The sequence below is a fragment of the Geobacter sp. AOG1 genome (assembly GCF_019972315.1).
Classification (GTDB): domain Bacteria; phylum Desulfobacterota; class Desulfuromonadia; order Geobacterales; family Geobacteraceae; genus Geomobilimonas.
The window spans coordinates 345,122-402,792 of sequence record NZ_BLIZ01000001.1 but is presented as its reverse complement, the minus strand read 5'-3'; the positions used below and the strand labels follow the sequence as shown (position 1 = coordinate 402,792).

Here is a 57,671-nt window from a genome sequence, read left to right as displayed (position 1 = left end):
AGGAGTAGCCGAGGACTTTCACCACGGTGAAGGCGATGAAGGCATTTTCGCTCATGTAGGGGGCGATGGCGAAGGGGCGCTTGGCGTAGACCCCCATGACCAGGGTGCCGAAGGCGGCGGAGATGATGGTGGCGGTCATGGACGGCCCCTTGGGGATGCCGGCCGCCTCCAGGATCGCCGGATTGACGATGATGATGTAGGCCATGGTGAGGAAGGTGGTTATCCCCGCGATGGTCTCCTGGCGGTAGGTTGTTTCGTGGCGGGCGAAGTCGAAATAGCGGTGCATGGATTCTCCGTTGCGGTCAGGTGTCGTGCTCTATCCGTTGTAGGGGAAAATGGGTCGGCAGTCAAGATGGAAGGGGCGCGGATGTATTTCGTTTAGTGGTATACTTTTTCTAGGAAACTGCTGCCATTCCCTTTGTCATGGTGTGACCACTCATGACGTCAGAGGGGGTGGGGGCTCTCCCTCCGAAAAGAGTCAAGCGTCACCTGCCTACTTTCTGACAGACGGACTGCTGTTTCTGGCGTTTTCGCTTCGAATTCCGTGTGGCGTTTTCTGCGGGACTCTTTTCTCCACGAGAGCCCCCGCCCCCTCTGAAGGTGGCGCGTATCGGAATATGGGAAAGGAGAAGCACCATGGTACGATTCTATGATCCCAAGGATGAGGCGGAACAGGTCCGGGTGGAGAGGGTGCTGCGGAAGGGGGGAGTCGAGTACTTCCTGCGCCGGAGCGGGGAGCCGGGGATCGGCCCCCTGGAGATAATGGTTGCCGAGGAGGACATCCCCACTGCCGAAGAGTTGCTGAAGCAAGGATAGGCGGTCAGGCGGAAACCAGCAGCTTCGGCACCGGGTATTTCCGGGCAAGGACCTTGTCGTGGCGTGCGCGGAGCGTATCCATGTTGCCGTCGAGGAAACCGATCAGGGCATTCACCCCCGGAAGTTCCAGGTAGGTATCGACCAGTTCGGCCATCCGGGCGTTGTACGCCTTGGTGGAATGGCCGTGGGCGTAGTTGCGGCCGGGGAAGCGGCGGAGGTCGCCGTTGCATTCGGGTGCGATGTGGTAGAGTTCGTGGAAGACGGTGATGAGCTTCTCCCGCAAGGGGAGATCGAGGAAGCGGGGGACGAGGAAGTAGATGAGGTAGAGCATCTCCCGCCCCTGGAAGGTGACGGGCGGCATGGTGCAGGTGAAGGTGCGTCGCCGCCGCCGGATGGTCCGGCTGGTGGCCCCCCCGGCGAAGCGGAGAGGGTGGATTTTGGCGTAGGTGCCGTGCACTCCCCCTCCGCGGGTGCCGGTGACACAGAGGAGCAACCGCTGGGGGTCGATGTGCCCCAGTTCCGGGACTCGACCGACGATGTCCGCCACAAGGTGCTCCAGTTCGGCCGTCAGGTTGAGTACGCTCATTTCCCCGTCGGTTGCAGTTTATGGCAGAAGAGGCAGCGCATGGGGCCATCCTTCGGCTTCACCGGGTGCTTTTCCGGAAACGGTATCCCCCCTGGCTCGAAGTGGCAGGCGGGGCACCCCTTGTCTGCCTCCATCTTGCTGCCGGTCTTGGCGACGATGTCGTAGAAAGGCTTGTGCTTGTCGTCCAGGGGGACCTTCTTGGTCTTTTCCTTCCCCGAGATGGCGATGAAGATCACGAGTACGACGCAGATGATGGCGATGAAGATCCAGTCTTTTTTGCCGATGGCCATGTAAGTTCTCCCGTTGCAACGTCACATTTGAGCGCTCACTTCGTTGGCTCGTCTTCGGCCTCCTCAACGTACTATCAGTACGCTTCCGGGGCCTCATCCTCGCCGCCTGGTGATCATCTCAAATCTGGCGGTGCGTTATGATTTCATGTAGAAGACGGTAATCAGTAATGTTCACTCCAGCGCTGCGCAGCCGATGGCGCCGTTGTGCTGGGGATGGGTCGGGACGACGACCTCCCGGCCGGTCTCCTGTGCCAGGAGCTTCATCAGTGCACCGTTCAGGGCTACCCCGCCGGTGAGCACGATGGTCGCCGACGGGAACCTGTGCAAGAGCGGCAGTACCCGGCGCACGAGGGTCATGTTCACGCCGGCGCAGAGTCGGGGAATGGTGTGTCCCCGCAGGATCTGGCCGATCAGTTCCGACTCGCCGAAAATGCCGCAGGTGGCGTCGAGTTTTACCGGCTCCTCCCAGTGGGAGGAAAGCTCTTCCAGGCTCACCTCCAGCACTGCGGCCATGTTTTCCAGATACCTGCCGCTGGAGGCGGCGCACTTGTCGTTCATGACAAAGTCGGTAAGCCGTCCCCCCTGCACCTGGGCCACCTTGGTGTCCTGCCCCCCCATATCGAGCATGGTGAAGTCGCGTCGGCCGGTCTGCAAGACGGCGCCGGCCACGTGGGCGCGGATCTCGGAAATGACCTTCGCGCCCTTGAGCCCCAGGGAATTACGACCGTAGCCGGTGACCTGGATGGCGGCCGCTTTCAGTTCTTCCGCGGCGAACAGGCCGGTTCCGGCCAGATCGAGGGTCAACTCCTCCCCTACGAGTCGGCCGAATCGCTTGTAGAAGGTGATGGTGTCGTAATCCGCCAGACGGATTACCCGGTCTCCTGCCAACACCGCAAACTTCGCCTTCCGGCTTCCCAGATCTATCCCGATCTTCATTGACGTCCCATCTCTCCCGGATTCCGAGTCCCGGATCCCGAGTCCCGCATCCCGAGTCCCACCCCTCTATCTTCCAGCATTTCCAGAAACCCCTCGATGCGGATCCTGGTTCGGGCATCGAGGGGGGACGGCTTGTCCCCCTCCAGGGTGAGCACCGGCACCGTCAGCTTTTTCCGGATGATCATGTCCTCAATCTGGCGGAAGCAGAAGGACTGGACATAGTGGACCACCGCATCGACCCGGCGCCGCTCCACCTCCAGGAGGATGTCAGCCAGCCGGTGGAAGATGTCATAGGGATAGGTGTAGGCCCGGTACTGTTCAACCAGATCGGTGATCCCGTAGGGCATGGCAAACTGGCGCTGAGTTTCGTTGAAGACCACTCGGGCGCCATGGCTTTCCAGAAACGGGTAGATGTCGTCGAAGATGGGGGGGACCCCGATGTAGGCGAGACGCAGGCGCTCCTTTCGCGGTTCGCGGGAGGCCGCAGTGAGCAGGAATTCATCCACCTCCGTTTCGAATGTGTCAGGATCGCCGTTCATGTCCGAGGTGCAGACCTGGAAATAGTGGTTCTCTCCGCCGGTGACCCGGTCTTCCTCCCAGGTGAGGCGGTCGATCTCCCGGACCTTGTGCCGGATCCGGTCCAGCCTCTCCTTGGCAGCGACGACGGCCGGCCACTCCACCCCGAAATGCCCCATGAGCTTTTCGATCTCGTGCCGGAGCGTTGTCCCGTCGCGGTCATGGGGGTAGGCGAAGGGGACGGCGTCAACTCCCTCCAGGGAGAGCACCTCCATGAGCGCCTTGGTGTAGCTGCAGTCTCCTTCGGTAACCGCCACCATTTCCCGGATACCGCTCTCCACCACCGCCCCGTAGATCCCCTTGATCCAGCCGCAGACGTTGCGCGGGAAGCCGGCGAGTTCCGCCTCTTCCATCATCCGGTGGCTCCGGTCGCTGGTGATGAAGATATTGTTCAGATCGACCGGGGTACGGTGGGCGGCAACGAGGATTTCCAGCGGGATGGTGGTGGTGAAGCCTGTTCGATTCAAGGACTCATTCCGATTTGATGAAGAGAAAATAGATGAGTGTCGCCCCGATGGCAAGCGCTCCGAAGGCGAAGGGGAGGGTGGACTGGACGGTCAGTTCGTTCCCCGCTTCCCCCATGAGGGTGTAGCGGATGAGGAACATGATGGAGATGAAGGCGAAGAGGGAGACAAGGACCGCTTTGGAGCGCTTGATTACCGCGAAGAAGAAGATGATTATCAGAAACCCGAGAAGCCAGGGGTTCTCCATGACCGATTTCATGGTCATGTTCTTGAGGAAGTTGACGATGTGCTCGGTTTCAAAGGGGGACAGGGTCTCCCGGGTCTTGTCGAGCATCTCCTGTTTGTCCATATCCCCTCCGTACAGATATCCGGCAGGTTTATATCAACTTCGCATAGTTCAATACCAGATTTTCCGGAAAATTCAAAGCAGGATTAACGGCTTTCTTGCCATGTGCAAATGCCTTGACAACTCCCCGGCCGGCAAACTACTATATATTGCTTGTGCGCAGGGTGTAAAAACCTGCGGAATTATGACAGCTTGGAGCGAGTTTTGACCTGGAAAGCGATCGGCATATTCGATTCCGGGGTCGGTGGCCTGACGGTGTTGAAGGAGATAATCAGGGCGCTTCCCCAAGAAGATACCATATATCTTGGCGATACGGCAAGGGTTCCCTACGGTACCAAGTCCCCCGAGACGGTCACCCGCTATGCGCGGCAGATCACGGCGTTTCTCGTCCAACGGGATATCAAGCTGCTGGTGGTGGCGTGCAATACGGCATCGGCCGTCTCCCTCGACGCGCTCAAGGAGAGCTTCGACCTCCCCATCGTCGGCGTCATCGAGCCGGGAGCGCGTCGGGCGGCAGCGGTGACCCGATCCGGCAAGGTCGGGGTCATCGGTACCTCCGGGACCATCAAGAGCAGTGCCTATTCCAAAGCGATCAAGCGGATCAACCCGGAGATCCAGGTGGTTACCCGTGCCTGTCCCCTGTTCGTCCCCCTGGCGGAGGAGGGATGGGTGGACAACGAGGTCGCCCGGCTGACGGCGCACGCCTACCTCCAGGGGCTTCGCGAGGAAGGGGTCGATACCCTGGTGCTCGGCTGCACCCATTACCCCCTGCTCAAGGGAATAATTGCCGATGTCATGGGTGATGACGTGAATCTGGTTGATTCGGCAGAGGAAACTGCCCATACCGTGGCCGAGATACTGGGCCAGCAGGATATGCTCCGTCCCGCAGCGGAACGGGGGAACCACCACTACTTCGTAACCGATGTCCCCGCCGGCTTCATCAGGGTCGGCAACCGTTTCCTCGGCGGTAAGCTGGGGGACGTCTACCAGGTCAATCTGGATGAGGAAGATGTGGGGGAGGTTGACGGTGAAACGCCCTAGACACCCCCGGCGGGGGAAGACCATTCTTGTCTTTGCATTCGTTATCTCGGCTGCGGTGTTCGGTGCGCTCATGCTGCAGAGGTACGAACAGCGACGGAACCCACCCCCGGTTCCTCCCCATGCCCAGGAAAGCGGGACGGTTCTCGTGACCCTGTTCTTCGCAGCAGCCGACGGGGCAGGTCTCGTACGCGAGGGGCGTGAAGTGGATACCTGCGGTGAGCCTACGGAATGTATCGGGGATCTCATCGCGGAACTGGCCAGTGGCCCCCTCGGTGACCTGTCTCCGACCATCCCCCCGGCCACCTCGGTGCGAGGGGTCGAGGTGGCCGGCGACCTTGCGGTGGTCGACCTGGGACGGGAGTTTGTCGACGGTCTGCCGGCCGGAAGTTCTGCGGAGATGACGGCCGTCTATTCCATCAGTGATACCATTGCGGTCAACTTCCCCCAGATACACCGGGTCGGCTTCCGTGTGGACGGAGAGCCGGTCAGTACCTTTGGGCATCTGGACCTGAGCCGGCCACTGGCACCCGACTTCTCCCTGGAACAGAAGTCCGCCGTTTCCCCTCCGGCCAGATGATCTTACGGCCGATGTTATCTTCTTCCCTTCCATAAACTTTACGGTAAAGGATATCTCTCCATGAAGCAGCCTTTTCTGCAGGCCATACGCGAGCGAGTACTGGTGCTGGACGGTGCCATGGGAACCATGCTTCAGGAGCGGGGGCTCAAGCCGGGTCAGTCGCCGGAGGAACTCAATCTCACCATGCCCGACGTAGTGGCATCGGTCCACCGGGAGTACCTGGCAGCGGGCGCCGATATCCTCGTTACCAACACCTTCGGCGGGAGTCGGGAGAAGCTCGCCCACTATGGGCTGCAGGACCGAGTCGGGGAGGTCAACGCCCGTGCGGTGGAGATCGCCCGGCAGGTGGCGGGGGACCATGCTTATGTCGCGGCATCCATTGGGCCGACCGGCCGGTTCGTCGAACCGGTGGGGGATCTTTCCTTCGACGCCATGGCGGATCTGTTCCGTGAACAGGCTGCGGCGCTCATCGAGGCCGGCGCCGATCTCATCACCCTGGAGACATTCCTCGACATCAAGGAAGCCCGTGCGGCGGTGATCGCCATCCGGGAAATCTCTTCCACCATTCCTGTTATCGCCATGCTCACCTTCGACGACAAGGGGCGGAGCGTGCTCGGCACCCCTCCCGAGGCGGCGGCCATAACCCTGGAAGCGGTCGGTGCGGACATCGTCGGTTCCAACTGCGGTCTTGGAGTGGACGGCATTTACGACATTCTTTCCGCCATGAGCCGCGTCACCCGTCTTCCCCTCATTTCCCAGGCCAACGCCGGCCTGCCGGTGCTCAGGGATGGCAAGACGGTATTCCCCGGTACCCCCGACGAGATGATTGCCTATCATGACCGGATGCTGGCGCTGGGGGTGCGGATCATCGGCGGCTGCTGCGGCACCACCCCTGCCCATATCCAGGCCATCAAGGAGGCCCTGGCGGGTAAGGACCAGGAGGCATCTCCTGCAGGTCCCCCCGTCGGAATGACCTTCCTCTCCAGCCGGAGCGGTTTCGTTGCCATCGGTGGGGACAATCCGGTGACTATCATCGGCGAACGTATCAACCCCACCGGGAAGAAGGGGTTTGCCGCCGAACTGCGGGAAGGAAAAGTGGCCTACATCCGTCGTGAGGCGATGGAGCAGGTGACGGCGGGGGCGCACCTGCTGGACGTGAACGTCGGCACCCCTGGCATCGACGAGCCGGCGGCCATGGAACGAGCTGTATTCTGCGTCACCGGAGCCGTATCGGTCCCGCTGGTGCTCGACTCATCAAGCCCGGAGGCCCTGGAGCGGGGGCTCAAAGCGGCGGACGGCAAGGTGCTGGTGAACTCGGTCAACGGTGAGGCGAAAAGTCTGATGCGGGTCCTCCCCCTCGTCAAAAAATACGGCGCTGCGGTAATCGGCCTGACCCTGGACGAGACGGGGATTCCCGAGACAGCCGACGCCCGCTGCCGGGTGGCCGAAAAGATCGTGGCCGCCGCCGGGGAACTCGGCATATCCCGGGACAATATTGTCATGGACTGCCTGACCCTCACGGTGAGCGCAGAGCAGAAACGGGCCATGGAGACACTGGCAGCGATCAGGCTGGTGAAGGAACGCCTGGGGATAAACACGGTTCTCGGGGTGAGCAACATCTCCTTCGGGCTCCCCTGCCGTCCGGTCATCTCCTCTTCCTTTTTCGCCATGGCCATGGCGGCGGGCCTCGACGCGGCGATCGTCAATCCCAAGGAGCAGGCGATGCTCGACGCCTGGCGCTCCACCATGGTGCTCCTCAACCGGGACCCCAACGCAGCCGCCTACATCGATGCCTACAAGGGGGCGGTGGCGGCCGCCGCTGACCTGCCGGTTGCCGATGCACCCCGAGACATTCGTTCCCTCATCTCCCGGGCCGTCATCGATGGCGAGCGGGAAACCATCATCGGCCTCGTGGAGCGGGCATTCGCGGAAGGGTTGACCCCCCTGCAGATCAGCAACGAGGCTCTCCTCCCCGGTCTTGAAGAGGTGGGGAGGCGTTTTGAGAAGAACATCTTCTTTCTTCCCCAGGTGATGCTGGCGGCCGAAACCATGCAGACTGCCTTCGGCCGACTGAAGCAGGAGATGAAGGGAGAGGCGTTCGCAAGTCTCGGGAAGATATTGATGGCCACGGTGGAGGGTGACATCCACGACATCGGCAAGAACATCGTCTGTACTCTCCTGGAGAACCACGGTTTCGAGGTGGTCGATCTCGGGAAGAATGTGCCGGCGGAGCGGATCATCGCTGCGGCGCGGGAGCAGGGGGTCGATGCGGTGGGCCTGTCGGCACTCATGACCACCACCATGGCAGAGATGGAAAACGTCATTGTCCGTCTGAAGGATGCGGGAATCAGGACCTTCACCATGGTGGGGGGGGCGGTGGTCACCCAGGATTACGCCGACCAGATCGGTGCCGACCTGTACGCCAGGGACGCCATGGAGGCGGTGGCACGGATCAGGCAGCTTCTCGGCAAGTGAAACGAAGCCACTGTCCCCACATGTGTGCGGAGGGTAGTCTGTTTCACCCGCTCACGGATTCAGGCAAGGGAAGAATAATCTCCGAGATACCTGAAATCTTTCACCCTTGCCTTCGTCCGAACCTGGATTTTTACTTGTTGCAACTATTTGATTTATGTGGTAGTTTGCATTAAATTACGCCATTTGACGGACAGGAAGCGGCCATGGTAGTGGGATTCAATCACAACGTGATGTACAAGGGGGACGTCTTCCACATCCAGACCGAGGACAGCGGCGTCAACAACCCCCACATCATCACCCTCCTCTACCGGGGAGGGACCATAATCTCCTCGAAAAAAACCAGTTATGCCGATATCCTCAAGGTCAACAACCTGGACCAGGTCGTCGAAGAGCTGATGAAAGAGCAGCACAAGGATATGCTGCGCCGCCTCAAGGCGGGAGAATTCGACGACCGCGCCTTTGGCGGGGTATCGGCAACCCCTCCGCCGGCAGCTCCCACACCCCGGCCAGCACCCTCCGCGGCAAAACCGGCAGCACCCCAATCCGCACAGTCCCCTGCCCCTGCACCAAAACCGGCGGCGCCCCAATCTCCCCCTTCCGCCTCTTCTCAGAAAGCCGCACCCGAGGCACCACGCCCCAAGCAGAGCCTTGATGAAATCATTCTCGACTACCTGGTTGCCGGCGACGACAAGTAGGTACCCATAATCCTGCTGCTGGAAAGGACACATACTGGTGAACGAACTGGTTACCCATCTGGAAGAAAAGGCCCGGCAACTCCGCGTTGCCATCGTCAAGACCCTCCATGCGTCGCAATCGGGACATACTGGCGGCTCCCTGTCGGCAATCGACATGGTCACCGCCCTCTATTTCCATAAAATGCGCCACAATCCGACGGACCCGGCCTGGGAAGGGCGTGACCGGTTTGTGCTGTGCAAGGGGCATGCGGCTCCGGCCCAGTATGTGGCCCTTGCGGAGGCGGGATATTTCCCCAGGGAAGACCTGATGATGCTGCGCCGCCTCGGCAGCCATCTGCAGGGGCATCCCGACAGCAAGGGGACTCCCGGTGTCGAAGTCTGTACCGGTTCCCTCGGCCAGGGGCTTTCCATGGCGGTCGGTATGGCTCTGGGGCTCCGGCTCGACCAGCGTGATAACCGGGTCTATGCCCTGCTTGGCGACGGCGAGCTGCAGGAAGGGCAGGTCTGGGAAGCGGCCATGGCAGCTGCTCACTACAAAGTGGACAACCTCTGCGCGATGGTGGACGCCAATGGCCTGCAGATCGACGGTGAAGTTACGAAAGTGATGAATGTGAACCCGATCGCCGACAAGTTCCGCGCCTTCGGCTGGCAGACCCTGGAGATCGACGGCCACGACATGGCGGCCATCCTTGCCGCACTCGACCAGGCGGAAACCCTCAAGGGAGGGCCAACGGTCATCGTGGCCCGTACCGTCAAGGGGAAAGGGGTTTCCTTCTTCGAGAACAAGGCCGCCTACCACGGCGTGACTCCCAGCGACGAGGAGCTGCCCCGGGCGCTGGAGTGCCTGGGGTGTTTCGAGGAGTAGAATTGAATAAAATACGTCCTATGGGACCTATTCGACCAATATGACCTATTTTGAAAGGAATTTGACATATGAGTTCAATGATCGCAACCCGTGATGCATACGGCGAGACCCTGGCGGAACTGGGGGGGGAAGACCCCCGCATCGTGGTGCTGGATGCCGACCTATCAGGCTCCACCAAGACCGGGGTGTTTGCAAAAAAATTTCCCGAACGGTTTTTCAACATGGGGATCGCCGAGGCCAACATGGTCGGCACGGCCGCCGGACTGGCGGCCGTCGGCAAGGTTCCCTTCGTCTCCACCTTTGCTATCTTCGCGGTGGGCCGGGCCTGGGAACAGGTACGTCAGTCGGTCGCCTATCCGAAAGCCAATGTAAAGATCGTTGCGACCCACGGTGGCGTCACTGTCGGCGAGGACGGTGGCTCCCACCAGTCGGTGGAGGACGTGGCGATCATGCGGGCGGTTCCCAACATGACCGTCATCGTGCCGGCTGACGGCGTGGAGACCAAGGCTGCCATTCGCGCCGTAGCCGCCTACAAGGGGCCGGTCTACGTCCGCCTCGGACGGAACAAGGTGCCGACCATATTTCCGGCAGATTACCGCTTTGAAATCGGTAAGGGGACCGAACTGGTGGCCGGTACCGACCTGACCTTCGTAACAACCGGGCTGATGACCGCCCAGGCGGTTGCCGCGGCTGAGCAGCTGAAGAAGGAGGGGGTCAGCGCCCGGGTCGTGCATATCGGCACCGTCAAGCCGCTGGACCAGGAGATCATCGTCAAGGCCGCCCGGGAAACGGGTGCCATCGTGACGGCTGAGGAACACTCCATTGTCGGCGGGTTGGGGAGCGCCGTGGCGGAAGTGCTGGCGGAGCAGTGCCCGGTGCCGCTCAAGCGGGTAGGGGTCAACGACCGGTTCGGGACCTCCGGCAAGGCGGAAGAGCTGCTGAAGTACTTCGGCCTTACCGCGGAGAATCTGGTAGAGACGGGTCGGGAGTTGCTGGCGAGGAAATAGCATGGGAACCAGTCCTGTCGGATCGAACCGGGGCTTCACCTATATAGTGGTGCTGATGATGGTGCTGATCATCGGCATCATGCTCGGGGCCGCGGGACAGGTCTGGACGACAGTCATGAAGCGTGAGCGGGAGGCAGAGCTCCTGTTTCGCGGCGGCCAGATCCGGGATGCCATTGAACGCTGGAAAAAACCCCGGCCCGGTCAGCCACCGCCCCGTCCCATCACCGATCTGAAGGATTTGCTGCTGGACCCCAATTCCCTGCAGAAAATCAGATACCTGCGCCGCCTCTATCAGGACCCTATTACCGGCAAGGATTGGGTGATTGTCAAGGACCCGGCAACGGGGATCATCGGCGTGGCAAGTTCCAGCGAAGAAACTCCCCTTAAGCAGGGGGGGTTCTCCGAACCCTTCAAGGATTTCGAAGGGAAGACCAAGTACAGCGACTGGCAGTTCGTCTACCGCCAGACGGTTCCGGGGACAAGACCGGGGACGATACCAGGGACGATACCAGGGACGATACCGGGGCAACAACAGACTCATTAAGCGGTTGACGTCCTGCCGGAGATGGACAATTCAGCGGAGGCAGGTTGGTCTTCAAAAGCCTGACAACCAGGGTCATCATCCTTACCATAAGCCTTCTGGCCTTCGGTATCAGCGTCTATACCTATCTTAACCTCAAGCGGGAACAAACCCAGCTCATCAATGCCGCGCGCGAAAGCACCGAACTTCTCCTCAACACTATTGAGCGAAGCATCTACAGCTCCATGCGGATCGGTAATACGGAGGATACGCGGGCCATTCTGGAAATGGTCGGGCAGAACACAAAGCTTGCCGGGGTGCGGATATTTCACCCCCACGGAACGATACTCAAATCCTCCATTCCCGGGGAGGTGGGGGGGTTGCTCAACCCTTCTGATTATCAACTGTTTCTGCAGGGGAAAAAGGAGGGGGTATTTGCGCAAGACGGGCTGGGGGAAGTGCTCGTTATGCAGAAGCCGATTTATAACGACGAGCCGTGCCACGTCTGCCACGGCGGTAAAAGCCGGATAATCGGTATTCTGGACGTCAATTATTCGCTTCAGGAGACGAGGAGGCGGATGTGGGAGGCGACCAGGCTGTTCATCCTCTCCACGGTGGCGATCGTCTGCTTTCTTGCGATCACCATCTCGCTGGTAATGTTCAAGTTCGTCAAGAAACCGCTCACCCACCTCACGGAAAAGATGGCCCTGGTGGAGCAGGGGGACCTGTCGGTCAGGATGCAGCCGTTCGGGAAGGACGAAGTGGGGCGGCTCATGTCAAGTTTCGACTCCATGGTGGAGCGGCTGGACAATGCAAAACGCGAGCTCGAACAGCTGCATTTTCAGCAGATGGAACGGGCTGACCGGCTGGCATCGGTAGGGGAGATGGCCGCCGGCATAGCCCACGAAATCAAAAATCCACTGACCGGCATTGCTGCGGCCATTACCATTATAAAGGACGACTTCACTCCCGCGGACCCACGGACGGAAATCGTCAACGAAGTGCTGGAGCAGGTGAAGCGTCTCGACAAGACGGTCAACGATCTGCTCTTCTTTGGCAAACCGACGCCGCCGGAACCGACCTATGCCGACCTGAATGCCCTGCTGAAGAAGACGCTCATGTTTGCCTCCCAGCATCGGGGCGTGAAGAGTATCGAGAAGAGGTTGGAACTGCAGGAAAACCTGCCGCCGGTGTATGTGGACGGCAAGCAGATTCAGCAGGTGCTGCTGAATCTGATCCTCAACGCCGTCCAGGCCATGCCTGCCGGCGGCCTGCTGACCATAACGAGTCAACTGGTCGAACAGGCAGGCAAGCAGTGGGTTCGCGTCAGTATTGCCGATACCGGCCAGGGGATCCCCCCCCTGATTCTGGGGAAGATTTTTACGCCATTCTTTACAACCAAGGCCCAGGGGACCGGGCTTGGCCTGGCCATCTGCCACAAGCTTGTCACGCAGCATCAGGGAACCATTGCCGTTACCAGCGAAGACGGGCGAGGAACCGTATTCACCGTTTCCCTCCCCGCCGATCAGCTTCCCTGCGGCCCTGACAATGATCAACCGACTAACCCCATTCCGATAGAAAAGGAGCACCCGTGAAAAAAACGAAAATCCTGGTCGTTGACGACGAGCATCTGATCCGCTGGTCGCTCGAACAAAACCTGAAGAAACAGGGGTACGAGGTGACATCCGCGGGTAACGGGGAAGATGCCCTGAGAATGGTGCGTGAGGACCAGCCCGATCTGGTGCTGCTCGATATCCAGTTGCCGGGGATCAATGGGCTGGAGGTTCTGGAGCGGATCAAGGAAATCGATGAGGAAATCATCGTCATCATGGTCACTGCCCACGGGGGGCTGGAAACTGCGGTCAATGCCATGCGACTCGGCGCCTATGACTACATAAACAAGCCGTTCAACCTGGACGAGATGGCGATTGTCATCAAAAAAGCGCTGGAGACGTCAGACCTGCGCCGCGAGGTCGCCCGGCTGCGTAGCGAACAGAAGAAGATCGGTCCTCCCCAGATAATCGGAAACAGCAAGCATATGAAAAATGTCCTGGAGATGATGGACAAGGTGGCCAAGAGCGATGCAACGACCGTCCTGATCCAGGGAGAATCGGGGACGGGCAAGGAGCTGGTCGCCAAGTGGATACACTATGAGTCGAGCCGTGCGGAGAAGCCTTTTGTCGCCATCAACTGCGCCGCTGTCCCCGCCACCTTGCTGGAGAGCGAACTGTTCGGTCACGAAAAAGGAGCCTTTACCGACGCCAAGGCGACCAAGAAAGGACTCTTCGAGCTGGCCGACGGTGGCACCGTGTTTCTCGACGAAATCGGCGACATGGAGATGGGGATGCAGGCGAAACTCCTCCGCTTCCTGGAAGACAGGACCTTCCGCCGGATCGGCGGTTCCAAGGTGATGAGCGTCGATGTCCGGATCGTCTCTGCCACCAACAAGGACCTCCTCAAGGCAATCGACGACAAATCATTCCGTAACGACCTCTATTACCGGCTCCAGGTAATCCCCATTTACCTCCCCCCCTTGCGGGAGCGGAAGGATGACATTCTTCTCCTCGCCAAATATTTCATCGAGCACTACTGCAAGGAATTCAACAAGCATGTCAGGGGCATATCCAATATGGCGGAGAAGCTCCTGGTGGAATACCACTGGCCCGGAAATATCCGCGAGCTGAAGAACGTCATCGAGCGTGCGCTGATTCTGGGGAGTGAGGAAACGCTGCTGCTGGAACATCTTCCCCTGGAGATCGTGGCCCGTGCTTCCTCCACCGTGGCCCCTGTGGCCACCTTCAAGCTCCCCCCCGAAGGTGTTGACATCGAAGAGGTCGAGAAGGAACTGATCCGCCAGGCACTGGAAATATCCGACTGGAACCAGTCCAAGGCGGCAAAAAAGCTGAGCCTTGGCATTGACGCCTTTCGGTATCGGATGAAAAAATTTGGATATCTCAAGTAACGGCGAGTAATGTGGTCGGCAGCGATGTATATCTCCAGGAGATGAAGACGCCGCCAGGCAAGCGCTATGTCACTTCTTTGAAATTAAAAGGCATTGTTGTTGCATATTGACCTACTGTTGATTTGGACGGGGCTCGGAAAAATTTTCGTAAACCCGCCGATACGACGCCAGTTTGAGGAAGCATGTCACGATGCTACGCTGGTCAGGACGCACCCGTTGGTGGCTATTTCGCCTAATGCATGTGTTATTTCACGTTGGATGATCTGAGGGATTGCTGTTGCTGATCCTCTTATCTTAGCCCGAATCGGCGGCAGTTGCCGTTTTTCTGTGGCGAAGCTGTAGACAGCATGAAACGAGGTATGGATTACATGAACAAATTAGTCGTGATGATGGCAGTAGTTGGCGTATCGCTTGTGATGGCTTCGACCGTCCTGGCCGGTGCGGGCAAGGTCGCCTATACGGTGCACAATATGTCCAGTACCAACCCCGGTGGGCTTAACCGTTTCATAGCGAGCAATAATGAAGACCAGATATGCATTTTCTGTCATACCCCCCATAATGCCAGGCCATCGGTTCCCCTCTGGAACAAGGTCATGCCGGGCCAAGCGTTCAATATGTACACAACAGCCAGTCTCTCTCCCGCCGCCAGGGCGGTTACCGCACCGGGCCCCGAATCGCTCCTCTGTCTGAGCTGTCACGACGGGCGAACGGCCATTAACGTCCTTCATAATGCAAGAAGCACCGCTACCACAGCCACGGGGAGCAAGGGAATCGAGTACGTTGTCGATATAGGAGGGTCCTTCAGCGACGCGACGACACCGGCCAACACCGCAGAGGGATTGCCGGCAGGCGTTGGCCTGTCTATCGGCATGTTTGGTTTCGGTGGTACCTATGGCGCCAATCTGGGTAAGATTGGCGGACCGGACACGACGGATATGAATCAGCTCACCTATGGCGGCAATCTGATGGATGATCACCCTATTTCGTTTTCCTATGACGCAGCCCAGGGAAACAAGCCTACCAAGCTCAACAGCCGAGCAGTAGTTAGTTCCAATAGCAGTTATGCGATTCGTTTCTTCGGGCCCACCAATCGTCTCGAGTGTTCCAGTTGTCATGATCCCCACGTTCCTTATGGCATGGACCGTATGGGGACCACCGGAGTGGGTGACGTAAAGCTCAGGCCGTTCCTCGTTATGGACAACACCGGTAGTGCTCTCTGCTTTGCCTGTCACAACAAGTAGGTCGATACCTATTGACTGGAGAATAATTGCAGGGATCGTCTGGGCGCTGTTGCTAAGTGTCTTCGCGATCCCCTTTTTTTGTAACGGTATTTCACGTAGTTATGAATATTTCTAGGCAATTTATCGTGTGTGGCAACGTCGAGGGGCTCTAACGAATTGCTGTGTAATCACGAAGGGTTGTGGTATTCGCCAGGGTTGCTGGGGTGATGCCCTGCCAAGGCATTAATTTTGCACTTTAATGTTACCAGAAATACATGTCTATCTATCGGCATATCATTAACCGTCTGTTTTTATTAGTATCCGGAGGCATTCACATGCTAACCAGATTGCACACCACACTCGTCATCATGCTGACCGTTCTGGTCATATCGCTGACAAGCGTAACATTTGCCGCAACGGTGCCCGTGGTGACCGTGCTGAGCCCCGTCACCAAAAACGTCAGCTCGCCACTCAGGGTTGTTCTGGACGCGCAGGGAAATTACTACGTGACCGATCCCCGGGCTGGTGGCGTGTTGAAGTTCAACACGTACGGCAGGTTGGTCAAATTGATCCCTACGACGTATCCTTCGCTCGGGATAGCACTGGACGACAAGGGAAATCTGCTGGTGAGCCAGGGGAGCTACGTGGTTGTTCTGGATCAGAATGGTGCGGAACTGGGGCGACTTGGTTCGGGGGCCGGGCAGTTCAAGAAGGCCAACGGCATCGCCATCGACGGGAACGGCTACGTCTATGTAGTGGACAGCCTCGATAATAACGTCAAGGTATTCACGGCCGACGGGCAGTATGTGAAAACCTTCGGCAGCACTGGGACCGCTGCGGGGCAATTCACCATGCCGACTGCAATTGCCTACGAGAAGAAGGCCAACCAGATTGCAGTGGCCGATACCCTCAACGGGCGTGTGCAGTTTTTTGACGCTTCGAATCATACCTACGCCAAGACAATCGGTTCCTACGGCGGGAACCCCCTCCAGTTCAGTTCTCCCCAGGGAGTAACCTTTGAGTACGATGCCGCCGGTAATCTGAGCCGGATGTACGTGGTCGACACCTTTCAGAGCACAATACAGGCCATCGATCCGACGGGGACCGGCGTGTTCCTCGCGTTCATCGGTTCCTACGGTACCGCAAACGGCCAGCTGATGGTGCCGGGCGATGTGCTATTCGATCCGGTCAACAAGCGGCTCATTGTCACCAACGGCTACGGATATCTGACGATGTTCGGCATCGATGGGGGGAGCAATCCGGCTAAGACCACTCCGCCAACCTTGGCCATCGGCCCGGTACCTGCCAACGTCAGCACGCCCAATATCACTATCAGCGGCACCGTGGAGGCAAGCAGCACGGTTGCCGTTACGACCAGTACCTCGGCGGCGGCATCCGCTGTTGCATATACCTCAGCTACTACCTGGACGTGTGATATTACCGGCCTCGTCCCCGGCGGCAACGTACTTACCGTAACAGCCACGGACGGGGCGGGGAACACGGCCATCCAGTCGGTGAACGTCATCTATACCATTCCCGCGCCGTCGCTCACCCTTGGCACCGGTCTTCCCACCCTGACACGGGTTCCCAACCTGACCTTGACCGGCATGGTTGACGCAGGGGCGACGGTCAGTGTCAGCCAAAACGGTGTAGCCGGTACCGTAACAGGGAATGCAGTCGTTGCAGGAACCGGTTGGAGTTACGCGGCAACCCTTGTGGAGGGGAGCAACAACTTCACCATTACTGCCCAGACTCCCGGTAGCAGTGCAGCGGTGATCAACACGAGCGTTACGCTCGATACGACCCCGCCGGCACTCACGGTTTCAGCGCTTGCCGACGGGAGCTACACCAGCACACAAACCCAGAACATAGCCGGTACCGTGACCGATGCCAATCTGAACAGTGTTACCGTGAACGGTCAGCCGGTTGCGGTTGCCAACGGCACTTTCAGCACGGCGGTGACCTTGGCTGGCGACGCCAATGTGGTGAGTATCGTCGCTACCGACTTGCTCGGCAATACCAGCACCGATGCCCGGACGATTTATTTCAATGCTACGGCGCCGGTCATCACCATTGCATCACCGGCTGACAACGCCATCACCAACCTGACCACTCTCACCATCAGTGGCGCTGTGGATAAGATTGCGTCGGTTACCGTGGCCGGTAAGGCAGTCAAGGTGGATGCCGGCAATAACTGGACCACTACCCTCGACATGGTTGCAGGACAGAATACTCTCACCGTCACGGCAGTGGATCTTTATGGCAACACGTCGACCCTCAAGAGGACCGTCACCGTGGATATGACGAGTCCGGTTCTGGCGATTGCCACCCCCGTGCAGGACCTTGCCACCAATAAGCCGAATGTCGTCCTGTCCGGAACGGTGAGCGATTCCAGTGCCATTGCGGTCAGCAGTTCTGTTAATGGTATTATCACGCCGATTACCGTTACTGCCGGAGCGTTCTCGTTCAACGTTGATTTCCCGGGCGAGGGGGTTTATGCGGTGCAGGTCATTGCCACCGATGCGGCTGGCAACGTTACCACCTCCACCCGGACTATCACCTATGACACTACGCCGCCGCAACTGGCGGTCAATCCGACGAGCGCCTACATGCCTGCCAAACTGGCCGGAACGGTGGAGCAGGGTGCGACTGTTCTTCTCAAGAGCGGTACCACTCTGCTTGCGACGGCGGCTGTTGCCAATGGCGGGTGGAGTGCCGATCTCGGTACGGTTACCTACGATCCGACCACTCTCCAGATACTTGCCTACGACGCTGCCGGTAACAGTACCGCACTCGGGCTGAAATACCAGTTCCCCGACGGCGATGTGGATGGAGACGGGACGGTCACCATGGCCGATGCCCTGACGGCAATTCGACTTGTCGTCAACAATGGTACTCCGACGGCAAGCCAGCTTGCCCATGGCGATATCGGCCCGCTGCTTAGCGGCAAGCCCAACCCGAACGGGACCATCGACCTGGTCGATGCATTGCTCATATTGAGAAAAGCGGTAGGCCTGAAGAGCTGGGACCTGCCGTAGAGGAAGTCAGGTAACGCCAGTGCATTGCCTGTAGAGTAATGTCACGGCTGACGTATCAGGTAAAGGATGCCCTTATGTTGAGGACAAGTTGTAATTCCAGAATGCTTTTCAGGAGCGCAACCATGAAAAGACGATTTGCATACACCCTGGGGGCCGTGGCGCTGGTTCTGCTGGCGACGACCGCTGCACTGGCCATAGACGCACCGCACAATTATAACTGTACGGTCTGTCACGTCACCCACCGGAACCTGGGGACAAAGGGCACCAACAATATCTGTTTCGCCTGTCATAACCAGAGCAACCCCCAAACCGTCCACAAATTTCAGCAGACGGACTTGGCAAACCCCTATGGCACGACGGCGATGGGGACCTATACTTCCGGCAAGGGAAAACAGACCTCCCATAACTGGGCGGCTCCTGACCGGGTTCCCGCAGCAGCAGCAACCCCTCCGACCAATCTTAACATGAATACTCCATCGTCCATAACCGGCACGGTCAGTTGCGCCCGCTGCCACTCGATACATGTGGGGTATGCCGATTACACTGGGACCAATCCCAAGCGTTCCAAGCCGCTCCTCCGGATGAGAAACGACCAGGACCAGATGTGCATGGACTGCCACACAAGCCGTAACCAGACGACGTCCACCCAGGGGACCCACCCCGTCAACTTTGCCTATTCCGATGCGAGCAGAGGGCCAACGACCAAGCCGAACAACTATTATAGCCAGCCAATCAACAATGCAACCAACCCGACGGCGAACATGAAGCTTGTTAACGGGCTGGTGCTCTGTTCCACTTGCCATGCTCCCCACTTTGCCGACTCCAATGCCAGCACCTTCGATAACAATTCCAGTGCAGTCATGGGGCGGCTTTCCTCGTCGAAAGGACTCCTGCTGCGGACCAACCTGAGAGGCAAAACGGTCACCGACAGCAACATCTGCGTCAACTGCCACAAGTCGGCCGACAATCCAGCCAATTCCCTGGCCTCGATGCGTAACCACAACGGTGCAAAGAACCAGAACATCCAGTGTGCCGACTGCCACGGCGGCCATGTGGATTACGATCCCTTAGGTGACCCGAATGGAATCAAGAACGTCTTCCTGATCAACCGCTACATGAACGTCTCCACCCAGTACGGGGCGGTGAGAAACGTCCGCGTGCTCTACCAGTACACCTCTGCAGCCCTGAAAAATTTCAACAAGTCAACGGGCGGCGGGGTCTGTCTTGCCTGCCACTCTCCGCTCCCCAACACGGTTGCGGACCATCAGTATGAAAATGCAAACGAATGCCTCAAATGTCACAGCCATTCTCAGGGTTTCTCGGCGAATTGCACCTCCTGCCACGGCTATCCCCCGGTCCAGAACGTCGCCAAGGGGCCGAGCGGTTACGCGGTTGACGGCCCCAGGGATTACTCGCTTTCCGGTGTATTCAAGAATGAGTCCCAGACACCCCATGGTGCCCATGCCGCCGGCGGTACCGGCTACAATTTCGGCTGCATCGAGTGCCACAAGGGGAACAGCCACAACAACGGCAACTTCCAGCAGGTGTTCATTACCAAGACCGGCATCATCGCTTCCGATGGTGGCGTTGCCAATCCGACCTACAATCCGGCGGCCTATACCAACGCAGGCAGTTGTACGACTACCTACTGCCACAGTAACGGCAATCCTGCAGGCGTCGGCATCGCCTATCCCGCCTCGGCTCCGCGTTGGGCTGCAGGTGCTGGAACCATCATGGGGCTGTCCGGTGCTGCTCGCTGCGGTTCCTGTCATGCCGCCACCCCTGCCACCAACGCCCATACGAAACATGCCGCAGGTGGTGCGGGTAACGAAGCCTACGGTTGCGTAATATGCCACGCCGCGACGGTAAGCGACAACACGACCCTGCTGGCAACCGCGCGGCAATCCGGTGGTACACACGTCAACATGGTCAAGGATGTCCTCTTCTCCGGCGCGGTTGGAGCCAATGCCCTGAGCGGCGCCAGCTGCTCTGCCATCTACTGCCACAGCAACGGTGGTGCCGCGAGCACGACCGGTGTAGCGGCTGTCTACTCCAACCCGGTCTGGACCACCCCTTCGACCGGCCAGTGCAACTCCTGTCATGCAACCAACGCGCTTGCCACTAACGGTCATACCGCCCACCTCACGGCAACCTACGGCCCGAATTTCAACACGTCCGCCCTGCCGGTCAACTGCCAGAACTGCCATACCACCTATGTCAATGAAACCTCTGCACCGCACGTGAGCGGTACCATCGATTATGCCGCTACTGCCTGTACCACCTGCCATCCGACGGCAGGGACCTATGTCTGGAACACGGGCCGCGTCACCTGCCAGAGCTGCCACTCGGGCGCAACGCTCTCCATCATCGGCGGGGCAACTGCTCCCTATAAGGACAGCGCAGTCTTCACCTCCGGCGGCCATGGCCAGTATCCGGCGAGCAACACTTGCCAGAGCTGCCATGATGCCAACAAGGCTCATATTTCGTCGGTGGCACTGGCCGATCCCAAGCGCCTCCTCGCGGCAAACGACAACAACCTATGTACGACCTGCCACAATGCTAACGCTCCGGCGAGCAAGCAGGTGCCGACCCACGTTATAGCCAAGAACGGGTCTGAAGAGTCGAACCCGACCATGGATTGCAAGGTCTGTCACGATGTCCACGGCACAACCTTCAGCAAGATGGTACGGGCGAAGATCAAGTTCGGTGCCCTTTCTTCCACTACCATCAATTATAACGGCAGCAACTTTGTCCAGTTGACCCCTCCCTACAAAGGCCTCTGCCAGGTCTGCCATACGCTGACAACCCACTACCGGAACGGCGTCGATGAAGGGACCAACCACCCGACGACCAACTGCCTCGGTTGCCATGCCCACAAGGATACCTACGCATTCAAGCCCAAGGCCTGCGACCAGTGCCACGGCTATCCGCCGGTTCCGTCCACAGAACTTGCCGGCAAGCGCATCCAGGGTAATTACACCAGCGCCCGTGCGGAAGACTACGACACCGGCGGCGGCGTCCACGCCCGTGCCGGCCACATCAAAAAGACCGCCAGGCCGTCCGAAGGATGGGCCAACTGTACGGTATGCCATGCTAATGGTTCGATGGCACCCACTACCCACATCATCGCGGTGCCGGCACCCTACACGCCGCTCCAGAGGGATATCACCATCGACGTGGACGACAGCTACAAGTTCAATGCCGGTACGGTGCTTGATCGCACGAAGTACAGCGGGCCGCTTAACAGCACAAGCACGACGGGCACCACAGCGGGAAGCTGCTCCAACGTGAGCTGCCACTTCAAGCCCACGCCGGTTTGGGCTCCGTAACCTGTTAACGTGAATATTGGGGGTGGGCTTGCCACCCCCGCCGAAAAAATATAGAGTCCGGTTTGCTTATTTATAAGGAGTTGGCAATGAAAAGACATCGTGTAGCTGGGAACAGTCTGATACCCGTGATTGCTGTCTTGTTCTCGCTAATAGCGTTACTTGTTCAGACAGGTACGGTGCATGCTGCGCCGATAACGGACTGTGCCGGCTGTCACGGCATGCCGCCGCTGGACGATGCTACGCGCAATACTGCAACAGGTGGATTTCAGGGGAATCACCAGACCCACCAGCCTGCTGGCGCAACGGCGGGTAACTGCGGTGTTTGCCACGGTGGTGGTGTAGCGGGTTACAATAACGCCCATCGCGACGGGTTTATCCGGTTCTCCTCGAATATCAACAACTCGCCGGCAACCGGTGCCTACTCCAGGGGAACTTCCTTTGCCCAGTCTGCCACACCTGCATTGGGCACCTGCTCCAATGTCAATTGCCACTTCGAGAAAGTGACCCCTACCTGGGGAAGCGCTAAATTCACCTACACCGACAGCTCCACGAACGACTGCGACCAATGCCATCTGGCTGCACCCGCCGACGGCAATCACCCCGTTGCTGGCCAGAAACACGCAACCTACTATGGCACCACCACCGATTCCTGCGTAAAATGCCACTCCGACCACACCGCCGAGGCAAACAAGTTCGCCCACGCAACCAGCGCCGGCAATCGCGGCCTGCAGGTTCTCTTCACCGCAACACCCAACAACGGCGGAACCTACAGCGGTAATGTCAGCTATCCCAACTACCTGCCGAGCAAGAGCCCTGCCCGCAACGGCAACTGCACCAATTTGTACTGTCACAGCCCCGGTACCAAGGCGAACACCAGTGTTGACCCCCCCAACAAGACGGCAACCTGGGGAGGTACCCTTACCTGTGCCGGCTGCCACAAGGCGGACCTTGCATCTTCCGATCCCATGGCCACCGGCAGTCATCAGGCCCATGTCAATGGTTACACGTTGGGTTATACCCAGATCAAGTGCGTGACGTGCCATGCGGTGACCGCTACCTCGGGCATGACCATAAAAACCGTCGCGAATCATGTCGACGGGCAGGTCGAAGTTGCCTTTGACAATACCTCTTCCGCGAAAAACGGCACCTATAATGGCCAACCGGCAACGCCCGCATCGCCGTCCGTAAAAGCGGCCGGTCCAGGATATTCCTCTTGTGCGACGGTTTACTGTCATTCATCAGGTCAAGGGAACGGCGGTACATGGCCTCCAACTTACCAGACCCCGACGTGGGGTACCCCTGCATCCGGCCAGTGCGGAACCTGTCATGGCATCCAGTTCAAACACGATGCCGGCGGTTTCGCCATCGGGACACCGACACCTCTTACGACGGGAAGCCATACGAAACATCTCACGTTCAAATTCGGCATTACCGCCTCGGAAGTGTGCGCCGCCTGCCACGTTTACCAGACTGCTGGTGCTTGGGCACCCACAACTTGCAGCTCCTCAGCATGTCACAATAACATGGCCCAAAAACACGCCAACTACGAGATCAACGTCGGCATCCCCGACTACTTCGGTGCCTCGGCAACCTATAATGCGGCTTCCCTTACTCCCGGCACCGGCTACAGCTCCTGTTCGAACGTTTACTGCCACAGTGACGGCCAGGGAACTCCCACCTATGCACCGGCAGTTACCTGGGGGAGCGGAACGCTTAACTGTACCTCATGCCACGGCAGCGCCACGGCCAATGGCCCGAGCGGCACAGCCCTGTCCGTCAAGCATGCCGCCCACGTGAACAACGCCGCCGTACTGGGTACCAACAACAGCTTCGGCTGCGTCGATTGCCACCAGAAGACGGTAGCCGATAACACCACCCTGAATGCCACCACCGGGACCACGGCCCACGTCAACAAGTTCGTGGATTATACCGGCCTCCGTGCAGGCGGGCCTTCCCGCTACGACAACGGAACGAAGCAGTGCTCCAACTTCTACTGCCACTCAAACGGCAACGCCACGAGTCTGGTCTACGTCAATCCTGCGGCGTGGAATTCAGCTACGACCTATGGCTGCAACGGCTGCCACGGTACCAGCAATACGACGACCGGTGCGCCCGATTACGTGAGCGGTGGCGCGGGCAGCACCACTCCCAATAGCCACACCAAGCACGTGGCCGGCGCGGGTGTTACCGACACCACCGGTTGTGCCACCTGTCACTACCGTACCGTGGACGCGGCAGTTGCCGGCAAACTGCGCAACTACTCAACCCTCCATTTGAACAACAAAGAAGATGTCGCCTTCAAGGTGATTGCGGGCAAAACAGGCGTCTATAATGCGGACACCACCTGTTCCGCCACCTACTGCCACGGTACTTCCGCATCTCCGCAGTGGGGACTCACCGTAGGCGTACCGCTGGCGTGCAATACCTGCCACAGTGCCAATGCGGCAGCTTCGGGTACTGGTATCAATAACTGGTCTGCGACCACTGCCCACCGCCAGCACTGGGAAGACACAACCGTTCTTCCCACGAGCTACACCATGACACCGGGGAACAGCGGCACCTCCACCACTTACCGGTTTGCCTGTTCTTCCTGCCACCGCCCTGGTTCTTCCTATGCCGTTCACGCCACGGGACCCGCAGATCCCAAGGGCGCAGGCCAGGTGTTCTTCGGCTTTACTTCCGCCACACGGAAGGGGAGCTACACCTACGTTACCACCCAGGGGACGACCGATAACGGCTTTAACTGGACCAACGGTACCTGCGTTTCCACGTACTGCCACAGCAATGGTAACGGCGGCAACCCGGTAAACTCCTCGTTCAACTGGGCCTCACCGAACGGAACGCTCGACTGTGGCGGCTGCCACAACAAGTCGGGTGATGCAACCTGGTCAGGGACCGCTTCTCACCTGAAGCATGTCACTACCTATGCTAATAGCAACACCATATCGTGTAATTCCTGCCATAGCCTGACGGCTTCGAGCAACACGGCCCTGAGCGACAAGACGTATCATGTCAACAAGGTCAAGAACGTGGCGTTCTCCGCATGGGCCGGTGGTACCTGGTCAGGCACAACATGCTCCAACACCTACTGCCACAGCAACGGCACCAGCACCGCCTCGCCGACCCATGCCGCCATCTCCTGGGCTACACCGCCGACGGTTAACTGTGACAGCTGCCATGGCGGTACTGCAGCTAACCCGCCGGCTTCTACCCCGCACGTCAAGCACGTGGGTACCGCAGCCGGTTACAAATTCGCCTGCGTCAAATGCCATGCGCGAACGGTCAAGTCCACTGTCGACTCCACGACCTTTGCCACTATTTCCAGCGTTCACATGCACCTGAACAAGGTGAAGGATGTGGCGTTCGACAGCACCGTTAGCGGCAGCTGGGACGGCACCACCTGCACGAGTACCTACTGCCACAGCAAGGGTACCGGTGGGACAGCCCAGTCGGATGGACGGACTATCACTGCCGGCACCAATCCGACCTGGTCGGGAACGCTCAACTGCGGTTCCTGTCACGGCGGCGGCAATACCAACGGTCAGCCGGAGTATGCCAACGGTTCGCTGAAGACCAACAGCCACGCCAAGCACCCGACGGATTGTTCCCGTTGCCACTATGCCACCACCACCGACGGGACCACGATAGCCACCGCTGCTAACCATGTTAACGGTCAGTACAACATACAGCCGAATCTGACTACCACTATCGCCAGTTATACCTACGCTTCCACCGGCGGAACCTGTGCGGGGATCGGCGTATCCGGTCTCACCGGCAGATGCCACTTTGCCGGCACCGCTAAGTGGGGTGATACCCTCACCTGCGCGGCTTGTCATGACGTCAATACTCTCTCCGGTGCCCACAAACGGCACATGGGTGGGCTCAACTTGGCGACCATACCCTTCTATGCCTACACCGCTAACCAGTCAGCTGGGTCCGACACCGACGGCGTAACCTGGAAGGCCTACGCCTTCGGGTGCGGCAACTGTCACCCGATCGACAGGGGTGTGTATCACGCCGACGACACCGTCGAAGTGCAACTCGACGTCAGGACCGGGGTCAGTTCTCTTCGGGCGAAAAACGTTAATCCTTCTACTGACAAAGCACCGGGCACGGGTACGCTCAAGTGCTTGAACGTATACTGTCACAGCGACGGCAAGGGGACCTTCGTGACGACGCCGGCCTGGAACACGACGATGACTGCCGCTACGCGCTGCAGCATGTGTCACGCGAACTCGCCGACCAACGATTCCCATGCGGCCCATACGAACTACGCCTCCATCCATCAGGCTGATATCTATGCCGGTCCCGGCTACTCCGGCAAGATTGGGGCAACCGCAACGACCACCGTTGCCTCCAGTCACGGCGATCCGGCCCAGTCGACTACCATCGGCTGTAATATTTGTCACGGTCTGACGGTCAACGTCGCACGGAACAAGTACAACGGCAGCTGTTCCGCCGTTGCCTGCCATGGCAACACGACGGGCAGCAACGCCGATGCCACGGGCGCTGCCCGGATCACCGGCCTCGACAAGCACGTTAACGGTGCGAAGGATGTCTCCTTCGCCGCCATAAACGTGAAATCCAAGGCTCAGCTCCGGCCGGCCAGCTACGACTCCACGGTCTGGACGAGAAGTGCGTTCAAAGGCGGTCCGAGCGCCTCCGGTTCCTTCGACACCGCCAAGACCGCACTCAGCAACACCATGTTCAGCGGCGGCAACTGCTCCAACATCTCCTGCCACAACGGCAAGGCGGTCAACTGGACCAACGATTACGGCAAGGCCATTAGTTGCACCATCTGCCACGACAGCCTGTAGTTAACGCGATGCCGACCGGTCTGCCTGAAAGGGTGGACCGGTCGGCAAACGCATGCTAAAGTTCCGTTTCCAACGTTAAAAATCTGAGGTGAGGTCACCATGGGAAGAGTCATAGCGAAGAAAATTCGGGGGATGAATCTGTGGGTCAAGGTCGGGTTGGTAACGACTCTCACCCTGCTTGTAAGCGTGTTTACATACCAAGGATGGTATAAGCCAAAGGGGGCTGAGGCGGCTGTATCAGCACTTACGAACTTTACTGCTGCACCTATTGGGACCGGAACCACAGGGGGGACAGTAACAGCTACGTTTTCCGGTACTGGTACTACAGGAACAGACAATAATCGTATGCTAATTGTAGTGGTTGAGACCGCATACAATGGTACCCCAGCAGCGACACCAGTAACTTCAGTGACTTACGGAGGAACTGGTGCGACTAACACGTTGACTGAAGTGGTTACATCAGATGACACCCAGCGTCGAATGACGAAAATCTTTTATCTAGGTGAAACTGGCATTGCTGCAAAAGCAAATAATACAATAACAGTATCACTTAGCACTACGAGTTTGTCAGGCACCCATATTTATGCTGCTTGTTTTAAGGATGTAGATCAAGTTGCCCCGGCACCAACGTATAACACATATGTAAACAACGCCGCTACAGCACTTACGTTCGGTACAGGACTTGCTGTGCCAGCAGGTGGATATTCTGTGCTGAGTACAGTTGTAAACGTTAATACTGCACCAACTGTTACAGGAAGCACTTATACACCAGCCTACCCAGCAACTCCTAATCAGATTGCTGCCTCAGGCAACTATTCGTATGCGGCTTCGCGAGCGTCTGCATCAGCTGAAACAGTTACTCCCAGTTACAGTTTTGGTGCGATTCGCGGAGGTATAGTTGGTGCAGTACTTAGCCCAGCAGTAACTATAATTAATCCCACAGTAACCTCCACCTCTCCCAACGCCCTGCAGATCGGCGACACGGCTGATGTTACCATCACCGGTACCGGTTTCCAGAGTGGCGCCACGGCGTCGTTTGGTGCAGGCATCACCGTAAATAGCACAACCTACAATTCTGCTACCTCACTAACTGCAAACATCACCGTAACGGCGACCACGGGTGCACGTAACGTGACGGTGACCAACCCCGATACCGGCAGCGGTACCGGTACCGGCGTCTTCACGGTCAATGCTGCACCGACGGTGACCAGCACGACGCCCAACAGCCGGACCCAGGGACAGACCAACCAGAACATCACCATTACCGGTACCGGTTTCAGCAACACGCCCACTGCACCGACCGTTGTATTCAGCGGTACCGGTATCACCGTGAACAGTGTTACATATACCAGCGCCACCTCTCTCACCGCAAACATTGACGTCGCACCGGACGCCACAACCGGCGCGAGGAACGTGACGGTAACCAACGCGAGGGGAAGTGCCGGCACCGGCACCGGCGTGTTCACGGTCAACGCGGCCCCGGCACCGACGGTCACCGCCACAAGCCCCAACAATGCGGGCCAGGGGACCAATAACCTGAACGTGACGATCACCGGTACCAACTTCCTGTCAGGCGCGTCAGCGGCTTTCAGCGGAACGGGGATTACGGTCAATTCGACTTCGTATGTGAGTGCAACCCAGCTGACGGCGAATATTACCATAACAGCAGGCGCAGCCACCGGCCTGAGAAGTGTTACCGTTACACTTCCGGGCGGCCAGACGGGAACCGGTAACAACGTCTTTACCGTCAATGCCGGAACCTGCACGGCGAATGCGCCGACCGTGACCCTGAGTGCGGATGCTGGTGTTCAGAAAGGGCAGCAGACGTCCTATGCCTTGTCCGTCACGAACAACGACAACTCATTCTGCGGCAGTACCCCCTTCACCATTGCCGTCGGCACGGAAACGGGGAACACTGCAAGCTTCGTCCTTCCGTCTGTACTGGGGAGCACCACCACTGGCGCGCTGGCTCCGGGTGCGACCTACAACACCACCCTCACGGTAAAAGCCCAGGCGGCAGCCGTCGTTGGCAACACCCTGACATCTCAGGTCAATGTGAGCGGCGCTGGCCACACCACTCAGTCCGACAGTGCTATAACCACCATCGTCTCCTCTTGGACACAGAATGATCTTCTTCACAACAGCACCAACGCAACCAATATCTCCAAGAGCACTCCCTACTGGAATGCCAATGGCGGCTGGGGACTTCCCGGCACCAAGTACGGCGCCTTCGACTGTACCACCTGCCATATTCCAGGGTCTACCAACATCTCCCGCATCAAGGTGACCCTCACGGCGCCGGATGCGACCGCATTCCCCGGCAGCGCGGTGCTGTTCCAGTCCAAGACGACGGTGAACGATGGTACCAACCCGAGCTTCGGGGTCTATTCGGCGGCGATCACCAATTCCACCAAGATCTGCGAGGTCTGCCATTCACAGACCTGGTATCACAAGCAGAGCATGACGGCGATCGTCGGTCACGAGAATCAGGCAAAACAGGTCGACTGTATCGCCTGCCATAAGCATAACCAGGGTTTCAAGGCGATCGGCGGCTGTACCATTTGCCACAAGTTCGTCCAACGTAGCGACCGGTCCGCCGTGATGAGCCAGTTCAGCAGCGGCAATTCCCACCATATCCAGGGTGCCGGCGTTACGGATCAACAGTGCTACCAGTGCCATTGGGAAGCGAACATTGATGGTACGGTCAACGTCAACTATCACGGCGGTTCCCTCAAGACCGGCTCAACGGTGGACTTGGTTGTGTACCAGAGCGGTGCGCGACCTGTGGCGCGCAGTACTACAACGTTCGTACCATATTCCGCCACCGGCACGCGCCATGATATACAGAAGCTGAACACGGTCTGCATCGGCTGCCATAGCGCGGCGAGTGCGACGGCCGTTCCCTTCGGTGACGGTAATACGCCCCAGAAGTACGCGTGGGACGGCAAAAGCATCGACGAGAGATACTCACAGACAGGCGGAGTGAAATGGGGCAAATACTCCAGTTCCGGAACCAACGCCCATAACGTCAATGCCAAGGATACGGTGGTAAAGGCGTTCTCAGCCCATGGTAACACGTCTTTCAATAAGCGTGGCTGGAGCACCACTAATGGTATAGACAGTTCTCTAACTGATACCAGCGGGGCGGTGAACGTTCTCTGCTATGACTGCCATAACTCTCATGGCTCGACGGTCAAAGGGATCACCAGCAACTATTCCAGCGCCACGGGGCGCAACCATGGCGCGATCCTGAAGGACACGGACAACGGTATCGGCGGTTACACTGCCAATTACCAGCCCTCGTCCGATTCCACTACTGCCAACGCCAAATACAATCCGGGCGCGGGACTCTGCTTCGACTGCCATCTGAACTCCACCGCCGGCGCGACGGTGCCATGGGGTTACCAGGGGACCTTCGGTGCAACGCAGCGCATCATAGGGTACTGGGATTCACCGTATTTCAAGACTCCGACCGTTGCCGGCGATTATTTCGGCCCTGCCCAGAGGTATGCCTATAAAGCCACCATAGTAGCAAACAAGGGTGGCCATTTCGGCGCCTCGTCGACGCTGGACAACCCTCCCGACGCCCAGCACCAGATCAACGGGCTTTGCACGCCGTGCCACGATCCGCACGGTGTCAGTCCGACCCTCAACCAGAAGTACTCGGTGCCGTTGCTGAAAGGGACCTGGATGACCTCCCCCTACAAGGAGGACGTAACTCCGGTAGCCACTAATGAGTCGCGTGGCGGGACGAACCATGGCGGTTCAAACACACAGCGGCCAAACAAGCAGAATGTGAGCAGTACACCACGGTACTACATCGACCAGAACACCTTCGGTGGCTCTACCACCGTGAACCAGGTCAACTTCGGGACTGCGCAAACCGCCAGGGAATGGAACCTCGCCGATACCACGAACCGGGTTACGGAGACGGACACCCAGTTTGGCGGTCTCTGCCTCGACTGCCACAGCAAGACGCTACTGGCACCCAAGGCGGGCCAGAACGTGGCGCCGGACGCCTGGAAATCGCGGTCCAGGATTCATGGCACGGTAAAGGGATGGGCAACGACATCCACGGCGGCGGATGGCAATGCGAACAACAAGGTTCACTCCTATACCTGTTCCAAGTGCCATGCCCCCCACAACTACCGGTTGCCCCGCCTCATGGCCGTCAACTGTCTCAACTTCGAGCACCGGGGGCAGAAGGGGACCACGGGCATAATCGGTGTAACGACAGTTGCCGGTGTTGCCAGTTCGACCGGCTATGCCAATCCGACCGATGATGGTTTCCATGAAGTAACGACCGGCCAGTGCGGAAAAGGGCGGGGCCGGTTCCCGGTCGGTGGCGGGTACTACAGTCCGACAACCAGCCCACGCCAATCGGCCCAGAATCCCGGTACATGGTGGTTTGGCAATACAGCCACCGGGGCTTTCAACAGCTGCCATGACAACGCCAACACGATAGATACCACCTATCCCATGAAGCAGCGCTGGAACTCAAAAACGCCATGGTAAGGTGACATGAGAAGTGACGAGGTCCAACTCTTGCACAAACGGCAAGTGAGTGCGGAAAGGAGATGAAACGATGAAAAAGCAGACCTACACGAAACCGAAGGTGGTTGGTTCAGCGAATGTGCATCCCTGCTGAAACGAAGTGAACCATAGTGTTGATATGCAGTGAATTGAGGAGGTGGGGCCGGATGGCCCCGCCTCTATTCTTTTTCAGGGAGACCCTGTGAAGCGTACCACCAATCCTACTGTTACCGCTGCGCTGGCTGCCGGGCTTGTTTGCCTGCTGGTCTATCTGCGGGCACTGGGGTGCGATTTCGTCAACTACGACGATCCCGCGTACGTCCAGAACAATCCGATCATACGTCAGCTTGACGGGAATCTCCTTTTCTCCGTGTTCACCCAACCCCATGTCGGTTTCTGGATGCCGCTCACCTGGCTTTCCCTTGCCCTGGATTATCGTTTCTGGGGGCTGAACCCCGTTGGCTACCATCTGACCAATATCCTTCTCCATGCTATCAATACAGGGCTGGTGGTGTTGATTGCAGACCGGCTCATAAAGCGGGGACCGGTGACCGGGGACCGGGAACAGCCTGATTATATAAGCTTCTTGATGCTACTTCTCGCCGGCCTATTGTGGGGGATTCACCCGTTGCGGGTAGAGTCGGTGGCATGGGTAACGGAGCGGAAGGATGTGCTGAATGGCCTGTTCTCCCTTGGCTCCATTCTCTGTTATCTGCGCTACGTGGGAGACAGGGAGCTTCATGGGTTGAAAGATGCAGCCGGCCGTTGGTATGTCGTTTCCCTCGTGCTGTTCCTTCTGTCGCTCATGGCGAAATCGGTGAGTGTGGTTATTCCTGCCATGCTGCTCATCGCCGACTGGTATCCCCTGGGGCGCTTCAGGCGGGAGAATATACGGTCAGTACTGGTGGAGAAGATTCCCTACCTGCTTATTGCGGCAGCCATTTCCCTGCTGACCCTTCATTTTGCGGCGGAGAGCCGCATACTCATTTCAACCGCCGACCTTTCCTTCTACCAGAGACTCATGCTCTCCGGCAGCGCAATAGTGGAATACTGCAGGATGCTGCTCTATCCCGTGGGAATCATCCATCTGTATCTCATCCCCATCCCGGTCCCTTCCCGTTACGCCGTAATAACGGCACTGGTGGCTGGCTTCACTTGCAGCGTCATCTATGCTGGTCGTAAGACCCCATGGTTGCCAGCAACGTGGTTCTTTTTCATCATCCCGCTAGTGCCAGTTCTGGCATTTTTTCAGAACGGTGTGCAGGCGTATGCCGCCCGCTTTACCTATCTTCCTTCAGTTGCTCCGAGCATCGCGGCGGCGGCCGGCATTGCCTTTGTTCATAAGAAGTCAAAGGCCTCTGCTCAACGATATCCTGCTATTCTCCTTTCCGTGCTCATTGCATCTCTATTGGTTTTCTACGTTGCCACGACGGAACGGCTTATCGCCAGCTGGACAAACTCGGAAACCCTCTGGTCGAGGCTTATCAGCTTCCGGCCCATAGGGAGGGCTTATTTCTTCCGGGGGGATTATTACCTTGTGATCGGTAATTATGTAGCCGCCGAGAAAGACTTGACCACGTCCATCCGTCTGGCGCTGGAGGCGGGGAATCCGGAAGTCTTCAACCTCTACGCCATGCGTGGAGACGCGCTCAGTAAAAGTGGGCGTTACGATGACGCGGTAAGGGATTTCACGACCGCAATTGGCATGTATCCCCATCCGAACTTCTACTATCATCGAGGGGGCGCGCTCAAGGCGCTGGGGCGAGAGCGGGAGGCGGCGGCGGATTTTAGCCGGGCGGGAGAGGATACGGGGCCGTTAGAGTGGCATACGCTGCCGTAAAGGAAAGCTTCTTGACCCTTGAGACCACAGTCAGTCTTTACCGGTGTTTGTGGAATTATCTAGTTTTCATCCGGAAACAGTTCTTTTCCGCCCTGGCGGCGTCAACCATCGGGTTTGCTTGTGCGGCGTACCGACGTACGCCTCCGCGCAATCCCTCGTTTTCCTTGCCAGAACGAAAAACTCCTCGTTTCCGAATTGGAAACTGATAGTGTCTCATCCGGAGTTTCCGGATGGACACTATCTAAGGGCGGCTGCACGGACTTTGGCTAGATTGTCTTTCAGGTCAGGATCGTCAGGATAGTAGCTGAGAGCTTTGAGGAGATAACTTTCCGCACTACTCTCGTCGCCACGCATCAGCGCAATTTGTGCCAACGTCGTCAGTGTCGTGCGCTCTTTGGGGTTCGAAGCAAGAAGCTTATGGAACGTCCGGTCCGCCTCAGTCAACCTTCCCAACCGCACCTGGAGCAACCCCAGTTCAGTCAGGACGGACTTGCTCTTCCCGTATCGGCGACTTAACCGTTCAAGGAGCGCGAGCCGCACTTCCGGGTAGCGACCTGTCTTGTCGAGGAATACATCGAGATTTTCCTCCTGGGCAAAGTTTGTGGTGCGTGTCGCGATATCAGCCACACCGGATTCCACCAGAGAAGGCGGAAGGCGTGACTGATCGGTGCGGAGCCAGAAGGAGGCGGCATTGTCGAGATACACCAGCCGCCAGGCTGGATCCGACGACACCAGCGGCAGCAGCCCGGCTGCTTCCCGCGATACGTGTTCGAGCAGCAACCCCCGGATATCGTAATGCCGCACGAATTCATGCCACGGGGCAGGCTGGTCTTGGGCATGGTCAATTGTTTCAAATACCCTGTGCATCTCCTGCTGGTCTACGGCTTCAAGGCGAGCGTCGTAAAAGGGTATCCGGTCGGGGAAGCCGTAATACCCGTAGAATCCGCCTAGGGAGTGGGAGTTGAAAACCTGTCCCGCAAAGCCGATCCTGTCGAGGAAAGCGGGAAGCTCCAGCGGCGCATAATCGGACGACATCCCCACGCCGAAACGGTAGGGTATCTCGGTCCTGAGATACTGGAAGGCCGGGCGCGGCGACCAGACCAGGCCGATGGTCACCATGACGGCAACTGCCAGAGCTCCGCATATTCTCCGAAGACGGTCTGTGCCGAGCAGAGACAGGTTTTCAGCAACCAGTGGCGCGGCGACAAGGGCGAAGAGGGGGAGATTGCGCCGGGCGGTCATGGAGATTGCAAGCAAGGCAAACGCCACCAGCGTCCGCGCCAGAGACAGCTCCCGCCTCTGTTTCAGCAGCATCCCCAGCCACGTGACCAGAAGCAAGATAATGAGAGTTAGGTAGCACCAGAAGGCGATGGATGAAAGCGAAGACGCGAGAAAAGGGGATTCCATTTCCCCGATTGATTTGAGGACCGGTGAGGCTTTCGGCCCGACTTCGGTGAAGAGGAGCCAGGCGAACTGCAGGCTCTTCCAGCCATAGGGGGTCATCAGGCAGCCCGCCGTTACGGCACCGGCCGCTATTCCCAGCGAACATGCTTCAGTATACCCCTCCCCCCGTATCCCCTCGATGATGGCAGCCACGAGATAGCACCCGACCAGGAACGGCCCGATGACGAATACCCCGTGGGAGTTTGCCCAGATTACTTGCAGACCGGCCAGCAGGGCTATGTCGAACCATGAGCGGTATTTTCCCTGTTGGAGGCGCCATGAAAATACTGCCACCATCACATAGGTTACGATTTCCGGTCGAATGGTGAAGCGTTCTTCACAGGCGATGGCGGTTACCAGCAGGAGCATCCAGGCGCCAAGGGGAGATGTCCATTTCCGTGTCGAGCGGTAGGTAAACCAGAAGGCCATGCCCCAGAGAATGACCTGGACGGCTTCCAGCCACCAGAAACCGGCAATGCGATAACCCGCGGTAAGCAGCACTTGGAAAAGCCACTGGGAGTCGTGGAGCGGCCGTCCCATGCCGAGCAGCGTAAATCGGTCCGTTGCAGGGAGACCGTTTCTGAGAATCTCCTTTCCGAGGGCGAGGTGAAACCAGACATCGTATTCGGAAACCTGGCGAACCAGGAAGACGCCGATGATGGCCATGGCCAGCAGGCCGATTCCCCAGGTAAGGGATGAACTCCGTAGCAATCTCTTCACGTTCAGCCTTCGTGTCTCGGGGAGTGTTGAGGGTTTCTCCCCCCGACATTGGTGAGAATGCCGATGGCCCCACCTGCAAGCCGTCTTAATTCCCTGAATGATCCGAGGTTCTTTAACCGATTCCAGATTATCTTTGGCCTGAAGTAAAAGCGCCGGTACGCCGTAGTTATGTACTCTGACACCTCTTCGCGTGTGACACCGGTATCCATGAGTTCAACCAGCTCGTCTTTGGATTCATCCAGGGTATATTCCGCCCAGTAGTCTTCCAGACCCCGTTTTCGGTAGTATGCATAAATCTCCGTGTCGGGCAACGGCAGGAGGAGGGAGAACTGGGCATAATCGAGGGGAAGGTCGAGGGAAAAGCGGATGGTGTCCTCGATGGTTTCACGGGTTTCCCCTGGGAAACCGAAGAGAAAGAACCCAAGGGTTTTGATGCCGCTTTGCCGGGTGTAACGGATGGTCTCCGCCACCAGTCCTGGCGAAATGCCCTTGTGCATCCTGGCAAGGATCTCCGGGTTGCTGGATTCAATGCCGTACATGATCGTGTGGCACCCGGCTCCCCTCAGGCTGTCGATCATCTCCCTCGTGACCACGTCCACCCTGCTGCGAACGGAAAACCCCACCTCCAGCTTTCTGCGGCCGATCTCCGCGCAGATATCCATAACCCGTTGGCGGTCGGCGGTGAAGGTGGAATCATAGATGTCGAAGTCGCGGATGCCATGTTGCCTGAAGTTCAGTTCGATTTCGTCGACAAAGTTAACGGCGGACCTGACGCGGTATTTCTGGTGGTTGGCATTGCAGAATGCGCATTTGAAGGGGCAACCGCGCGACGAGATCATGGCGGTGAAATTTTTCTTTCGGGTCAGGATGTTTTCGTACAGCTCATTCCTGATCAGATGCCGGGCGGGGAAGGGGATGGCGTCGATATCATCGACCGCTTGGATCGTCCTGTCTATGTACAGTTCACCGTTTTTCCGGAAACCGAGCGATCTGATGCCGTCGAATGGACTCCCGTCCCGGAACGCCCGAACGAACTCGGGAAGCGGCCGTTCCGCCTCGCCGACGATGCAGAAATCTATGGCAGGATGGGACATGGTTTCATGGGGATAGAGGCGGACATGCTCCCCCCCGACCAGAACCGGCAGCCCTGTCCCCTCCTTGAACCTTCGAATCCATTTCAATACCGGATGGAAGCTCATGGTGGTGATCGTGAAGCCCAATAGATCAGGGGCGAATGTCGTTATCCGCTCCAGGACCTCGGGATAGCCGAGCCTCTCCGCATCCATATCGATGAGATCGACGTTGACCCCTTCCTTTTCCAGGAGCGCGGCCACGCACAGGAGACTCAACGGCGGGACGAAACCGAGGCTTTCATCCCTGAAGGCGACTTCCTTGTAGTTGGGATTGAGCTGGTTGGGGGTGAAGATCAGGCTTACTTTCATGACGAAATCCAGAGTTGGTTGTCCGATGGTTCTATTTAGGGGCGTACCGACGCACAATGTCGTCGAAACGGGGTTCTCCCCTGATGGCCGACAGATGCCGGTCGCCGACAAGTTTGCCGTAATCATTATAGCCGCGCTGCAAAGCTTTCTCCAGCCAATTCAGGGCCTCATCACGGTGGCCGGCCTCCGATTCGATACATGCCAGTTGATAGGCGGCGGCGGGATCGTTCCACCCCTTTGCCTCTATCTGGCCATACCAGGAGCGGGCCTCATCAAGGTGCCCCTGCGCAAGGGCCAGATTTCCCAGCATGGCAACGACCTGCATGGCATCCGGCTGTATGGCGAGAGCCTGTCGATAGGCTTTTTCAGCAGCCGGATAATCACTCCGTTTCTGATAGTTGTTGCCAAGAGCGGCCCAACCAACGGCATAGTCCGGCTTTATCCGGAGGAGTTTCTCTAAAAACTCCGCCCCCTTGTCCAGTTCCCCCAAGCCGGTGTACATTTCTCCCAGCCCATACAGTATCTCGGTGTTCGCCGGATTGAGGTCGAGTCCGCGCCCGTAAGCCTGGAAAGCCGCCTCTTTGTTTCCGGAAAGCCGGTATGTTTCGCCGAGGAGTTCCCAGGCGCGGTCACTTGCCGGAACCTTGGCGGTGGCATCGCTCCAGAGCGTCAGAGGGTTGCGCCAGGCCCCTGCCCGCTGGAACGAAGCAACTGACAGGGCCACAAGCGGCAGCGCCAGCAACAGGTAAAGCATCCAACGGCGTCCCGGTCCAAGCCGGTCCCGCAGCACTGTTGCCCCCGCGCCGGCCAGTGCTGCAACTCCGAGCATGGGGAAGTAGAGATAGCGGTCGCTCATGATGAAGCTGATGGGGACGATCTGGGACACGGGCAGAAGGCCAATCCAGAAGACGAGCACCCAGAAACCGAGTCGCCGATCTCTTCTGAAAAGCCATACCCCCGACAGGGTCACCATGGCAAGGAGGAATGCTGCCATGGCCACGGTGGCATCAAAAGAATGGTGGATGGTGGGGGCATAGATGGCGCTCAATCCTGACGGCCAGACCACCATTCCCAGGTATCGGCAGAAGACCGACAGCATGGTGAAGAATGTTGCCACGGGGCTCCCACCGGGATAGTCCATCCGGGTCCCCTCGCTTTCCCACTGGGAGTGTACATTCAGGGTGGCGACAGCTATGACGCCGGCGGCAAGGATGAACGGAATCTTGTCCTTCAGCCGCAAACGCCGGCCTCCCTCGGGAAAGCAGAGGTCGTACAGCACCAGGACCACCGGGAAGATCACGGTTATGGACTTGGACAGCAGGGCCAGTACGAAAGCGGCCACGGATGCGGCATAGGCGAGTCGCCCCTTGCCGGGAGCGGACTCGCGGTACCGGCAATAAGCTTCCCAGGCCAGGAGGAAAAAGAGCATGGCCAAGGTGAGCCTGCGCTGGGTTATCCAGGCTACCGACTCCACCTGGACGGGGTGGAGCAGGAAGAGCGCCGCGGTAACGAGGGCGGACAGTCTCTCCCCGTACCAGCGGATGACAAGCCGGTACACGAGCAGGCCATTGATGGCATGGAGGATGATGTTGGTGAGGAGAAAGCCGCCGGCCCTGAGACCCCAGAGGGTGTAGTCCAGCATGTAGGAAACGGTCTCCACCGGTACATAGGAGCCGATGACATCGCTGGTGAATGCCTTCCGGAGATGCCCCCAGGAAAAGCCGCGTATGGACTCGTCGTAGAGCACGCACCAGTTGTCGTCCCAGTTGATCAGGAAATCGTGCCCGAGTATCCTGCCATACACCACAGCGACCATGATGGCGAGCATGGCAAAATCAATCAATTTCTCCTGCCGGTGAGTCGTCGCCTCCACTAGTTCTTCCTCCAGCGAATCCGCAGATGTGCCAACGGATCGAACAGCAGGTTCAACTCCGTCTGGCAGTTCAGATAACAATCCCGACACCGCGAGACGACGGTTCGATGCTGCTGGTATTCAGCTGAGTGCCACACATCGACAAGACTCCCCTGCTGGACGTTGGCGATGAATTTCCCCCAGTTTATCCAGGGAACACAGGGGAAGACCCGGCCGTAGCAGTCAACGGCAAGGGAGTTGTAACCGGCCCTGCAGCGTACGGGGGAAGGACGCCCGGCGAAGGAGGACCGGAAGAGCCGCAAGTGTGCCGGTGAATTTTCGATACTTGCCCCTTCTTCCCGTGCCTGGAGCAGCGCATCGACCAAGCGGTCGACCCTGGCCAGGAGCATGTCATCGGGGAGGTTGCCAGAACCGGAAAGGTTGGGGGCAAAGGGCTGGCGAGGGATGAAGTCCATGCTGTCGGCCCCGAGTTCACGGGAAAGATGGATCAATTCCGGTGCTTCCTCGATATTCGTTTCGTCGATGACCGCAACGATTTTGAGACGCAGCGGCGATTTTTGCTGCCGTCGCAGGCGGTGGAGGCGGTCGATGGCTGTTGCCGCCCGTTCGAAGGCACCGCTCCGATTTCTGATCCGGTCGTGGGTGGCCGGTGTTGCCCCATCCAGGGAAATGTTGACGGAGTCGGTTCCGGCCTCGATTATCCGACGGGCCTCAGTGTCGCCGAGGTAATAGCCGTTGGTGTTCAGGTGGGCGATCATCCCGTGTTTGCGGGTGCAGGCGAGCAGTTCGAAGATGTCCTCCCGCAGCAGCGGCTCTCCACCGGTAAAGCCGATGCCTGCCGTTCCGAGCCGGGCAAACTCGCTGATGATTCTGCGGAACCGCTCGGTGTCGAACTCTTGCAATCCTTCCATTGCTTGTGTCGCCCCTTTCCGGGGCATGTCGCACATGGCGCAGTCATAATTGCAGCGGTAGGTGACCATGATCGTCCCGAGGGCGGGGCCGCACAGGGGTCGATGGAGAAGGTCGGAAAGGTGAAGGAGCAGATATTGCTGGCTGCGTCTGGCCAGCCATCCTAGGCCGTTCTTGCTGACCTTTTTCGCAATGATATCCCGCAGGTTTCTTCTGATCACGGCGCTCTCCTCCCGGCCGTCAGCAGGTTTGCAAGGATGGTCTGGTATGCCTCGCACGGCGTCCAGCAGCCGGGGCAGGTGCCGTCACAGACTGCTTTCCGTACGGCATGCCGCTTCGGACCGTTCCAGATGCGGTAGAGGTCATAGTCATTCTCCCGCAGGGAACCGACGGGGGTGGCAAAGACTGAGCAGGGATAGACGATTCCTGTCGGGTCGAGGAAGCAGGATGCTGCTGCCGCCTGACAGGGAAGCGGGGGCGTTCCGGTCAGCAGATACTCCTGGGCCAGTCGTTGATAGCGGTGTTCGAGGAAGGCAACCGGATTGAAGAGCTTCCGTCGCCGTGCCATCCGTATCCGGTCGAGCAGCGGTCCTGCCTCGTGGGGGGCGGGCATACCGGTAAAACTGGCATTGGCATAGTAGTGACCTGAAATATGGGCCAGATTGACATGTATATCGTCATAGGACAGCGATCCGATCTCATGCCGAGCAGCTGCCAGCATTTCGGGCAAGGCATGGAGGTTGGCCTTCTGTAGGGTATAACCGAGATAGACCGAAAACCGCCGGGATTGCAGCGTTCTGAGTTGGCGGAATGTGGCTAGCGCCCGGTCCCACGACCCGGGGAGGTTACGGATCGTGTCGTGGAGGTCACGTGGGCCGTCGAGGCTCACGGTGACCATGAAGCGCGAAATGGTGAGGTGGTCCAGTATCTCTCGTACCGTTGCCACGATTTTTTCCGTCTGGTAGCCGTTCGTGGGGAAATTGAGGAGATACAGGCCGCGGCAATGGGTAGATATGGAACGGACGATGTCGGCAATATCGTCACGCAGAAACAGTTCCCCGCCGGTAAGGTTGATCCACGAGAACTTGTTGGCACGGGTAAAGAAGGCGTCGATCTCCGCCAGTGAAAGTTCGTCGGCCGGCGGCTTCTGCCAGATGTTGCACATGATGCAGCGTGCCTGGCAACGACCGGTTACCGCATAGGTCAAGCGGTAGGGGTAGGGGAGCTCGGCCAGATTGCTCTGGACGATTTGGCGGGCGAGCTTTGCAAGACGGCGCACCGCTAGTCTCCCCCCAGTTTCTTGAGCCGACAGGGGGCTGTCGGGCTGAAATAGTGTTGCTGGATGGCGGTGAAGACATCCTCGACCTCAATGGCGCGCATGCATGCCCCCCTTCCGGCCGGGTGTCGGCAGGTATGGAGCTTGGCATTGAAATTCGTGATACATGGGCTGCAGTCGAACTGTGGGTAAACAGCGATTCCGTTACTTCCCCACGGCCCATAGAGGGTCGGGGTGTTCGGGCCGTACAGGCCAACCACGGGGATGTCGAGAGCCGACGCCAGATGCACGGCCGCCGTATCAGCGGATATCACCAGATCGGTAGCGGCGACAAGGGCAAAATAATCATCGAACTGAAGCCGTCCGCTCAAATCTGCGACTGCCTCCTGTGCACGCAGGTGACGGAAGACCTCCCGGATAAGGAACGACTCTTCGGCCAGGCCGGTGAAGATGACCCGCACCTGGAACCGACTTGTCAGAAGGTCGGCAAGGGCGGCATACCGTTCCGGCAGCCAACGGCGTTCACGGAAATTATCGCTGGTCCCGACATGCATGACCACGCAGACCTCGTCCGCCCCGATGCCCGATTCGGCCAGGATTTCACGACCCCGTTTCTGCAGCCCCTCGATGCCGGGAAGGCTGATTTCCGTGGGGAATGGGATATTTGCTGTCCCGGCGGCTGTGGAGAGAGCGAAAAACGAGCGAGTGATATGAATGGTATTATCGTAGGGAATAGCATGGGTGTAGAGATAGCTGCGATGCTGGCCGCGGGTAGCGAAACCGATGATTTCCCGTGCCCCTACCTGGTTCGCGACCAGAGCGGAGAAACGGGCGAACTGCTCGAAGTCGACGATGATGTCGTAGTCATTGTGTTTCAACCGCGAGACGGCACGTTGCCAGGTGCTGATGAACCGGGGAATGGTGCCGGTATCGATGGTGACGATGGTATCCGCTGCACCACTTATCTCCAGGGCTTGCCGGTTGCTCTCCAGTGTCAGAAAATCCAGGATGGCATCCGGATATGCCTTCCTCAGTGCCAGGATGGAAGGGATGATCATGAATATATTGCCGATGCCCCAGAACTTGATGAGGAGAATTCTCTTTACACCGACCGATGGCGACGCCGGATGCCTCCCAAACCGTCTCGCCAGGGAAAGTGCGAGCAGCAGTGGTATTCCCAAATAGGTATCGATGATGCGTATCAACTTCCAGTTCATTGTGACCTATCGCAATTTTATCCAGCAGTGATTAGGGCGCCGCAAAGCATCTCCCCCTGTACCGCAGGAAAGAGAGCTACTCTTGTTCCGTCAATTTTCGCCATACTTCATTTTGAACCACACTATTGGCCCTTCCTCTCCCCCTGCCCGTTCAAAATCTCTTGCGGCCTCATTCTCTTTACCCAGTGCTTGCAATGAAAGGCCGCGGTGATAGTAATAGAGGGGGTGAGGATACAGTTCGATGGCAGTGGAAAAATCCTTCACCGCATTTTCGTGTTGTCCCTCATTGCCATACGCTGCTCCACGGCCGGCAAAAAGATTGAAGGTCTCTTCGCGCATTTCGTATCCTACTGCAATATCGATTGCTGCAGTGAAATCCCTGATGGCGGCAGGGTAGTCTCCGTTTGCCAGGTAATAGGCCCCGCGCGATTTGTACGCCCTTCCCAGGGGTTGATAGTCGATAACCCTCGTCCAGAGTGCCCCAGAGTTGTTCCATATGTTGATGTGCCGTTGTGTCATGCCGGCATAAAAAAGAGGAAGGGCTACGATAAGTGCCGCTGCTAAAAAGCGCGGATAACGCTTTTCTCCTCCTACAAGTTTTCTGTATGCCACTGCGATGAGTGCAGCGGCAACGATGCACGGCACGACGGAGGGGAGGTAGGAATAGCGGGCGGCAAATGCCTGGGAACCATTCTGGAGTAAACCGAGTACCGGTAGGAGCGGAATAACAAAGGAGAACCATGTTGCCGGGACGAACCGATACTTTTTGCCGGCATAGATGCAGCAACAGGTGATCAGAGCGACGGCAGCGGTTTTTACGGCAAAGGCAGGAGGTATGGGGAAGGGGAGTATATGGAGGGGGAGGATTCCCGCGGGGTACAGCAGCAATCGGCAGTATTCGAATACGGCATTGCCGGAAATAATGAAACGTTGACCAATGGATAGCGAGCTGGCAGAAGCGAGAATATGCTTGTGTGCCGCAAGGAAGATAGTGGCACCTGCCACTGTCGCAGAAAGAACCACGTAGGGGATTTTTTCGACAAGAACGAGGCGCAGGTTTTCTTTCCGCAAGCGCCCCAGGGGGTACCAATCGGCTACGAGCAGCATGGCAGGAATAACGACGCTTACCGGTTTTGCCATGAGCGACAGCAGGAAAAGAGTGAGGGAAAGCAGGTAATCACGGGTAACGATGGCTCTGGAGCCAGCCGCTTCTGTCTGTTGGGTGTGCCGGAGATAGAAGAGAATGGTGCTGAGGGAAAATACGCCGTTCAGAACGTCTTTCCGTTCCGTGGCCCATGCTACCGATTCCACCCGCAGTGGATGTATGCCCCACAACAGCCCGGCCAGAAGTAGCATGGCGGGATAACAATAAGGATGTCTTTGCTGGTCCCCGATCCCTTCAGTTCCGCTCGTTAGTCCTGGTTCTCGTCTCAACAGCCGGTCGGCAATGAGTACCACCACCGCCGTATTGACGGCATGCAGCAGGATGTTTGTCAGGTGGTATCCCATCGGGTTCAGTTGCCAAAAGTGATAATCGACCGCAAAGGAAAGCCATGTCAGCGGAATCCATATATCGAGCCCTTTCGTGAATGCCCAGACGAGAAGGTTTCCGTCAAGGTGTCTGATAGCACTGTTCCCGACGATGAATTCCTGATCGTCGAAATTTACGAAATCGCATGAAAGCGCCCGCAGGTACACTATCAGGCAGATAGTCGCCGCAGTGAGTGCAGCAATAAATGTGGTTTTATTGGCAATTCTCAAGGGGTTCTCATTTAGTGACGCACAAGCTAGATCGCATTCTGACGAGGATATCAGCTTCTAGCGGAATAGATTGTATTTAAAGGTTAAATCCTACAGAAACTGACGAAATAAAGCAAGCACGACCCATATCCCAGGAATTTATTCCGTTCAACTTCGATGCAAAATAGTAACTATAAAAAATATTAATTTTTATTGTCAAATTAGATAATTTTTAGTATAAAACTATAACCGGCACATGCGCATTTCCCCCCTTGCTCCTCTATGCGAACTCCTATCAACAACTTCATTCACGTCGGACCGGGGCTAACCCTAATTGTTTAGCTGTAAAAATATTTAACGTCCGGAGGCATGCACATGCTAACCAGATTGCGCAAACTCATTGCTACTGTCGCCACCCTGGTGGCCGTCCCGGCAATTTCGCTGGCAGCCGTTGCATACGGAGCAACGGTGCCGATGGTGACCGTTCTGAAGCCGGTGACGGAGAATGTCGGCTCGCCGCTTCGCCTCGTGTTCGACGGCCAGGAGAATTACTATGTGACCGATCCCCGCAAGGGAGGAATCTCCAAGTTCAGCGCCTCTGGCCAGCTGATCGGAGTGCTGAAGACCCCTGCTCCGCCCCAGGGGATTGCCCTCAACGACAAGGGAAATCTGCTGGTGAGCCAGGGCGATTCGGTCGTCATCCTTGACCAGAGCGGCAGGGAGATCGGACGGCTCGGTTCCGGTGCTGGCCAGTTCAGGAAGGCGAACGGAATTGCCGTAGACGCTGCCGGCTACGTGTATGTCGTCGATACTCTGGATAACAACGTCAAGGTGTTCACCGCAACCGGGCACTTTGTGCAGGCGATTGGGTGTCAGGGGGGTGGTGAAGGCCAGTTGTCCCATCCGACCGGTATAGCGTATGAGAAGTCAGCCAACCAGATTGCGGTTGCAGACACCCAGAACGGGCGGGTGCAATTCTTTAGCGCCACGGGTAATTTCGATTTCGTAAAAAGCATTGGTTCGTTGGGGAATCAGCCACTTCAATTCAGGATGCCGGTCGGCGTCACCTTCGAGTACGACGTGGCAGGCCAGATGACCAGGATGTATGTGGCCGACATGTACGCAAACACCGTCCAGGTGATAGCCCCCGAAGGAAGCGGCAGGTTCCTTTCCTCTATCGGCAGTAACGGCGCCGCCAATGGCCAACTCGCGGTGCCGCAGGACGTGGCATTCGGTCAGATCAATAGGCGGCTCATCGTCGTGAATGGCAATGGTAACCTGGTCATGTTCGGTATTGACGGTGGAGCCAATCCTACCCCCTCCAGTACCCGTTAGTGATCCGGTAGCGGCCTGTTCCCGCGCAACCATTAATAAGATTCGATTAATTTATAAATTTTCGGGGGCTGAACAGATGAAAAGACTGATTGCAGCTTGGTTATTTGTCCTGCTGGTGACATCGATGGCACAGGCGGTCGACTCGCCGCACGTAAATCCTTCTGCTAGTTGTGCGGGCTGTCACGTTCTCATCTCAAATGGTGCGGGTGGCTACACGATCGATTACTCTTCAAATGTAACCGGAGTCAACAATCTCTGCCTTTCCTGCCATAATCCGGGATTGCTCACAAAATCCTTCAGCCCGAAGGACATTGCCAATCCATTTGGCAGCACGAATACGGGTGTTACGTCGGGACAGATGCAGACTTCCCATAACTGGGCGGCCCCCGTCAACGTTCCCGCCGCAGGAGCGGCAACGCCGGTCGATCCCTACATGAGCGCTACCATGGCTACCCAGCAAGGTGTCATAAGTTGTGCCAGCTGCCATTCCAAGCATGCCACCGCGGGTAACAACCTTCTCCGGTTCCCGAACGATACTGACCTGCTCTGCTTCGACTGTCACCGGTCCCGCAATAAACGAGACCAGATGACCGGCACCCACCCGGTCAACTTCACCTATACGAGTGCCACTTCGAAGGTCAAACTCAAACCGGCAGACTATCTTCCCCTGCCGTTGAACGCCAACTCCGCCAATCCTACGGCAGCCATGAAGCTGCCGGCTGGGCAGGTGCTCTGCACAACCTGCCATGGTGTCCACTTCACCGATTCCAATGCACGCACCTTCGATAATGCGTCTTCTGCCATCTTCGGCAGGCTGTCGTCGTCCCAGGGATACCTGCTCCGTACCGACATGCGGAGCGGGACGGCCAATGGAGTGAACATCTGCACCAACTGTCATGCCAACAAGACGGCCCACAACAACAAGGGACAGAATATCCAGTGCGCCGACTGCCATGCCGCCCACGTGGATCCGGGTGACGGCACGACTCCTAACGTGTGGCTCGTACGCCGCTACATGAACTACTCGGGTGGGGTAAAGCTGGATTCTTACCGGCGAAAGGTCCTTAACCAGTTTACGGATGCCCAGAGTAATTGGGCCGGCGGCTATGGTGTCTGTCAGGGATGCCACAATGTTCCGGTAGGCAATAGCTATCCCACCGAACATACCAGCACCAATCCGGATGTCTGCCGGTCGTGCCATTCCCACGGCAGCAAGATTGGATCCTTCTCGGCAGATTGCCAGGGGTGCCACGGGTTCCCGCCGGTGCAGAATACCCCCGGTGGTCCGAACGGTTATGCAGTTGCCGGAAACAATTCTTATGCGAACGATCCCTATTTCAAGGATGAATCCAACGCCGGTCACCGTACCCATGCCGGGAAGGTGCTGTTAAGTTACGGCTGTAACGAGTGCCATGCCGGTAACACTCACGGTTCAGGCAACTTCCAGCAGGTCTTCAAAGCAACCTCTAACATTATCGCTGCCACCGGTGGCGCTACCCCGATGTATAACGCAAGCACCGGTACCTGCAGCAATGTCTACTGTCACAGCAATGGGCGACAGAGCTACGCGTCTCCCCTCTGGTCAAATGCATCGACCGGCGCCTGCGGGACCTGTCATGCCACAACGCCGTACATCGGTGGCCCCTTCATCAGCAGCAATGCCCACTTCCCCCATTTCAGTTCTAACGGAAGCTCCTACGGGCCGATGCTGACTCCGCGAAATGCCACCAGTTGCCAGACCTGTCATACAGCATTTACCGGCGAGTTCGGCGCGACCCATGTGGACGGGACCGTTCAGGTCATCTCCTCCTGTAATCCCTGCCACCGCCAGGCGGGTACGTACGTCTGGACGACAGGGCCGGTTTCCTGTGAAAGCTGTCATACCGGTATCCTGTCCGAGATCAACGGCGTCACGGCACCGGACAAGTCCCGGTTTACCAATCTCGGCCATGGGCAGTTCACGGGCAAAAGCGATCAGTGCCTCAACTGCCATGTGCGCAGCGACCGGCATATCACCTCTGTGCCGGGAACCCATGTCACCCGTCTTGGCAGCAGCTACCAGGGGATTGGTCAGAACGACCTCTGTGCCTCCTGCCACAATAACGCGGCCATCGTGACGACCACCGCCCGCCAGAACATGTCGACCCACGTGTCCACCAAGACTGACCCCCCGCAGCCGAATCTCTGTTCCGCCTGCCATGACGTTCACGGGTCGACGAACCTCAATGCCATCAACGCGCAGATTGCCTTCAAACCCGGTTCGACGGCAATCATTGCCTTCACCAACACGTCGACCGGCTTCGTAAATACGAAAACCAATCGCGGCCTCTGCCAGATCTGTCACACCCAGACCAATCATTACAAACGCGATGTGGCAGAAACGAGTCACCCGACCAAGACATGTCTCGCCTGCCATGATCATAAAGATTCTTACGCTTTCAAGCCAAACGGCAACTGCGATACGTGTCACGGCTACCCGCCGGTCTCCTCGATGGCAGGCCGTGGTGTCGGCGGAAATTACTCCAGCGCCCGCCTGGAAGTTTTCAACGGTGGCGGTTATACCAACGGCGGCGGTGCCCATACCGTCTCCGCCCACGTCAATCCGAATGCGGTATGGCAGCAGGCCTGGACCAACTGCGGTGTTTGCCATGATTCGTCCAAGCACCGCATGATTATGCCGCTTCAACAGAAGAGCCTCAATGTTACTCTTGACCCGACAATCTGGACCAACAGCACCATTCCCGCCGCATATACCGGACCGCTGAACGGTTCCGGTACGGGCGCCCTGGTGACCGGCTCGTGCACCAATATCTATTGCCACAGCAATGGCAATGGAGCAGGGCCGAACAACACCACCTTCACCTGGTCGTCGCCGCAGGGAACCCTTGGCTGCACAGGGTGCCATGGCAACAACGCGGCGAGCAGCAATCCGATTACGACCGGCAAGCACACGGCACATACCAGTACCGCCATGCTGGGGACAGGCAATGCTTTCGGCTGCGTGGAGTGCCATGCCAAGACGGTCGACAGCGATACCCACATCAGCAATCCGCAGAATCATGTCAACAAGTTCAAGGATTACTCCGGTGCCAAGGCCGGCGGCAGTGCCAACTACAATGCGACGACCAGGGAGTGCTCGAACTTCTATTGCCATTCCAATGGAAACAAGGGGGCTCTGCTCTACAGCAATCCGGCTGCCTGGAATTCTGCCACGACCTATGGCTGCAACGGTTGCCACGGCACGAGCAACGCCTTGGGCGCCCCTGACTATGCTAATGGCGGATCCGCGACAGGCACCGCCAACAGCCACAACGCCCATACCGCAGGCTACACCGATACGAGCGTCTGCTCCAACTGCCACTTCATTACTGCCAGCACCACCGGTGGCAAACTGGTCAACAATTCAGCTCACCTCAACAGGGTTGTCAACGTCGTATTCAACCCGGCGGTTGCCGGGGCGAACGCGAGCTACGATCCGACAACCGGTCGGTGCGCTAACATCTCCTGCCATGGCAATGCACCCGCCCAGTGGGGGGACAAGGCCGGCTGTCTCGGCTGCCATGCCGTCTCCATCGGAGGTCGCGCAGCGATCACGCCGCAGTTCAGCGGAAATTCGCACCACGTCCAGGGGCCCAATGTCGATGGTACGCATTGCTACCAGTGTCACTGGGAGGCAAACAGCGATGGCAGCATCAACCACGCCTATCATCACTCCTCAACACCTGACGCGCCAGTGGAACTGGTCGTCTATGGTGCCGGCGCACGGCCGATGACCTATACGGTCGGGACAACTGCCGTGCAGTACACGGCAAACGGCTCGAGAACCGAGATGGCGAAGATCAATGCTGTCTGCCTCGGTTGTCACAACGACCAGAACAAGGCGATCCAACCTTTCGGCGACGGCAAGACCCCGAGTGTGTATGCATGGGATGCCAGCAGCATCGGCGCGAAGTACGGTGATGCGGGAACCACCCCGTGGGGCAAATACAACGGTGGGAATACTACGCCGAAAGACTCCGTGACGAAGGCCTTCTCCGCCCATGGCAACGCCGTGAACAACAAAGGCGGCTGGGACACCAGCGAAACCTGGACCGATCGGAATGCCACGGCAAATGTCCTCTGTTTCGACTGCCACAACTCCCATGGTTCGAACATAAACGGCACCACCACCAGCTACACCAGCGCTACTTACAACGGCGGTATCCTGAAAGAAACGGTAGCTGGAAACGGTGGGTATTCGGTAACGTACAAACCGGCTTCAGGCGGCTCCGCGGCTACCCTCAACGCCTATAACCCGGGGGCGGGCCTCTGCTTCGACTGTCACCTCAATCCCAGTCTGGGCTCTACCCCGTGGGGATACAACACTACCTTTAACTCCACGCAGCAGATCATGAATTACTTCGATACGGCCTACTTCGGCAACTATACCTCCGGGCCCGGACATCGGTATCCTTACAAGGCAGCATTGGGCAACATGGGGGGGCACTTCGGTGCGTCGTCGCCGCTTTCCGTCAACGCCTCCCGATCCATCCAAGGTCTCTGCACCCCGTGCCATGATCCGCACGGCGTCAGCCCGACCCTCGGGACCAACAAGCAGTACAGCGTACCCCTCCTCAAGGGGACCTGGCTCACTTCTCCCTACAAGGAGGATGTGGCAACTGCCGACAACGTAGCGTACAGGTACATGAACGCCAGCGCAAGCGGAGACGATGCGCCACAGCCGGCATCCGGCACCGCCAACGCGTACCTTGCAGCGAAGAACTCATACAAGATCGATCAGAACACCTTTGCCTCGGGTTCCATCACCGAGACGGACCAGCAGTTCGCGGGACTTTGCCTCAACTGCCATGCCAAGCAGACCCTGACCGACGGCACGAACCACACCTGGAAGAGCAAGGACAGGATTCACGAGTCGGTGAAGGGGTGGAAGACCGCCAACGCCACCGTCAAGCACACCTACTCCTGTTCCAAGTGCCACGCGCCCCACAATGCGACCCTCCCGCGGCTCATGGTTACCAACTGCCTCGACGGCCGCCACCGCGGCCAAGTACCATACAACTCTAACTCCATCACGTCTGGCAGTGGTACAGGCTCAAAGGGTAATGGGTCCGGAGGGATGCCGGGCTTCTGGGCAGGCGGCAGAGAAGGCGATCACGGCGGGTACAGCACGAGTTCCAGTGATGCTCCGGCCGTCAAGCCATCTCCGAGCGTCGGCTCATGCCACGAGGGGAACGACACCACCCAGCAGTGGAACGTGAAGACCCCGTGGGGTTCTGCTACTACAACCACCGACCCCTCGGTACCGGTGCTGATCAGCGAGCCCAACGGCATCTGCTCAAGCTCCTGTTCTGTCACCTTGCAGTGGAACGCCTCCACCAACCCAGGCGGTGGGGCGATGCAGTACCTGGTGCAGGTAAGTTCCAGCTCCACATTTGCGACGGTCAACTACTCATCGGGCTGGATCTCCGGCACGAGCTATACGCGAACATTGGCTAACGGCACCTGGTACTGGCGCGTTCAGGCCCGTGACGCCGTTGCCATCACCAGGGTGTCGGCATGGTCAACCGTTGGGAACTTCACTCTCTCATCATCCAGTTCCTCCTCCACACCAACAACCCCTGTGCTGATAGCTGAAGCAGACAGCACCTGTTCCGGGTCGTGTGCAACAACGCTGGCATGGAACGCTTCGACCATCTCCAGTGGAACGATTCAGTACTCGGTGCAGGTCAGTTCCAGTTCATCCTTCTCGACCGTCACGGCATCGTCCGGATGGATCAACGCCACAAGCTGGACACCGAACCTGGGTGCCGGCACCTGGTACTGGCGTGTCCAGGCCCGCAATGCAACCAGCACATCGCTCGTTTCGTCCTGGTCGACAGTCGACAGCTTTGTCATCTCAGCCCCGGCAACAGCCAATCCGCCCACAGCTCCAGTTCTGGCGGCGGAACCGAATGGGAGATGCTCGACTTACTCAGGTTGTTCCATTGGCCTGACGTGGAGTCCCTCCACGAACCCAAGCGGAGGATCGATACAGTACCTGGTACAGGTCAGTTCCAGTTCCTCGTTCTCTTCCATCAAGACTCAATCGTCCTGGCAGACCGGAACCAGCTGGAACGCTACGCTGCCGAGCGGGACCTGGTACTGGCGCGTCCAGGCCCGGGATGCAACGAGCCAAAAAACGTCACCCTGGTCCACGGTCGATTCCTTTGTGCTCAGTCGTTATTAAAGGGCGGTCTGATTCCCGACAACAACGGAAAGGAGGGTGAACAGATGAAAAAGCAGGCCTATGTTAAGCCGAGAATCGTTGGCTCGGCAGACGTTCATCCATGCTGATTACCATGGGGTGAGGAGTGAGGCCGATCAAATCGGCCTCACTTTTTTTTGGGTTTCTCGTCTACAGAAGCCCAAATCTGATTTTAGGTTAAAAGATGAAGCTAAAGAAAAAAAGCGCTCGACTGGCCGCTTCTGTAGTATATTGGCAGTGATTCATGGAGAGAAGTTTTGCCAAGTTTTGTGGCGTTGTCAGAAATACACGGTGGTGGGAGAGGAGGAATACAATGGGGAAAATGGGGTGTTTTGTAACCGCTGTGCTCATGTGTATGGCAACCATGGCTTTTGCAGAGGATGTCAGGACGGGAACCATTACCGGTAAAATGATGGTAAAGAATGGAGGCCCATTGGCGAACGGGGTCGTCTTCTTTTTCAATGAGGCTTCCGGGCCTCCACCGTCGCCCGAAAAATACTGGCGGGTGCCCGATGAGATAGTCGGTACCGATGCCGGCGGCAATTTCAAGGCGGTGCTCGTTGAAGGGAAGTACTATCTGGGGGCAAGCAAGCGGAAATCGGGACAGGAGGTGGGTCCTCCCCAGGAAGGGGACTATTTCCTGCCGGCGATGGAAGAGAAGGGCATTCCCAAGACATTCCGTGTGGATAAAGGCAAGGCGACCGATGTCGGCACCATAGCGGAAGCGGTCCCTTTCGCCAAAACAACCGTCAAGACCAGTAACGGCATTACCGCCATCGAAGGGACCATTACCGACGCTGACGGAAAACCTCTGGAAAGGGCCATGGTGTTTGCTTTTCTGACTCCTGCCATGGTGGGGAAACCTCTCTTTGTCTCCGAGCGAACGGGAAAGGATGGGAAATACCTTCTCAGGGTCAATCAAGGAGGGAATTATTACCTCAAGATCAGGGATGTGTATGGTGGTGGAGCGCCGAAAGTAGGAGAGATTATGGGAGGGTATGGACAGGATAAGCCCGTGCCGGTTACCGCAAAAACAGGGACGACGGTAAAAGGGATAGACATAAAAGGGATACGCTTTCTCGGGCGCGGCCCGAATCAGTAACAAATTCCGTTTCCATTTATTCTGTATTTACCTTTGACGTCCAGACAGTGTATACTACCCCCAATAATGCTATTTTCAGTGGCCAGTTCACAAGCTGCACCTAATTACCACGGAAGGAGGTATCCCAAGCGATGAAAAGGTGTAAATATGTCCGTCCAAGAGTCGTGGGAAATGCCGTGGTACATCCCTGCTGATACCTTCGTGACCTTTGGAGAGAGGCACCGACATACTGTTTTCGGTGCCTCTCTATTATTTTCAGGTACTCTGCGATCAATGAAAAAACTCGTGAATAAACTTTCAGGTGCATGGTTACGCAATGCAATGATGCTTGCGTTTTTTATTGTCGTTTCTCCGTGCGGTGTGCGTGCCGGCGTTATTACGGCGGACACCGTCTGGCAGGGGGAGGTCAGGGTCGCCGAGGATGTCCTGGTGCCGGAAGGGATTACCCTTACCATCAGGCCTGGCACTACCATCAAGGTCGTTGCGGCGGAAAGTACGAAGACCGACCCCGAATATGTGTCCCCCTTGACGGAAATAACGGTTCGAGGAACGCTCAGGGTGGAGGGGACGGCAACATCCCCCGTGGATTTTTCCGGCGAAGAGAAGAAGGCGGGAAGCTGGGCAGGGATCGTGGTCGACCATGGCACTGCTACGGTGGCGGGGTGTCGGATAGCGCATGCGGAGACCGCGTTACACGTGTTTGATGGGACTCTCCGGCTATTGGACTCAACCATCAGGGAAAACCGTTATGGTGTGGTAGCCCAGGGGGAGAAGAGCGGAATTACGGTCGAAAATTCCCGTATCGCCGACAATGACTATGGCCTGTTTACCCTTCAGGGGCCCCACGTGGTAACAACGACCGCCGTCGTCAAGGGGAACAGGAAAAAGGACGTCTATTCCGCCTCTGTCAAGGAGTACCGGCCGGAAGTGCCACCTGTAAGCGCGGGGGAACCCCCTGTCGACAGGCGATATAAAGACGAAGCCTTACGGGGGGACACCGTCTGGCAGGGGAGAGTGGAAGTCGGCGGAATTGTCCGGGTGCCGGAGGGGAGCAGGCTGATTGTCATGCCGGGAACGATTGTCGAATTCTCAAAAAAGGATACCAATGGTGACGGTATCGGCGAGAACGGGCTCCTGATACAGGGACGTCTCATCGCCAAGGGGACCAGGGAGCACCCCATCATTTTCCGGTCCGCCGAAAAAGAGAAGGGGATGGGGGACTGGGACGCCATTAACATCATGAACAGTGCCGGAGCCCAGAACCTCATCGAGTATTGCCGGATAGAGCACGCGTATCGCGGGCTCCATTTCCATTTTTCCACGGTTGTGGTGCAGAATTCGGTGCTGACGAACAACTATCGCGGTGTCCAGTTCCAGGAGTCGTCGGTTGACATAAAGGGGAACCACCTCTACGCCAATAAAAGTGGCGTGCAGGGGAGGGACTCCGACATAACATTCTCCGATAACGTCATCGCCGACAACTATGTCGGTGCCAATTTTTTCCGCACCAACATTACCGCCCGTGGCAACAGGATTGTGGGGAACTGGAAAGAAGGGCTGCGGATCCGGGAAGGGGTGTCGTCATTGCAGGAAAACCTCATCGACGGCAACCGGTACGGTCTCATGGTGGCGGATACCTATTACGGTGACTACAGCCGCAACAGTATCACCAACAACCTGGAAACCGGTCTCTCCCTCAAGAATGTCGACAATGTGGAAATACTGGGGAACATTGTCGCGGCAAACGGTATCAATGGCTTGAACGTCCAGGACACACGGGCGGTCATCAAGGGGAATCAGATATCCGACAACGGCGAACGGGGGATGGGGATCATCTCTTTTGACGGGGTTATCACGGAAAACAATTTCATCGCCAATGGCCAGTATGCCATCGATCTTGACGGCCCAAAAGACGTATCCGCGCCCTCCAACTGGTGGGGTGGTGCAGACGTCAACACGGTTATCTTTGACAGGAAGGATGACGCTTCACGAGGCCGGGTCGCCCATGAAAAGGCAAGTGCCAGCCCCATTCCCTTTGCCTGGCCATTACGGTTCGTGTCGACGGATACGATCTGGCGAGGCGTCATCACCGTCAATACTGCCCTGACCGTCCTTCCCGGAGCGGTCCTGACGGTTGCTCCGGGGACAAAGGTGGCCTTTTCCCAGGGAACCGGTCTTGCCGTTAAAGGCAGAATAATTGCAAAGGGAAGGGATGACGGGAAGATCATTTTCACATCGGTGCAAAGAACCGGTGCGTCCGATTGGGATGAGATCCTCCTTGAATATGCCACCGGCAGCGAGATAGCCCACGCTGTTTTTGAATATGCCACGTGGGGTATCCACTGTCATTTCACCAATCTTTCCATTACGGACTGTCATTTCAAGAAAAACTACGGGGGAATGCGGTTCAGAAGCGGCCCCGTTCAGGTTACCCGTTCGGTATTTGAAGATAACGTGATCGGCATCAGGGCGTACATAGGAAATGCCGTGATCCGGGAAAACCGCATCACCAGGAATGAAACGGGTATTTTTGTCAGGGAAAAAGGGGGGGGGCTGACCATCACGCGGAATGACATCTTTGACAACAGCAACTACAACATCCGCGTTGGGGATTTCAATAACGAAGATATCGACGCCAAGGGAAACTGGTGGGGAACCGACAACCCGCCTCAGACCATATTCGATGGAAGAAATGAGCCCGGCATAGGAAATGTCCTGTTCGAGCCAGCCCTCAAGGAGCCGGTAAAACCGGGGGTGAAAGAGCTGCCATGAAACGGGTATTTCTGTACGGTGTTCTATCGATGGCAGTCTGTGTCCTGGCCTTGTCTCTCAATGGCGTTGCAGCGGAAACCTCCCTTCTGAAGGGAAAGGTTCTCGATAGCGAAGGGAGGCCTGCCGAGGGGGCCAAGCTGTTTCTCTATGGCAGTTCGAATGTGAGAAAACCGGCAGACTTCATATCCCCCATGTCCGGCAGTGACGGACGCATCCTGATTGCCTTGCCGGCGGGAAAATACTGGGCAGTGGCGCGCCTGAAAAAGGATGGCAATTATGGGCCGCTCATGCCGGGGGACAAGCATTCGGGTGAGCCGGTTGAGATCGAAATGGAAGCGGGCAGGGAGACCGAGGCCAGTTTTACGGTTGCCGATATTCGCGAGGTCGGCCAGAAGAAACGCACCAATGCAGACGATTCGGTGAGGTTGCGCGGTCGGGTCGTCGATGCCCAGGGGAATCCCGTTGCCAACGCCTATGTATTCGCCCACCGTTCCAGGGATGTTGACTACGTTCCGGACTATCTCTCGGCATGGACCGACGAGGCGGGCAATTACGCGCTTTCCATCCCTTCGGCCGGGAAATATTTCATCGGGAGCTCCCGGCAATTTCCACTTCCTTCCAAAATCACCGTGACGAGGGAGGTTGTGCTTGAACCGGGGAAATCAGATATTGCCTTGGATATTCAACTAATAGTATATTAACTCAGTAGCGTCGTGCTCAACAATGAGCGCTTCAATTGTCGCAAACTTAGATGGGAGTGAAAAAATGAAACAGGTCATTTCATGGTGCCTCGTCGTATCAATTCTTGCTGTCGTCCAGATATCGTCTGCCTGTGTCGGCAAGACAATCCACCTTGGGGTCACCAGCGCCGCCAGTGAACGGTTGTTGGCAGAGATGGCATCCATCCTGATCACCGAGCGGACCGGTTCCTCGGTCAAGATCGATGTCTACAAGGACTCAAAAGAACTGTACAACGCTGTCAAGCAGGGGAGCGTGAACGTAATTTTCGAAAACACCGGTCGTGGGGCGGAGATTGTCGGGAAGCCCAAGGATTCAACATACGACCAGATCAAGAGCGAGTACAAAACCAGGCTGAACCTGACATGGCTTGAGCCGATCGGCGGCTCCCTGAAGTTTGCACCGGTCCTGACGGCGGACACACTCTCCAACTATCCGGCCCTCCCCAAACTGTTGAACAAGCTTTCGGGGGTTCTGGTAAACGACACCTATGCGAAGCTGCTCAAGTCCGCCGAGTCGAATGAAAAATCGAAAAAGACGGCAAAAGAATTCCTGAAGGGAAAGAAGTTAATATAACGGGATGACGATACCCGAGGGAATGAAGAAGAAAATATCCTGGCTGGCGTCAACCGAATGTGCGGTTGTACTGTTCCTGGCGATTGCCATTTTGGCCATTCCTGGGACCTTTACCGAAAGCAGGACCATCTATTCGAGTCCCCCGTTTCTGTCGCTTCTGGGCTGTTTTGGGTTGAACCTTCTGTTCTGTACCATGAAGCGGCTCAAGACCCTGTCAAAACCTGTCCTGATCATGCATGGCGGCGTACTCCTCACGCTGGCGGGGTGTATTGCCACGTCGTTCGGCTATGTGGCGACCGTCAATGTCTACGAAGGGAGTATGGTGGACCAAGTCTATCGATGGGACAGGAATCAAGACGTCCCTCTCGGGGCGGAACTGGTCGTGAAAAAGGTCAATCGCGAGTTTTACCCCATACCGGTAAAGGTTGGTGTTCTGCGGGGGGGAGAGAAGGAAGGGCTTTTTGTCCTGAAGACGGGAGAAAGCTTCGACCTGAAAAACTACCGGATAAAGGTCGAGTCCCTGGAATTCCCGTCGGAAAACCTGAGGCTTTCCGTGTTTGATCAGGGCCGCTTGTTGGGGGTCTGTGATACGGCAGGGACATCTGACCTCCCCCCCGACTTCCCCTATGCATTCAAGCTGGTGGCCTACCAGAACCCTTCGCTGAAAAGGCTCTGGGTTGACCTGGCCCTTGCCAGCAATTCCGAAAAACTGGCCGAGGGGACTTCCGAGGTCAACAACCCGTTTCAGTGGAACGGCCTCTATTTCTACAATACACGGGTTGACCGGGATGCTGCCGGCGCGGTGTATGCCGGTATTCAAATTGTGCGGGATCCGGGAAGACCCTATGTCTTTGCCGGTTTTGCCATCATGGGCCTTGGGGCGGTATTGTCCTTCATAAGGCGCTTTTACGGGAAGGTTCTATGGAAATAACGAGTTCGGGGATGTTCGGCATCTATATTGCCGCTTTTTTTCTTGGTGCTGCCCATTCCCTGGAACCGGGACATGGTAAAACGGTGGTGGCCGCCTATCTGGTCGGCTCCCGGGGAAGAAATATCGACGCCATCATCCTTGGAATCGTCGTTACCTTTACCCACTCCTTCAGCATCATTCTCTTGGGGCTTCTGGCGAAATTTTCCGCGCGGTATCTGTCAGAACAGGAAATTCATGCCTATCTCGGAATTGTAGCAAGCCTCATTATTCTTGGCATCGGTCTCTGGATGCTGCGGCAGAGGTGGATCTGCCTGAAGGACCCTGCACGTGCCCACGACCATTTTCACCTGTTCGGTCACAGCCACAGTCACCATGGCCCCAATCACAACCACGATCATGGACATGATCACCCCCATGACC

37 protein-coding genes and 1 pseudogene (2 of these 38 running past the window's edge) are annotated in these 57,671 nt (G+C 57.6%); 25 read left to right on the top strand and 13 right to left on the bottom strand.

Translation table 11 applies throughout. From position 1 onward, the window contains the following. Window positions 1-286: the 5' end (the start) of an NCS2 family permease gene (locus LDN04_RS01745; RefSeq protein ID WP_223905725.1), read on the bottom strand. It extends 1,016 nt beyond the left edge of the window; only the first 286 of its 1,302 coding nucleotides appear in the window; it begins with the start codon at window positions 284-286; the stop codon falls past the left edge of the window. 350 nt (window positions 287-636) lie between these two features. Here LDN04_RS01745 and LDN04_RS01740 point away from each other — a divergent pair, with 350 nt between their 5' ends. Beyond that, entirely contained in the window at window positions 637-816 is a 180-nt protein-coding gene (locus LDN04_RS01740) for a hypothetical protein (RefSeq protein WP_223905724.1), read from the top strand. A 4-nt stretch (window positions 817-820) separates the two neighbouring features. Here LDN04_RS01740 and LDN04_RS01735 read toward each other — a convergent pair whose 3' ends face one another. From LDN04_RS01735 to LDN04_RS01715, 5 genes are all read right to left on the bottom strand, one after another. Next, a complete protein-coding gene (locus LDN04_RS01735; protein WP_223905722.1) occupies window positions 821-1,402 on the bottom strand; it encodes a putative metallopeptidase in 582 nt (193 codons plus the stop codon). Next, window positions 1,399-1,692: a cytochrome C gene (locus LDN04_RS01730; RefSeq protein ID WP_223905721.1), complete on the bottom strand. Its 294-nt coding sequence runs from the start codon at window positions 1,690-1,692 to the stop codon at window positions 1,399-1,401. Before LDN04_RS01730 ends, LDN04_RS01735 begins: the two co-directional genes overlap by 4 nt. Window positions 1,693-1,863: 171 nt before the next feature. Next, window positions 1,864-2,628, bottom strand: coding sequence for an acyl-CoA dehydratase activase (locus LDN04_RS01725; RefSeq protein ID WP_223905719.1), 765 nt, complete (start codon window positions 2,626-2,628; stop codon window positions 1,864-1,866). Next, on the bottom strand, window positions 2,625-3,671 hold the full coding sequence (locus LDN04_RS01720; protein WP_223905718.1) for a 2-hydroxyacyl-CoA dehydratase: 1,047 nt from the start codon (window positions 3,669-3,671) through the stop codon (window positions 2,625-2,627). The genes LDN04_RS01725 and LDN04_RS01720 overlap by 4 nt, the downstream gene beginning before the upstream one ends. Before the next feature lie 4 nt (window positions 3,672-3,675). After that, the gene (locus LDN04_RS01715) at window positions 3,676-4,017 is read right to left on the bottom strand and encodes a hypothetical protein (RefSeq protein ID WP_223905716.1); all 342 of its coding nucleotides are present in this window, start codon (window positions 4,015-4,017) and stop codon (window positions 3,676-3,678) included. A gap of 201 nt (window positions 4,018-4,218) precedes the next feature. On the opposite strand from LDN04_RS01715, the gene murI reads away from it, so the two are divergent. From murI to LDN04_RS01640, 16 genes and pseudogenes are all read left to right on the top strand, one after another. Beyond that, window positions 4,219-5,055, top strand: a complete 837-nt coding sequence (murI, locus tag LDN04_RS01710; protein ID WP_223905715.1) for a glutamate racemase — start codon at window positions 4,219-4,221, stop codon at window positions 5,053-5,055. Further along, a complete protein-coding gene (locus LDN04_RS01705; RefSeq protein ID WP_223905713.1) occupies window positions 5,042-5,632 on the top strand; it encodes a GerMN domain-containing protein in 591 nt (196 codons plus the stop codon). Before murI ends, LDN04_RS01705 begins: the two co-directional genes overlap by 14 nt. A 60-nt stretch (window positions 5,633-5,692) precedes the next feature. Continuing rightward, window positions 5,693-8,107, top strand: a complete 2,415-nt coding sequence (locus LDN04_RS01700; protein WP_223905712.1) for a homocysteine S-methyltransferase family protein — start codon at window positions 5,693-5,695, stop codon at window positions 8,105-8,107. 203 nt (window positions 8,108-8,310) lie between these two features. Then, complete coding sequence (locus LDN04_RS01695) at window positions 8,311-8,802, top strand: hypothetical protein (RefSeq protein ID WP_223905710.1); 492 nt, start codon at window positions 8,311-8,313, stop codon at window positions 8,800-8,802. A gap of 37 nt (window positions 8,803-8,839) precedes the next feature. After that, entirely contained in the window at window positions 8,840-9,667 is an 828-nt protein-coding gene (locus LDN04_RS01690; RefSeq protein WP_374045121.1) for a transketolase, read from the top strand. A 68-nt stretch (window positions 9,668-9,735) separates the two neighbouring features. Continuing rightward, window positions 9,736-10,674, top strand: a complete 939-nt coding sequence (locus LDN04_RS01685; RefSeq protein ID WP_223905709.1) for a transketolase family protein — start codon at window positions 9,736-9,738, stop codon at window positions 10,672-10,674. A gap of 1 nt (window position 10,675) precedes the next feature. After that, window positions 10,676-11,218, top strand: a complete 543-nt coding sequence (locus tag LDN04_RS01680) for a type II secretion system protein (RefSeq protein WP_223905707.1) — start codon at window positions 10,676-10,678, stop codon at window positions 11,216-11,218. Between the two features lie 44 nt (window positions 11,219-11,262). After that, window positions 11,263-12,789 carry an ATP-binding protein gene (locus LDN04_RS01675; RefSeq protein WP_223905706.1) on the top strand — a complete coding sequence of 509 codons (1,527 nt, stop codon included), beginning with the start codon at window positions 11,263-11,265 and terminating at the stop codon, window positions 12,787-12,789. Continuing rightward, window positions 12,786-14,156 (top strand): sigma-54 dependent transcriptional regulator, encoded by a 1,371-nt coding sequence (locus tag LDN04_RS01670; RefSeq protein WP_223905704.1) that lies wholly within the window; start codon window positions 12,786-12,788, stop codon window positions 14,154-14,156. Before LDN04_RS01675 ends, LDN04_RS01670 begins: the two co-directional genes overlap by 4 nt. Before the next feature lie 368 nt (window positions 14,157-14,524). After that, entirely contained in the window at window positions 14,525-15,397 is an 873-nt protein-coding gene (locus LDN04_RS01665) for a cytochrome c3 family protein (protein ID WP_223905702.1), read from the top strand. Window positions 15,398-15,711: 314 nt separating this feature from the next. After that, window positions 15,712-18,414: an Ig-like domain-containing protein gene (locus tag LDN04_RS01660; RefSeq protein ID WP_223905700.1), complete on the top strand. Its 2,703-nt coding sequence runs from the start codon at window positions 15,712-15,714 to the stop codon at window positions 18,412-18,414. A 122-nt stretch (window positions 18,415-18,536) separates the two neighbouring features. Further along, window positions 18,537-21,743, top strand: a complete 3,207-nt coding sequence (locus LDN04_RS01655; RefSeq protein WP_223905698.1) for a CxxxxCH/CxxCH domain-containing protein — start codon at window positions 18,537-18,539, stop codon at window positions 21,741-21,743. Between the two features lie 86 nt (window positions 21,744-21,829). Then, on the top strand, window positions 21,830-26,560 hold the full coding sequence (locus tag LDN04_RS01650) for a CxxxxCH/CxxCH domain-containing protein (RefSeq protein ID WP_223905696.1): 4,731 nt from the start codon (window positions 21,830-21,832) through the stop codon (window positions 26,558-26,560). Between the two features lie 99 nt (window positions 26,561-26,659). Then, window positions 26,660-27,688: pseudogene (locus LDN04_RS16930) on the top strand (hypothetical protein); the annotation flags it as partial. A gap of 3 nt (window positions 27,689-27,691) precedes the next feature. Then, a complete protein-coding gene (locus tag LDN04_RS01645; protein ID WP_238482220.1) occupies window positions 27,692-31,075 on the top strand; it encodes a cytochrome c3 family protein in 3,384 nt (1,127 codons plus the stop codon). Window positions 31,076-31,295: 220 nt separating this feature from the next. Then, entirely contained in the window at window positions 31,296-32,933 is a 1,638-nt protein-coding gene (locus LDN04_RS01640) for a tetratricopeptide repeat protein (RefSeq protein WP_223905693.1), read from the top strand. 237 nt (window positions 32,934-33,170) lie between these two features. Here LDN04_RS01640 and LDN04_RS01635 read toward each other — a convergent pair whose 3' ends face one another. From LDN04_RS01635 to LDN04_RS01605, 7 genes are all read right to left on the bottom strand, one after another. After that, window positions 33,171-35,096, bottom strand: a complete 1,926-nt coding sequence (locus LDN04_RS01635) for a M48 family metallopeptidase (RefSeq protein ID WP_223905691.1) — start codon at window positions 35,094-35,096, stop codon at window positions 33,171-33,173. A gap of 2 nt (window positions 35,097-35,098) precedes the next feature. Next, the gene (locus tag LDN04_RS01630; protein ID WP_223905689.1) at window positions 35,099-36,538 is read right to left on the bottom strand and encodes a B12-binding domain-containing radical SAM protein; all 1,440 of its coding nucleotides are present in this window, start codon (window positions 36,536-36,538) and stop codon (window positions 35,099-35,101) included. 31 nt (window positions 36,539-36,569) lie between these two features. Continuing rightward, the gene (locus tag LDN04_RS01625; RefSeq protein WP_223905687.1) at window positions 36,570-38,411 is read right to left on the bottom strand and encodes a tetratricopeptide repeat protein; all 1,842 of its coding nucleotides are present in this window, start codon (window positions 38,409-38,411) and stop codon (window positions 36,570-36,572) included. Next, window positions 38,411-39,541: a radical SAM protein gene (locus LDN04_RS01620; protein ID WP_223905685.1), complete on the bottom strand. Its 1,131-nt coding sequence runs from the start codon at window positions 39,539-39,541 to the stop codon at window positions 38,411-38,413. Before LDN04_RS01620 ends, LDN04_RS01625 begins: the two co-directional genes overlap by 1 nt. After that, window positions 39,538-40,599, bottom strand: coding sequence for a radical SAM protein (locus LDN04_RS01615; RefSeq protein WP_223905683.1), 1,062 nt, complete (start codon window positions 40,597-40,599; stop codon window positions 39,538-39,540). Before LDN04_RS01615 ends, LDN04_RS01620 begins: the two co-directional genes overlap by 4 nt. Before the next feature lie 2 nt (window positions 40,600-40,601). Continuing rightward, window positions 40,602-41,813 (bottom strand): glycosyltransferase family 9 protein, encoded by a 1,212-nt coding sequence (locus tag LDN04_RS01610; protein WP_223905681.1) that lies wholly within the window; start codon window positions 41,811-41,813, stop codon window positions 40,602-40,604. Window positions 41,814-41,903: 90 nt separating this feature from the next. Beyond that, window positions 41,904-43,574, bottom strand: coding sequence for a tetratricopeptide repeat protein (locus LDN04_RS01605; RefSeq protein WP_223905679.1), 1,671 nt, complete (start codon window positions 43,572-43,574; stop codon window positions 41,904-41,906). Window positions 43,575-43,928: 354 nt separating this feature from the next. Between LDN04_RS01605 and LDN04_RS01600 the strand changes: the two genes are divergently transcribed. The 8 genes from LDN04_RS01600 to LDN04_RS01565 all read left to right on the top strand — a co-directional run. After that, window positions 43,929-44,888: an NHL repeat-containing protein gene (locus tag LDN04_RS01600; protein WP_223905677.1), complete on the top strand. Its 960-nt coding sequence runs from the start codon at window positions 43,929-43,931 to the stop codon at window positions 44,886-44,888. 76 nt (window positions 44,889-44,964) lie between these two features. Continuing rightward, window positions 44,965-51,114, top strand: coding sequence for a CxxxxCH/CxxCH domain-containing protein (locus LDN04_RS01595; RefSeq protein WP_223905675.1), 6,150 nt, complete (start codon window positions 44,965-44,967; stop codon window positions 51,112-51,114). Window positions 51,115-51,496: 382 nt separating this feature from the next. Next, complete coding sequence (locus LDN04_RS01590; protein ID WP_223905673.1) at window positions 51,497-52,234, top strand: carboxypeptidase-like regulatory domain-containing protein; 738 nt, start codon at window positions 51,497-51,499, stop codon at window positions 52,232-52,234. A gap of 321 nt (window positions 52,235-52,555) precedes the next feature. Continuing rightward, window positions 52,556-55,006, top strand: coding sequence for a right-handed parallel beta-helix repeat-containing protein (locus LDN04_RS01585; RefSeq protein ID WP_223905671.1), 2,451 nt, complete (start codon window positions 52,556-52,558; stop codon window positions 55,004-55,006). Beyond that, entirely contained in the window at window positions 55,003-55,707 is a 705-nt protein-coding gene (locus tag LDN04_RS01580; protein WP_223905669.1) for a carboxypeptidase-like regulatory domain-containing protein, read from the top strand. Before LDN04_RS01585 ends, LDN04_RS01580 begins: the two co-directional genes overlap by 4 nt. Before the next feature lie 64 nt (window positions 55,708-55,771). Next, the gene (locus LDN04_RS01575) at window positions 55,772-56,320 is read left to right on the top strand and encodes a glycine betaine ABC transporter substrate-binding protein (protein WP_223905665.1); all 549 of its coding nucleotides are present in this window, start codon (window positions 55,772-55,774) and stop codon (window positions 56,318-56,320) included. A gap of 4 nt (window positions 56,321-56,324) precedes the next feature. Beyond that, entirely contained in the window at window positions 56,325-57,251 is a 927-nt protein-coding gene (locus tag LDN04_RS01570) for a ResB-like family cytochrome C biogenesis protein (RefSeq protein ID WP_223905663.1), read from the top strand. Then, window positions 57,242-57,671: the beginning of a sulfite exporter TauE/SafE family protein gene (locus tag LDN04_RS01565; RefSeq protein ID WP_276572175.1), read on the top strand. 440 nt of this gene lie beyond the right edge of the window; 430 of the gene's 870 nt are visible here — the first part of the coding sequence; it begins with the start codon at window positions 57,242-57,244; the stop codon falls past the right edge of the window. The genes LDN04_RS01570 and LDN04_RS01565 overlap by 10 nt, the downstream gene beginning before the upstream one ends.

Excerpts from the sequence above, each read along its gene's own strand:
- LDN04_RS01740 (WP_223905724.1), top strand. The coding sequence starts at position 637 with ATGGTACGATTCTATGATCCCAAGGATGAGGCGGAACAGGTCCGGGTG.
- LDN04_RS01735 (WP_223905722.1), bottom strand. The coding sequence starts at position 1,402 with ATGAGCGTACTCAACCTGACGGCCGAACTGGAGCACCTTGTGGCGGAC.
- LDN04_RS01730 (WP_223905721.1), bottom strand. The coding sequence starts at position 1,692 with ATGGCCATCGGCAAAAAAGACTGGATCTTCATCGCCATCATCTGCGTC.
- LDN04_RS01725 (WP_223905719.1), bottom strand. The coding sequence starts at position 2,628 with ATGAAGATCGGGATAGATCTGGGAAGCCGGAAGGCGAAGTTTGCGGTG.
- LDN04_RS01715 (WP_223905716.1), bottom strand. The coding sequence starts at position 4,017 with ATGGACAAACAGGAGATGCTCGACAAGACCCGGGAGACCCTGTCCCCC.
- LDN04_RS01700 (WP_223905712.1), top strand. The coding sequence starts at position 5,693 with ATGAAGCAGCCTTTTCTGCAGGCCATACGCGAGCGAGTACTGGTGCTG.
- LDN04_RS01695 (WP_223905710.1), top strand. The coding sequence starts at position 8,311 with ATGGTAGTGGGATTCAATCACAACGTGATGTACAAGGGGGACGTCTTC.
- LDN04_RS01685 (WP_223905709.1), top strand. The coding sequence starts at position 9,736 with ATGAGTTCAATGATCGCAACCCGTGATGCATACGGCGAGACCCTGGCG.
- LDN04_RS01680 (WP_223905707.1), top strand. The coding sequence starts at position 10,676 with ATGGGAACCAGTCCTGTCGGATCGAACCGGGGCTTCACCTATATAGTG.
- LDN04_RS01665 (WP_223905702.1), top strand. The coding sequence starts at position 14,525 with ATGAACAAATTAGTCGTGATGATGGCAGTAGTTGGCGTATCGCTTGTG.
- LDN04_RS01660 (WP_223905700.1), top strand. The coding sequence starts at position 15,712 with ATGCTAACCAGATTGCACACCACACTCGTCATCATGCTGACCGTTCTG.
- LDN04_RS01655 (WP_223905698.1), top strand. The coding sequence starts at position 18,537 with ATGAAAAGACGATTTGCATACACCCTGGGGGCCGTGGCGCTGGTTCTG.
- LDN04_RS01650 (WP_223905696.1), top strand. The coding sequence starts at position 21,830 with ATGAAAAGACATCGTGTAGCTGGGAACAGTCTGATACCCGTGATTGCT.
- LDN04_RS01630 (WP_223905689.1), bottom strand. The coding sequence starts at position 36,538 with ATGAAAGTAAGCCTGATCTTCACCCCCAACCAGCTCAATCCCAACTAC.
- LDN04_RS01610 (WP_223905681.1), bottom strand. The coding sequence starts at position 41,813 with ATGAACTGGAAGTTGATACGCATCATCGATACCTATTTGGGAATACCA.
- LDN04_RS01600 (WP_223905677.1), top strand. The coding sequence starts at position 43,929 with ATGCTAACCAGATTGCGCAAACTCATTGCTACTGTCGCCACCCTGGTG.
- LDN04_RS01595 (WP_223905675.1), top strand. The coding sequence starts at position 44,965 with ATGAAAAGACTGATTGCAGCTTGGTTATTTGTCCTGCTGGTGACATCG.
- LDN04_RS01590 (WP_223905673.1), top strand. The coding sequence starts at position 51,497 with ATGGCTTTTGCAGAGGATGTCAGGACGGGAACCATTACCGGTAAAATG.
- LDN04_RS01585 (WP_223905671.1), top strand. The coding sequence starts at position 52,556 with ATGATGCTTGCGTTTTTTATTGTCGTTTCTCCGTGCGGTGTGCGTGCC.
- LDN04_RS01580 (WP_223905669.1), top strand. The coding sequence starts at position 55,003 with ATGAAACGGGTATTTCTGTACGGTGTTCTATCGATGGCAGTCTGTGTC.
- LDN04_RS01575 (WP_223905665.1), top strand. The coding sequence starts at position 55,772 with ATGAAACAGGTCATTTCATGGTGCCTCGTCGTATCAATTCTTGCTGTC.
- LDN04_RS01570 (WP_223905663.1), top strand. The coding sequence starts at position 56,325 with ATGACGATACCCGAGGGAATGAAGAAGAAAATATCCTGGCTGGCGTCA.